The organism is Streptomyces sp. TP-A0356 (assembly GCF_001417775.1).
GTDB lineage: Bacteria > Actinomycetota > Actinomycetes > Streptomycetales > Streptomycetaceae > Streptomyces.
This window is the reverse complement of the sequence record NZ_BBZJ01000015.1, coordinates 56751-111314: the sequence shown is the minus strand read 5'-3', so window position 1 is coordinate 111314 and position 54564 is coordinate 56751. Positions and strand designations below refer to the sequence as shown.

55 protein-coding genes and 6 pseudogenes (1 of these 61 cut by a window edge) are annotated in these 54564 nt (G+C 70.1%); 32 read left to right on the top strand and 29 right to left on the bottom strand.

What is annotated here, in order from left to right; genetic code table 11:
* The 8 genes from ASC56_RS09070 to ASC56_RS09040 form a co-directional block, all read left to right on the top strand.
* Positions 1–259, top strand: partial view of a DUF2267 domain-containing protein gene (locus tag ASC56_RS09070; protein ID WP_055490744.1) — the 3' portion only. It extends 170 nt beyond the left edge of the window; only the last 259 of its 429 coding nucleotides appear in the window; its start codon lies off the left edge, out of view; the stop codon is at positions 257–259.
* Positions 260–853: 594 nt separating this feature from the next.
* Positions 854–1459 carry a hypothetical protein gene (locus ASC56_RS09065; protein ID WP_055490743.1) on the top strand — a complete coding sequence of 202 codons (606 nt, stop codon included), beginning with the start codon at positions 854–856 and terminating at the stop codon, positions 1457–1459.
* A 34-nt stretch (positions 1460–1493) separates the two neighbouring features.
* Positions 1494–2198 (top strand): alpha/beta hydrolase, encoded by a 705-nt coding sequence (locus ASC56_RS09060; protein ID WP_055490742.1) that lies wholly within the window; start codon positions 1494–1496, stop codon positions 2196–2198.
* Positions 2195–2317, top strand: coding sequence for a hypothetical protein (locus tag ASC56_RS42770; RefSeq protein WP_267887618.1), 123 nt, complete (start codon positions 2195–2197; stop codon positions 2315–2317). Before ASC56_RS09060 ends, ASC56_RS42770 begins: the two co-directional genes overlap by 4 nt.
* Before the next feature lie 323 nt (positions 2318–2640).
* Positions 2641–3927, top strand: a complete 1287-nt coding sequence (locus ASC56_RS09055) for a carotenoid oxygenase family protein (RefSeq protein WP_371330045.1) — start codon at positions 2641–2643, stop codon at positions 3925–3927.
* 134 nt (positions 3928–4061) lie between these two features.
* A complete protein-coding gene (locus ASC56_RS09050; protein ID WP_055490741.1) occupies positions 4062–4556 on the top strand; it encodes a hypothetical protein in 495 nt (164 codons plus the stop codon).
* 26 nt (positions 4557–4582) lie between these two features.
* A complete protein-coding gene (locus tag ASC56_RS09045; protein WP_055490740.1) occupies positions 4583–5521 on the top strand; it encodes an RNA polymerase sigma factor in 939 nt (312 codons plus the stop codon).
* Between the two features lie 381 nt (positions 5522–5902).
* Positions 5903–6505 (top strand): CBS domain-containing protein, encoded by a 603-nt coding sequence (locus tag ASC56_RS09040; protein WP_371330051.1) that lies wholly within the window; start codon positions 5903–5905, stop codon positions 6503–6505.
* 34 nt (positions 6506–6539) lie between these two features.
* Here ASC56_RS09040 and ASC56_RS09035 read toward each other — a convergent pair whose 3' ends face one another.
* Both ASC56_RS09035 and ASC56_RS43075 read right to left on the bottom strand, forming a co-directional pair.
* Positions 6540–7271 carry a CBS domain-containing protein gene (locus ASC56_RS09035; RefSeq protein WP_055491058.1) on the bottom strand — a complete coding sequence of 244 codons (732 nt, stop codon included), beginning with the start codon at positions 7269–7271 and terminating at the stop codon, positions 6540–6542.
* A 13-nt stretch (positions 7272–7284) separates the two neighbouring features.
* Positions 7285–7436, bottom strand: a pseudogene (locus ASC56_RS43075) (acetate--CoA ligase family protein); the annotation flags it as partial.
* Positions 7437–7868: 432 nt separating this feature from the next.
* Between ASC56_RS43075 and ppk2 the strand changes: the two are divergent.
* The gene (ppk2, locus tag ASC56_RS09030) at positions 7869–8669 is read left to right on the top strand and encodes a polyphosphate kinase 2 (protein WP_055490738.1); all 801 of its coding nucleotides are present in this window, start codon (positions 7869–7871) and stop codon (positions 8667–8669) included.
* A gap of 48 nt (positions 8670–8717) precedes the next feature.
* On the top strand, positions 8718–8858 hold the full coding sequence (locus tag ASC56_RS40540; RefSeq protein WP_159039618.1) for a hypothetical protein: 141 nt from the start codon (positions 8718–8720) through the stop codon (positions 8856–8858).
* 65 nt (positions 8859–8923) lie between these two features.
* On the opposite strand, the gene arsM is transcribed toward ASC56_RS40540, so the two are convergent.
* Positions 8924–9820 carry an arsenite methyltransferase gene (arsM, locus tag ASC56_RS09025; protein ID WP_055490737.1) on the bottom strand — a complete coding sequence of 299 codons (897 nt, stop codon included), beginning with the start codon at positions 9818–9820 and terminating at the stop codon, positions 8924–8926.
* A gap of 106 nt (positions 9821–9926) precedes the next feature.
* Between arsM and ASC56_RS09020 the strand changes: the two genes are divergently transcribed.
* The 6 genes from ASC56_RS09020 to ASC56_RS09000 all read left to right on the top strand — a co-directional run bounded on the left by ASC56_RS09020 (position 9927) and on the right by ASC56_RS09000 (position 14458).
* Positions 9927–10322, top strand: a complete 396-nt coding sequence (locus tag ASC56_RS09020; protein WP_079102387.1) for a helix-turn-helix transcriptional regulator — start codon at positions 9927–9929, stop codon at positions 10320–10322.
* Positions 10319–11053, top strand: coding sequence for an MIP/aquaporin family protein (locus tag ASC56_RS09015; protein ID WP_079102386.1), 735 nt, complete (start codon positions 10319–10321; stop codon positions 11051–11053). Before ASC56_RS09020 ends, ASC56_RS09015 begins: the two co-directional genes overlap by 4 nt.
* Positions 11054–11084: 31 nt before the next feature.
* The gene (locus ASC56_RS09010) at positions 11085–11507 is read left to right on the top strand and encodes an arsenate reductase ArsC (RefSeq protein WP_055490735.1); all 423 of its coding nucleotides are present in this window, start codon (positions 11085–11087) and stop codon (positions 11505–11507) included.
* Positions 11504–11644, top strand: a complete 141-nt coding sequence (locus ASC56_RS40535) for a hypothetical protein (RefSeq protein WP_159039617.1) — start codon at positions 11504–11506, stop codon at positions 11642–11644. The genes ASC56_RS09010 and ASC56_RS40535 overlap by 4 nt, the downstream gene beginning before the upstream one ends.
* Positions 11645–11849: 205 nt before the next feature.
* Positions 11850–12920: an ABC transporter permease gene (locus ASC56_RS09005; RefSeq protein ID WP_234376894.1), complete on the top strand. Its 1071-nt coding sequence runs from the start codon at positions 11850–11852 to the stop codon at positions 12918–12920.
* Positions 12921–13333: 413 nt separating this feature from the next.
* Positions 13334–14458 (top strand): S9 family peptidase, encoded by a 1125-nt coding sequence (locus ASC56_RS09000; protein ID WP_055490734.1) that lies wholly within the window; start codon positions 13334–13336, stop codon positions 14456–14458.
* A gap of 182 nt (positions 14459–14640) precedes the next feature.
* Here the strand turns inward: ASC56_RS09000 and ASC56_RS08995 are convergent, their stop codons facing one another.
* Both ASC56_RS08995 and ASC56_RS08990 read right to left on the bottom strand, forming a co-directional pair.
* The gene (locus ASC56_RS08995; protein ID WP_079102385.1) at positions 14641–16218 is read right to left on the bottom strand and encodes a glycerol-3-phosphate dehydrogenase/oxidase; all 1578 of its coding nucleotides are present in this window, start codon (positions 16216–16218) and stop codon (positions 14641–14643) included.
* A complete protein-coding gene (locus ASC56_RS08990; protein ID WP_055490733.1) occupies positions 16215–16814 on the bottom strand; it encodes a TetR/AcrR family transcriptional regulator in 600 nt (199 codons plus the stop codon). The genes ASC56_RS08995 and ASC56_RS08990 overlap by 4 nt, the downstream gene beginning before the upstream one ends.
* A 74-nt stretch (positions 16815–16888) precedes the next feature.
* Between ASC56_RS08990 and ASC56_RS08985 the strand changes: the two genes are divergently transcribed.
* Together ASC56_RS08985 and ASC56_RS08980 are read left to right on the top strand one after the other, a co-directional pair.
* Complete coding sequence (locus tag ASC56_RS08985; RefSeq protein WP_055490732.1) at positions 16889–18484, top strand: FAD-binding oxidoreductase; 1596 nt, start codon at positions 16889–16891, stop codon at positions 18482–18484.
* 64 nt (positions 18485–18548) lie between these two features.
* A complete protein-coding gene (locus ASC56_RS08980; protein ID WP_055490731.1) occupies positions 18549–19427 on the top strand; it encodes a YegS/Rv2252/BmrU family lipid kinase in 879 nt (292 codons plus the stop codon).
* Positions 19428–19621: 194 nt separating this feature from the next.
* On the opposite strand, the pseudogene ASC56_RS41735 reads toward ASC56_RS08980, so the two are convergent.
* Positions 19622–19827: pseudogene (locus tag ASC56_RS41735) on the bottom strand (IS701 family transposase); the annotation flags it as partial.
* 139 nt (positions 19828–19966) lie between these two features.
* Positions 19967–20509, bottom strand: coding sequence for a GNAT family N-acetyltransferase (locus ASC56_RS08970; protein WP_234376893.1), 543 nt, complete (start codon positions 20507–20509; stop codon positions 19967–19969).
* 363 nt (positions 20510–20872) lie between these two features.
* On the opposite strand from ASC56_RS08970, the gene ASC56_RS08965 reads away from it, so the two are divergent.
* The 3 genes from ASC56_RS08965 to ASC56_RS08955 all read left to right on the top strand — a co-directional run bounded on the left by ASC56_RS08965 (position 20873) and on the right by ASC56_RS08955 (position 25420).
* Positions 20873–22339: an aminotransferase class I/II-fold pyridoxal phosphate-dependent enzyme gene (locus ASC56_RS08965; RefSeq protein ID WP_055490728.1), complete on the top strand. Its 1467-nt coding sequence runs from the start codon at positions 20873–20875 to the stop codon at positions 22337–22339.
* A 563-nt stretch (positions 22340–22902) separates the two neighbouring features.
* Positions 22903–24429, top strand: coding sequence for a cytochrome P450 (locus tag ASC56_RS08960; RefSeq protein ID WP_107309215.1), 1527 nt, complete (start codon positions 22903–22905; stop codon positions 24427–24429).
* A complete protein-coding gene (locus ASC56_RS08955) occupies positions 24413–25420 on the top strand; it encodes a (-)-alpha-amorphene synthase (protein WP_234376892.1) in 1008 nt (335 codons plus the stop codon). The genes ASC56_RS08960 and ASC56_RS08955 overlap by 17 nt, the downstream gene beginning before the upstream one ends.
* 295 nt (positions 25421–25715) lie before the next feature.
* Here ASC56_RS08955 and ASC56_RS08950 read toward each other — a convergent pair whose 3' ends face one another.
* On the bottom strand, positions 25716–27341 hold the full coding sequence (locus ASC56_RS08950) for a sensor domain-containing diguanylate cyclase (RefSeq protein WP_055490726.1): 1626 nt from the start codon (positions 27339–27341) through the stop codon (positions 25716–25718).
* A gap of 875 nt (positions 27342–28216) precedes the next feature.
* Positions 28217–29671 (bottom strand): FAD-dependent monooxygenase, encoded by a 1455-nt coding sequence (locus ASC56_RS08945; protein WP_055490725.1) that lies wholly within the window; start codon positions 29669–29671, stop codon positions 28217–28219.
* 114 nt (positions 29672–29785) lie between these two features.
* Between ASC56_RS08945 and ASC56_RS08940 the strand changes: the two genes are divergently transcribed.
* The 5 genes from ASC56_RS08940 to ASC56_RS08920 all read left to right on the top strand — a co-directional run bounded on the left by ASC56_RS08940 (position 29786) and on the right by ASC56_RS08920 (position 34541).
* Positions 29786–30778 (top strand): Lrp/AsnC family transcriptional regulator, encoded by a 993-nt coding sequence (locus ASC56_RS08940; RefSeq protein ID WP_055490724.1) that lies wholly within the window; start codon positions 29786–29788, stop codon positions 30776–30778.
* 456 nt (positions 30779–31234) lie between these two features.
* A complete protein-coding gene (locus tag ASC56_RS08935; protein WP_055490723.1) occupies positions 31235–31753 on the top strand; it encodes a toxin-antitoxin system HicB family antitoxin in 519 nt (172 codons plus the stop codon).
* Positions 31754–31835: 82 nt separating this feature from the next.
* Positions 31836–32681 (top strand): DUF4097 family beta strand repeat-containing protein, encoded by an 846-nt coding sequence (locus tag ASC56_RS08930; RefSeq protein WP_055490722.1) that lies wholly within the window; start codon positions 31836–31838, stop codon positions 32679–32681.
* A 76-nt stretch (positions 32682–32757) separates the two neighbouring features.
* A complete protein-coding gene (locus tag ASC56_RS08925; protein WP_055490721.1) occupies positions 32758–33762 on the top strand; it encodes an ATP-binding cassette domain-containing protein in 1005 nt (334 codons plus the stop codon).
* Positions 33759–34541: an ABC transporter permease gene (locus ASC56_RS08920; protein ID WP_055490720.1), complete on the top strand. Its 783-nt coding sequence runs from the start codon at positions 33759–33761 to the stop codon at positions 34539–34541. Before ASC56_RS08925 ends, ASC56_RS08920 begins: the two co-directional genes overlap by 4 nt.
* A 246-nt stretch (positions 34542–34787) precedes the next feature.
* On the opposite strand, the gene ASC56_RS08915 is transcribed toward ASC56_RS08920, so the two are convergent.
* Together ASC56_RS08915 and ASC56_RS08910 are read right to left on the bottom strand one after the other, a co-directional pair.
* On the bottom strand, positions 34788–35516 hold the full coding sequence (locus ASC56_RS08915; protein ID WP_055490719.1) for an SDR family NAD(P)-dependent oxidoreductase: 729 nt from the start codon (positions 35514–35516) through the stop codon (positions 34788–34790).
* A gap of 130 nt (positions 35517–35646) precedes the next feature.
* Positions 35647–36513 (bottom strand): oxidoreductase, encoded by an 867-nt coding sequence (locus tag ASC56_RS08910; RefSeq protein WP_055490718.1) that lies wholly within the window; start codon positions 36511–36513, stop codon positions 35647–35649.
* Between the two features lie 116 nt (positions 36514–36629).
* On the opposite strand from ASC56_RS08910, the gene ASC56_RS08905 reads away from it, so the two are divergent.
* The gene (locus ASC56_RS08905; protein WP_079102382.1) at positions 36630–37271 is read left to right on the top strand and encodes a TetR/AcrR family transcriptional regulator; all 642 of its coding nucleotides are present in this window, start codon (positions 36630–36632) and stop codon (positions 37269–37271) included.
* Between the two features lie 177 nt (positions 37272–37448).
* The gene (locus ASC56_RS41125) at positions 37449–37589 is read left to right on the top strand and encodes a hypothetical protein (RefSeq protein WP_199835948.1); all 141 of its coding nucleotides are present in this window, start codon (positions 37449–37451) and stop codon (positions 37587–37589) included.
* A 4-nt stretch (positions 37590–37593) separates the two neighbouring features.
* Here the strand turns inward: ASC56_RS41125 and ASC56_RS08895 are convergent, their stop codons facing one another.
* The 8 genes from ASC56_RS08895 to ASC56_RS08855 all read right to left on the bottom strand — a co-directional run bounded on the left by ASC56_RS08895 (position 37594) and on the right by ASC56_RS08855 (position 43989).
* Positions 37594–37881 carry a helix-turn-helix transcriptional regulator gene (locus ASC56_RS08895; RefSeq protein ID WP_234376891.1) on the bottom strand — a complete coding sequence of 96 codons (288 nt, stop codon included), beginning with the start codon at positions 37879–37881 and terminating at the stop codon, positions 37594–37596.
* Positions 37882–37975: 94 nt separating this feature from the next.
* Positions 37976–38278, bottom strand: a complete 303-nt coding sequence (locus ASC56_RS08890) for a hypothetical protein (RefSeq protein WP_055491052.1) — start codon at positions 38276–38278, stop codon at positions 37976–37978.
* A 132-nt stretch (positions 38279–38410) separates the two neighbouring features.
* The gene (locus tag ASC56_RS08885; protein ID WP_055491051.1) at positions 38411–38758 is read right to left on the bottom strand and encodes a metalloregulator ArsR/SmtB family transcription factor; all 348 of its coding nucleotides are present in this window, start codon (positions 38756–38758) and stop codon (positions 38411–38413) included.
* 1 nt (position 38759) lies between these two features.
* Positions 38760–39161, bottom strand: coding sequence for a (2Fe-2S) ferredoxin domain-containing protein (locus ASC56_RS08880; protein WP_234376890.1), 402 nt, complete (start codon positions 39159–39161; stop codon positions 38760–38762).
* The gene (locus ASC56_RS08875; protein ID WP_055490716.1) at positions 39158–40183 is read right to left on the bottom strand and encodes a WD40 repeat domain-containing protein; all 1026 of its coding nucleotides are present in this window, start codon (positions 40181–40183) and stop codon (positions 39158–39160) included. The genes ASC56_RS08880 and ASC56_RS08875 overlap by 4 nt, the downstream gene beginning before the upstream one ends.
* Positions 40180–41193: a GTP-binding protein gene (locus ASC56_RS08870; RefSeq protein ID WP_055490715.1), complete on the bottom strand. Its 1014-nt coding sequence runs from the start codon at positions 41191–41193 to the stop codon at positions 40180–40182. Before ASC56_RS08870 ends, ASC56_RS08875 begins: the two co-directional genes overlap by 4 nt.
* 9 nt (positions 41194–41202) lie before the next feature.
* Complete coding sequence (locus ASC56_RS08865) at positions 41203–41478, bottom strand: hypothetical protein (protein WP_055490714.1); 276 nt, start codon at positions 41476–41478, stop codon at positions 41203–41205.
* Between the two features lie 534 nt (positions 41479–42012).
* Positions 42013–43989: a heavy metal translocating P-type ATPase gene (locus tag ASC56_RS08855; protein ID WP_055490712.1), complete on the bottom strand. Its 1977-nt coding sequence runs from the start codon at positions 43987–43989 to the stop codon at positions 42013–42015.
* A gap of 96 nt (positions 43990–44085) precedes the next feature.
* Here ASC56_RS08855 and ASC56_RS08850 point away from each other — a divergent pair, with 96 nt between their 5' ends.
* Both ASC56_RS08850 and ASC56_RS08845 read left to right on the top strand, forming a co-directional pair.
* Entirely contained in the window at positions 44086–44484 is a 399-nt protein-coding gene (locus ASC56_RS08850; RefSeq protein WP_055491049.1) for a metalloregulator ArsR/SmtB family transcription factor, read from the top strand.
* Positions 44485–44681: 197 nt separating this feature from the next.
* Positions 44682–46268 (top strand): Na+/H+ antiporter, encoded by a 1587-nt coding sequence (locus ASC56_RS08845; protein ID WP_055490711.1) that lies wholly within the window; start codon positions 44682–44684, stop codon positions 46266–46268.
* A 16-nt stretch (positions 46269–46284) separates the two neighbouring features.
* On the opposite strand, the pseudogene ASC56_RS41730 reads toward ASC56_RS08845, so the two are convergent.
* From ASC56_RS41730 to ASC56_RS42765, 3 genes and pseudogenes are all read right to left on the bottom strand, one after another.
* Positions 46285–46428: pseudogene (locus ASC56_RS41730) on the bottom strand (IS256 family transposase); the annotation flags it as partial.
* 263 nt (positions 46429–46691) lie between these two features.
* A complete protein-coding gene (locus ASC56_RS08840) occupies positions 46692–47969 on the bottom strand; it encodes an MFS transporter (RefSeq protein WP_055491048.1) in 1278 nt (425 codons plus the stop codon).
* Between the two features lie 118 nt (positions 47970–48087).
* Positions 48088–48222: a hypothetical protein gene (locus tag ASC56_RS42765; protein ID WP_267887617.1), complete on the bottom strand. Its 135-nt coding sequence runs from the start codon at positions 48220–48222 to the stop codon at positions 48088–48090.
* A gap of 101 nt (positions 48223–48323) precedes the next feature.
* Between ASC56_RS42765 and ASC56_RS08835 the strand changes: the two genes are divergently transcribed.
* Positions 48324–49064, top strand: a complete 741-nt coding sequence (locus ASC56_RS08835) for a hypothetical protein (protein WP_055490710.1) — start codon at positions 48324–48326, stop codon at positions 49062–49064.
* Positions 49065–49178: 114 nt separating this feature from the next.
* On the opposite strand, the gene ASC56_RS08830 is transcribed toward ASC56_RS08835, so the two are convergent.
* From ASC56_RS08830 to ASC56_RS41725, 3 genes and pseudogenes are all read right to left on the bottom strand, one after another.
* A complete protein-coding gene (locus tag ASC56_RS08830) occupies positions 49179–49985 on the bottom strand; it encodes an ABC transporter permease (protein ID WP_055490709.1) in 807 nt (268 codons plus the stop codon).
* On the bottom strand, positions 49982–50959 hold the full coding sequence (locus tag ASC56_RS08825; RefSeq protein ID WP_055490708.1) for an ATP-binding cassette domain-containing protein: 978 nt from the start codon (positions 50957–50959) through the stop codon (positions 49982–49984). Before ASC56_RS08825 ends, ASC56_RS08830 begins: the two co-directional genes overlap by 4 nt.
* A 90-nt stretch (positions 50960–51049) precedes the next feature.
* Positions 51050–51133 (bottom strand): annotated as a pseudogene (locus ASC56_RS41725) (PadR family transcriptional regulator); the annotation flags it as partial.
* Positions 51134–51135: 2 nt separating this feature from the next.
* Here ASC56_RS41725 and ASC56_RS37750 point away from each other — a divergent pair.
* Positions 51136–51339: pseudogene (locus ASC56_RS37750) on the top strand (methyltransferase domain-containing protein); the annotation flags it as partial.
* 19 nt (positions 51340–51358) lie between these two features.
* Here the strand turns inward: ASC56_RS37750 and ASC56_RS41720 are convergent.
* The 4 genes and pseudogenes from ASC56_RS41720 to ASC56_RS08810 all read right to left on the bottom strand — a co-directional run.
* Positions 51359–51583: pseudogene (locus ASC56_RS41720) on the bottom strand (NADP oxidoreductase); the annotation flags it as partial.
* A gap of 50 nt (positions 51584–51633) precedes the next feature.
* Positions 51634–52818, bottom strand: coding sequence for a cytochrome P450 (locus ASC56_RS08820; protein WP_055490707.1), 1185 nt, complete (start codon positions 52816–52818; stop codon positions 51634–51636).
* A 40-nt stretch (positions 52819–52858) separates the two neighbouring features.
* Complete coding sequence (locus ASC56_RS08815) at positions 52859–54232, bottom strand: NAD(P)/FAD-dependent oxidoreductase (RefSeq protein ID WP_055491047.1); 1374 nt, start codon at positions 54230–54232, stop codon at positions 52859–52861.
* Complete coding sequence (locus ASC56_RS08810; RefSeq protein WP_055491046.1) at positions 54222–54431, bottom strand: ferredoxin; 210 nt, start codon at positions 54429–54431, stop codon at positions 54222–54224. The genes ASC56_RS08815 and ASC56_RS08810 overlap by 11 nt, the downstream gene beginning before the upstream one ends.
* Positions 54432–54564 lie beyond the last annotated feature (133 nt).

Here is a 54564-nt window from a genome sequence, read left to right as displayed (position 1 = left end):
CGCGCATCTGGGGGCTCAGCTACCCATGCTGGTTCGCGGGTTCTACTACGAGGGGTGGGATCCGGACCGAGCGCCGGAGAAAGTCGGCAAGCAGGAGTTCCTCGAGCGTCTGCGGCAGCAGTTCCCGTACGAGGTCCAAGGCGGCATGGAGGAACTGGCCCGGACGGTCCTGCGGGCCCTCAGCCGCCATGTCACAGAGGGCGAGTGGGAGGACATCAAGTCCGTGCTTCCCAAGGATCTCGCGGAGCTGCTGCCCTGACGAGCGGCTGGCCGCCGCGATGCTCGCGCCCATCCTCCCGGCATCCCTGCGGTGCTGCCCGGCCGGCGCATGAACAACGACATATCGCTGTGCCTGCGCGGCGGTGGGGAATCGCTCGCGGGTTTTGGGGAACGCCGTGGGCCAGCGGATGGTCCTGCGGGACTGGTCGCGAGGTGCCGCGGTTCGGAGGTGAGCCGCGGCACCGTCTTGTGCCGCGGCGCGTGTCTACTCAGACACTGGAGGGGCATGCGCTCGTCTCGCAGGACTGCCCATCACGGCCGCCGTCCGGCGACAACGGCTGCTGCGGTCGCCGCCCGTTGCGGGAAGTCATGGCCCAGGGCCAGCAGCTGTCGCAGCCCGTGCGCCAGCACCCGGCAGCGAGCGCACTCGGCTCCTGCCCTTCCATGCGCGCACAGTCTCGTGCGGCAGTGCGACGCCGACCTGGGAGCCAACGACAGCGGACATGTGACGAGCGTCACACTCCGATGTTCGAACTTTGACCCCCGCCACGCATCTAGTCGGTGTCGGTCACTGAGCGGCTTCGGAACAGCACCCCTCCGCAGCCGTCCATTTCATTTCACCAAGGAATACTCAATGGGCTATCTGCGCGGGTTCATCCCCTGGATCGTCTCCGGCGTCGTCTCGTCCTTCGACTGGCGCTGGGGCGCGATAGCGGGTCTCGTCTCGGGACTGCTGCTCCTGTTGCAGGACCGCCGTCGCGGGGTCGGCCTCGATGCTCTGATCCTGGAACTCAGCACCGTCGCGTACTTCGTCGTCGTCGGCGCCGTGGCCGTCACCAAACCGGACTCGGCCGTGGCGGACCACACCGACGTCGTCTCCTTCGGCTGGCTGGCCGCCACCGCCTGGGGAACCCTGGCGATCCGGCGCCCCTTCACGCTGGGCATCGCCCGGCGCCAGACACCTCAAGAGTACTGGGACATGCCGGAGTTCATCCGGGTCAACAACCACATCACCGCTGCCTGGGGCGCCGGCTTCACCTTCATCGGCGTCAGCCTGGCCGTCTGCGGCGCGGTGAACGCCCCGGCCTGGGTGGGCATCGCCGCCCATGTCGCCGGCCTCGTCGGCCCCGCCGTCTTCACGAAGGTCTACCCCGCCCGGGCCCAGTCGCGACTGCTGGCCCAGGCACGGCCCTTCCCCGATAGGCCGTCCCCTCCGTACGCATTCCGCAACCCCGTATGACCAAGAACTCACGGCGCGAAGGAGCAAGCACATCGTGAGCACCATCCCAGAAGCAAGGAACGTCGTTCTCGTCCACGGCGGATTCGTCGACGGATCGGGCTGGAAAGGGGTCTACGACCTGCTGCGCGCCGACGGCTACACCGTCAGCGTGGTCCAGAACCCCACGCTCTCGCTCGAAGGTGACGTCGCCACGACCAAACTGATACTCGACGCTCAGGACGGCCCGACCGTGCTGGTCGGACACTCCTACGGCGGCGCGGTGATCTCCGAAGCGGGCCATCACCAGAACGTGACCGCACTCGTGTACGTCGCGGCGTTCGCGCCCGACAAGGGCGAGTCCGTGAACACCCTCATCGCCGACCCTCCGCCCGGAGCTCCCATGCCGCCGATCCTGCCCCCCAGCGGGGGGTTCCTCTTCCTGGACCGGGAGAAGTTCGCCGCATCCTTCGCCGGGGACCTGCCCGCCGACGAGGCACGATTCCTGGCCGACTCCCAAGTTCCCTGGGGCCTGGACGCCCTGGGCGGGACGGTCGGACAGCCCGCCTGGCGCACCAAGCCGAGCTTCTACCTGGTCGCCACCGACGACCGCATGATCCCTCCACCGGCCCAGCGCGCCATGGCCGAGCGGGCCGGCTCGACGGTGACCGAGACCGGCGGCAGCCACGCCGTCTACGTATCCAAGCCCGGCGAGGTCGCCGCGCTCATCAAGAAGGCCACCTCGGGAACCACCACCGCATGAGGAACTTCCGCAAGCAGCTGCGTGCCCTGCTCGCCACGGGCGCCGCGACCACAGCGGCAGCCACCCCTCCGGTGTCCACCGCCGCGGCCGATCCCGGTGATCACGAACACCGTTCTTGAACGCCTCGAACACGGGCGCGCCCATGCCCGGATCGTCGAGGTGACCGGTGCCTCACCCGTGGCGATGACCAGCCACCCGGGCATCGTCACAGACATGATCGAGGACGCGGCCCGCACCACGGCGAGATCAACATCCGCGGCACAGTCCACGACTGTTCCGGTGCCACCAGGACGTTCGCCATCCCCATCGGATTCCGCGACTCTCGCGGAATCCGCATGCGGCTCGACAAGGAAGGCAGAATGACCGACCAGACAGCTCTTCCCCTGTATCTCAGGGGCCGCTTCGCCCCGGTCCCCGAGGAACACACGCGGCCGATCTCACCGTGCGGGGCTCCCTGCCGCCCGATCTGGACGGCCGCTATCTGCGCAACGGCCCCAACCCACTGCCCGGCCAGGACAAGGGGCACTGGTTCACCGGTCCCGGCATGCTCCACGGCATCCGCCTGCGGAACGGACGTGCCGAGTGGTACCGCAACCGGTCGGTACACACGCGGGAGTTGGAGGGACATCCGTTCATCCGCGAGGACTTCACCATCGACCTGACCGAGACGCCCGCCAACACCCACGTGATCCGGCACGCCGACACCGTGCTGGCCCTGTGCGAGGTCGGCCTTCCCTACTGGGTCTCTCCATCGCTGGAGACCGTCGGACCGTACGACTTCGGCGGGCGGCTGACCACCGCGATGACCGCTCACCCCAAGGAGGACCCGGTCACCGGCGAACTCCACCTGTTCGGGACCGGGTTCACCCCGCCCTACCTCACCTACCACCGGGTCACCGCGGAGGGAGTGCTGCTCGACAGCCGGCCGATCGAGGTGCCGGGCCCGACGATGATGCACGACTTCGCCATCACCGAGCACCACATCGTCTGGATGGACCTGCCCGTCGTCTTCGACCCCGCCCTGGCCGGGCGCGGCGGCATGCCCTACCGGTGGGACGAGGAGTACGGCGCGCGGCTCGGAGTCATGCCCCGCACGCCCGGCAGCACCGACGTGCGGTGGTACGACGTCGATCCCTGCTACGTCTTCCACGTCGGCAACGCGTACGAGGACGCGCAGGGGCGCATCGTGCTGGACGCGGTGCGCTACGACCACGCCGGCTTCCAGAACGCCTGGGCGGACATCGGCGGACCCACAGGCCCGAGCGGCCTGCCCGGTGTGCTGGAACCGGGCCACTCCCAGGCACCCGCCGTCCTGCACCGCTGGACGCTGGACCCGGCTATCGGCCGCGTCACCGAGTCCGGACTGGACGACCGGGCAGCCGAGTTCCCCACACACAACGAGACCCTCACCGGGCGCCCGAACCGCTACCTGTACACCGTCTCCGGTGACGGCATCGCCCAACACGACCTCACGCGCCACACCAGTCACGCCTACCAGACGCCCGGCAGCCGTTACGCCGGCGAGGCGGTCTTCGTACCGGCGGCGGACGGCACCAGCGAGGACGAGGGCCGGCTCCTGTCGCTCATCTCGAACGACGACGGTGAGGCCGGGGAACTGCTCGTCCTCAACGCCGCAGAGCTCTCCGTCCAAGCAGTGGTGGAACTGCCGTACCCCGTCCCGGCCGGCTTCCACGGAAGCTGGCTACCGGAGCCCGTCCACCGGCCCTGAAGTGCTTCGGCCGCCAGAGGCCAGTTCTCCTCCGAGACCTGACCCGATCACGCTCAGACCCAAGGCGAACCGGGCCTCGAAGCCCAGGATCTGCCCGGCGGGTGTCGAGCGACGATGGAAAGGCGAATTCGGCCATGGCCAAGACATGGTTCATCACCGGCACGTCCAGGGGCTTCGGGCGGGAGTGGGACGAAGCCGCGCTGGAGCGGGGCGACCGGGTCGCAGCCGCGGCGCGCGACACCGGCGCTCTCACTCCTCTGGTGGAGCGGTACGGCAACGCGGTAACTGCCGGTCGCCTTGGACGTCACCGACCGCAAGGCCGGCTTCGCGGCCGTCCGTGCGGCGGCCGACCACTTCGGATCACTCGATGTCGCTCTTCGGCGGTCCACCGCGTACGGCTTGGCGCGTACGACGACTTCCGCGCCGGCAACTCGCTGAGCGCGGCGTCAAAGCGCGCCGACCCACACGCCACCCGCGAGGCGATCCTCGCCGTGGTGGACGCCGAGGATCCTGCACGGCGTATCTTCCTGGACAAGGGCCCCCTCGACCTGATGCGCAAGGTCCACCCCGCACGCATCGCCGAGTGGGAGAAGTGGGACTCCATCTCCCAAGCAGCACACGGTTCGTGATGCGTCGGCACGGAGGCGTTCAGTTCATGGTGCCCCTCAACCCACCCACGGATGAGGAACTCACACGCAGGGCCCAGTCCGGCGAGACCGGAGCCCTCGGGCTGTTGCTGGCCCGCCATCAGGCGCCGATGCGCGCGGTGGCGATGAGCTTGCTCGGCTACGGCCCCGACGCGGAAGACGCGATGCAGGATGCCGCGCTGACGGCGCTGCGGCGCATCGGCGACGTACGGGATCCGGCGGCCGTGGGAGCGTGGCTGCGGGCGGTCGTGCGCAACACCTCCCGCATGCGCCTACGCGCCACAAGGGAGACGCCCGGGCTGGACAGCCTTGACCACCTGCAGCTCCGCGACCACGAGACGTCGCACCCGGAGCGGCTCATCGAGCAGCACGCGATGCGTGACTGGATCTGGTACGCGGTGGAGGAACTGCCGCCGCAGCTTCGGCTGGTGCTGATGCTGCGCCATTTCAGCGGCATCACCTCCTATCAGGAGATCGCCGCTGCTTGCGAGGTACCGGTCGGCACGGTGCGAAGTCGGCTCAACCAGGCCAGGGGGAAAATGGCCCGGGTGCTGCTGTCGACCGCCACTCAAGCGCACGACGACGCTTCCGTGCTCACCGAGGAGAGCAGGCAGGAGGCCGTGGCGACTCTGCAGGCATCGGAGCGCGGCACCCTGCCGCGGGGGATATCCGAGTTGTGGCCGGCGGAATCCGAACTGGTCGGCACACTCAGCCGGCAAGGAGAACGCACCCATCCCGTCCCGGTCATGCAACAGACCTTGGAAGCCGGGGTACGCCAGAGCCTGCGACATGTGGTGGCCAGCCGTGACATCACCATCTGGGAAATGGACGTCACCAACCCCGTCGGCGCCACCAACCCCTGCCCGCCGACCCTCGCCTGGCTCATGTTCCGCGTGAACAGAAGAGTTCAAAGACTCCGGCTGGTCTTCCCCGAGCCGCCGCAATGAGCCGCAGCCGAGTGGGCGGCCGAAGGCGTCGCGGGCGCGGTCCCCGACGGCCATGACCAATACGTGTGCACTGCCAGTAGCCGAGAGGCTCCGAGCGGGGCCTGATCAGCTCTTCGCCCCGCCCCCCACGTACGCACACCCGCAAGGATGGGGCCGAAGGGCCCCCTGCCAGGACCGGGCGGCCAGTGGTGCCGTGGCGGACGCGCGTCCACGCTGGAAACAGGAACCCTCACGGCATTCCGCGGAGAAACGATGACAAGCCGCCCCAGAAGTGGCCGGGCGCCATACAAGGTAGAGCGCCACGGTCTGGTCGTGCCTCGCCGCATCTGACATCCCGAGGAGGAGACCGTGCCCAGCACCCCGTACGTCGTCAGCGATGTGATGACGCGCGCCGTCGTCGCCGTCGGCCGTGACGCCCCGTTCAAGGACATCGTCAAGCTCATGGAGCAGTGGAAGGTCAGCGCGCTGCCCGTGCTGGAAGGCGAAGGCCGTGTGATCGGTGTCGTCTCCGAGGCGGACCTGCTGCCCAAGGAGGAGTTCCGGGACAGCGATCCCGACCGCTTCACACAGCTCCATCGCCTGCCCGACCTGGCCAAGGCCGGCGCGCTCACCGCCGAGGAACTGATGACCTCGCCTGCCGCCGGCGTACACCCCGGAAGCACCCTCGCCCAGGCCGCCCGCATCATGGCTCAGCGCAAGATCAAACGGCTTCCGGTCGTCAACGACGAAGGCATGCTCGAAGGCATCGTCAGCCGCGCCGACCTGCTCAAGGTGTTCCTGCGCCCGGACAGCGAGATCGCGGACGAGATCCGGCGCGACATCGTCGACGTGCTCTTCCCCGCCCCGGTCGAACCCATTCACATCATGGTCACCGACGGCGTTGTCACCTTGACCGGTGAGGTCCAGGACACCGAACAGATCCCCCTGACCGTCCGCCTCGTGCGGGGCGTCGAGGGCGTGGTGGACGTGGACTGCCATCTCTAGCTCGCAGCCGCGCCTTAGGGACAGGCTTGGAGAGTCAGAGATTGCGCAGCCGGTCGTCGGCGACGCGGTGCGGTGACCGCGCGTCGGGCGGCAGGCGGGAGTCGTCGAAGCGGTAGGTGAGCTGGTCGATCACCGCGACCACTCCGTCGATCTGCCTGGTCATGGAGACGGCGATCTCCGTCTCGCTCTTGCGTTCCAATTGGCCGGTGAGGGTGACCACGCCTTCGACCACGAAGACGTCGATGGTCCTGGGTGCCAGCCACAGCGTGCGGATCAGCACTTCCTCGATCACTTCGTCGCGGATCTCCGCGTCGGGTCGCAGGAAGACCTGGAGCAGGTCCCGGCGGGTGACGATGCCGACGAGCCGGTCCTCCTCGTCCAGTACGGGCAGCCGCTCCACACGTCGCTGAGCCATGGTTCGGGCGGCTTCGGCGATGGTCTCCTCGGCGTGCACGGTGACGGGCGGTGCGGTCATGAGCTGACCGGCGGTGAAGGCCCTGGACCTGGCGGCCTGGCTGCGAGCCCCGGGCGTCGGCTCGGCGAACCGGAGGTTCCGCTCGGGCTCGTCCGTGTCGAGGGCTTCCGACTGTCTGGCCACCAGGTCCGTTTCGGAGATGACGCCGATGACCTTGTCGTCGTCGTCCACGACCGGCAGTCCGCTGATCCGACGGTCCGCGAGGAGCCGCGCGACTTCCTTGAGCGGGGTGCCGTACTCGGCTCGGATGACATCCGAGGTCATCACCGAGCCGACCTTGTTGTGCTTCATGTCCGTTCCCTCCTCAGCGGAGCCGGCGCAGGTACGGGTCCTGGGGCCTGCCCGGCAGCAGGCGTACGCGTGCGTCGAGACGGTGACTTCGTTCGGTGCCGCAAGGACGGGGTTGAAGTCGGCCTCCGCGCGCTGCGGCAGGTCGCTCGCCATGCGGGAGACACGAGGTCGGGAACCATGCCCAGTGGCCGGGCGAGCCAGGCGGCGTGGTCGGTGGCGTGGGCCGGAGCCTGTGCCGCCGCCTGCGGGTCGGCGTACGAAGGAACGGCTCCGCCGGCGGTGGCGGGAAGCAGCTTCACCGCTGCGGTGGTGGGCAAGGCGTGGACCGGGGGCCGGCTGAGCGGGTCGTCCGTCATCGCGGGTCTCCTCCTTGCCTCTCGACACTTCGAGCATCCAGTGGTCGCGGGGGTGAGCCCATGGGCTGTCCGGGACGGGAGGAGGGGCCGTTCGGCCCTGAAATCGGGCCGCGCCCCGGCCCGGCGTCCCCGGATGCACGCTGGTGGGGTCGCGGTGTTGGACCCTGGGAATGAGTGACTCCGCAAGGATCCCTAAGTCGTCGGCGTAGGTCGACCTAGCGCATCGGGTGGTGGAGGCGGCATGGCCGACAAGAAGGCGGCGCTGCCGCGCAAGACGTACGAGCGGGAACTGCTGCGCCTGCAGACGGAGTTGGTGAAGCTTCAGGAGTGGGGTCGGGCGGAGGGCGCCCGACTGGTCGTGATCTTCGAGGGGCGGGACGCGGCGGGCAAGGGCGGCACCATCAAACGGGTCGCCGAACACCTCAACCCACGCGTGGCACGGATCGCGGCACTGCCCAAGCCGACCGAGCGCGAGCGCAGCCAGTGGTACTTCCAGCGGTATGTGGAGCATCTGCCGGCCGCCGGGGAGATCGTGCTGTTCGACCGCAGCTGGTACAACCGGGCCGGGGTCGAGCACGTGATGGGCTTCTGCACGAAGGAGGAACACCAGCTCTTCCTGCGCCAGTGCCCGATCTTCGAGCGGATGCTGGTGGAGGACGGGATCCTGCTGCGCAAGTACTGGTTCTCGGTGAGCGACGCCGTGCAGCAGGAGCGGTTCCGGCGGCGGCTGGAGGACCCGGTACGGCGCTGGAAGCTCTCATCGATGGACCTCGAGTCGATCACCCGCTGGGAGGCGTACTCCCGGGCGAAGGACGAGATGATGGTGCACACCGACATCTCCGAGTCGCCGTGGTACGTCGTCGAGAGCGACGACAAGCGCCGGGCCCGGCTCAACATGATCGCCCATCTGCTGGACTCGGTCCCCTACCGTGAGGTGCCGCCTCCGGTCCTGGAGCTTCCGGAGCGACCGCCGTCGACCGGCTACGTACGCCCGCCGCGCGATCTGCAGACCTACGTCCCGGATCACGCCGCGAGCCTCTGACCCGTCCTTGGTTCTCACCCGGCAGCAGCCGTGGGCCTCACGATCGTCATGACGGGCGCGCTCATCAGCCACTCCACGCTGCTGCGCGCCGACCTCCACAGAGGACACGGCGCGCGCGAGGCGCGCAACATCGGCGTCAACATCGCTCTGCTCGTCCTGAGCGTCTTTGTGGCCGCAGGGCGCTTCTGAGCCCGGGCACGACCACCGACCTTCCGGTCATGCGTCGGCGCTTGCCCCTCGCTCTCTCACAGGCTTCACACAGGTCGGCAGCCGCAGCCCGACGCCGTCTTGGCCTCGGTGACGGTCAGGGCGGGGTCGACAGAGGTCTCGTCGGAGGTGCAGCAGCCGTTGACGCCGCAGCATGCGTCGGCCGACTCCGTCGCCTCGGAGGGGGTGTCGGGGGCCAGCGGCTTGGTGGCGCGGACAATGGCGGAGTGCATGCCGTCGGCGACCGAATGGGTCGGGGTGATCTCGATGAGGGTGAAGCCGGCGGCTTCCAGACCCGCACGGTATTCGGTGAAGGACAGGGCGCCGGCGATGCAGCCGACGTAGTCGCCGCGCTCGGCCCGCTGTTCGGTGGTGAGGGTGTCGTCGGCGACGACGTCGGAGACGCCGATGCGGCCGCCGGGCTTCAGGACACGGTAGGTCTCGGCGAAGACGGCCGGCTTGTCGACGGACAGATTGATCACGCAGTTGGAGATCACGACGTCGATGGTGTCGGCGGGCAGCGGGATGGCCTCGATGGTGCCCTTGAGGAACTCGACGTTCGTCGCGCCTGCCTTCTCGGCGTTGACGAGGGACAGGGCGAGCATCTCGTCGGTCATGTCCAGTCCGTACGCCTTGCCGGTGGGGCCGACGCGGCGGGCGGAGAGCAGGACGTCGATGCCGCCACCGGAGCCGAGGTCCAGGACGCGTTCGCCTTCGCGGAGTTCGGCGACGGCGGTGGGGTTGCCGCAGCCGAGCGAGGCGGCCACGGCCTCGGCGGGCAGTGCGTCGCGTTCGTCGGCGGCGTACAGGGCGGAGCCGAAGTTCTCGTCGACCTCGACCGGCTGTGGTCCGCAACAGGCGGCGCCCCCCTCGGTGACCTTCACGGCCGCCGCGGCGTAGCGCCGGCGGACGGTTTCGCGCAGGTCGGTGGACTGCTCACTCATGACTCACTCCTGGATGGACAGGGCACGGCGATGCCCCGGATCGGCCTGCATTGACATCCGTTGATGCAACATTGCGCCCTGATTCGAAAGACGTCAACATAGAGCCATGCCCCAACAGTCGAAACAGTCGAAACAAGAGCTTGAGGTGATCGGCCAGGACGTCGGCGGCGGCTGCTGCGACGGACTTGCTTCCGCGCCACTGGACGATGAGCGCGCGGTGGAACTGGCGAAGGTGTTCAAAGCCCTCGGGGACCCGGTCCGGCTGCGGCTGCTGTCGATGATCGCCTCACGGGAGGGCGGCGAGGTCTGCGTGTGCGAGATGACGCCCGCCTTCGAGCTGTCCCAGCCGACGATCTCCCACCACCTCAAGCTGCTGCGCCAGGCCGGGCTCATCGACTGCGAACGGCGCGGGACCTGGGTGTACTACTGGGCGCTGCCCGGCGTCCTGGACCAGCTCGCCGTATTCCTGGCCACGCCGCGGACCGCGGGAGCCACGGCATGACCGCCTCCCTCGGCCGCCGCGTCGCCGCGGAAGCCGTCGGGACCGGGCTGCTGGTCGCGGTCGTCGTCGGCTCCGGCATCCAGGCCACCGAGCTCTCGCACGACGTCGGCGTGCAGCTGCTCGCCAACTCCCTCGCCACCGTCTTCGGCCTGGGCGTACTGATCGCGCTGCTCGGACCGGTCTCCGGCGCGCACTTCAACCCCGCCGTGACCCTCGCGGCCTGGTTCACCGGCCGCCGCACCGCCGACGGCCTCACCCTGCGGGACGTCGCCGCCTATGTGCCCGCTCAGATCGCCGGGGCGATCGGCGGGGCGATCCTTGCCGACGCGATGTTCGCCCAGCCGCTGGTGAAGTTCTCCACCCACGACCGGTCCGCAGGCCACCTATGGCTGGGCGAGGTCGTTGCCACGGCCGGGCTGATCCTGCTGATCTTCGGCCTGGACCGGATCGGCCGCGCCTCGCTCGCTCCGGCCGCGGTGGCCTCCTACATCGGGGCCGCCTACTGGTTCACCTCCTCCACGTCATTCGCGAACCCGGCGGTGACCATCGGCCGCGCCTTCACCTGCACCTTCGCCGGAATCGCGCCCGCCTCCGTCACACCGTTCGTCACGGCCCAATTGCTCGGAGCCGTGCTGGGACTGGGCGCCGTGGCCGCGGTATACGGCCATCCCGCTCCCGCCGGAGACGAGGTCGTCGTCCCTCACGGCGAACCCGAACTCGCCTCCTCCTGACCCCGCCCCACTCTCGAGAAGGACTCCCGCCATGAGCGCTCCCGCCCCGCGCGCGTCGGTGCTGTTCGTCTGCGTCCACAACGCCGGCCGCTCCCAGATGGGCGCCGCCTTCCTCACCCACCTCGGCGGCGACCAGGTCGAGGTCCGCTCGGCAGGCTCCGCCCCTGCCGACACCGTCAACCCGGCCGTGGTCGAGGCCATGAAAGAGGTCGGCGTCGACATCTCCGCCCAGACACCGAAGATCCTCACCACCGAGGCCGTGCAGGCATCCGACGTGGTCATCACGATGGGCTGCGGGGACACCTGCCCCGTCTTCCCCGGCAAGCGGTACCTGGACTGGCAGCTCGACGACCCCGCCGGTCAGGGCGTGGACGCCGTGCGGCCGATCCGGGACGCCATCGAGCAGCGCGTGCGCGGCCTGCTCGCCGAACTCGGCATCCCGGCGGCAGCGTGACCACCACGACGGATCTCCGCGTCGCGCCCATGCGGCCGGAGCGCGCCGGACAGGCCCTGACGATTCACCAGCTGGGCATCGACGAGGGCAACGCCGCCATCGAGACCACCGCGCCGACCTGGGAGGCGTGCGGGTAGGTGGGCTAGCGGCGTCCCTCGACGCAGGGGATGGCGAGGGATGGCAGGTGTCGCCGTCCGTTCTGCCTGATCGGTTCCGAGGTCGTCGAGCCGAGCCAGCTCCGTGAGAGTCGCTCTTCTCCTCGGCTCGAAGAAGTCGAGAGCCGACCCCGTCGGCGGGCATCAGCGGTCTGCGCGCGCACACCCGGTCACTTAGAGTGAGAGCATGGACGCGGGTGCGGGGTCGGACCGGCGCCCGGGCAGGGTCGCGGGTGGGTGCCTGGGCGGCTGCTGGGGTGCCTTCCGCCGGTCGCCGTACTTCGCAGCGAGCGTCATGGCCGTCCTGATCGCCGCGATGGCCGGCCTGTTCGCGGGGTCGTACACGTACGCCTTTGCCAATCCGACGCCGCGACGCATTTCGACCGCCGTCACCGGCGTGCCGGAGTCGCAGGTCAAGCGGGCGCAGTTCGTCGCCGGCATGGAGAAGGCGCTCGGCGCGTCGCTGGTGCTGCACCACTACGACACGTTCGCGCAGGCCAAGACCGCCATCGAGGAGCAGCAGGCGTTCGCGATCCTCCGCGAGCCGGGCGAGGGCAGAGCCGCCCCGCGCCTGTACGTGTCCTCCGCCTCGGGCGCGAGCGTCGCGCAGGTCTTCACCACGTCCGCCCCTCGGGTGGGTGCCTCCATCGGCGTGCCCATCGCCGTCACCGACATCCACCCCCTGCAGAAGGGCGACCCGCGGGGCCTGACGATCTTCTACGTCTCCCTGGCCGCCGTCATCCTCGGCTTCGTCGGGGCGATGCAGCTCACGGCGCACGCGGGCTCTCTGCGGCCGGTGGAACATGTCGCCTTCATCGCCGTCTACGCCATGCTCGGCGCCTTCGCCATCGCTTCCATCGTCGACTGGGGCCTGGGCGCCATCCGCCTGCCCTTCGCCGAGTCCTGGGCGATCCTCGCGCTGACCATGTTCACGTCCGGCATGGTCTCCACCATGTTCACCACCCTCATCGGCCGCTGGGCGATCCTCCCCACGTGGGGTCTGTTGGTCGTCATCGGCAACCCCTCCTCCGGCGGTGCTGTCTCCTGGCCCCTCCTGCCCTCCCTGTTCGGCCTCATCGGGCGCTGGCTCCCCCCGGGTGCCTCCGTCAACGCCCAGCACACCGCCGTCTACTTCGGCGACCACCAACACGCCTACCCCTTCCTGGTCCTGGCGGCCTGGGCCCTGGGGGCAACGGCAGTCTTCTGGGTTCGTACGCACCCGGGAATCCTCCGGCGGCGGAACGCCGAGACGACGTAGGGCGCATCGGGACTCGACGACCGCCGCGACAACGAACTGCACGTCCCTCCGGGCCCGGCGCCGCCCGCTTCGCCTTCCTGGCCGGCATCGCCGGGTCCGAGCGCGAGTACGGCGGCGGCATGCGCGCCCCTCGGGCGGCGGATCTCCGGATGCGCGGTGGTGGTGGTGATGCCAAGGTGAGGCAGCCGACAGGTCCACGCGAAAGGGGCGTTACACCCGTGGGCATCCCCAGTCTGCTCCACCACATGGCGGCACGCACAGGCAGGGCGTCGCGGCACCGGCGTACCGCCGGGCTGCTGGCCGCCGCAGTCGCGGCCGCGACCGCAGCTGCAGCGGGCGGTTGTGCCCTTTCCCACCCGGTGGAAAGCGCTCGGACCGTTCAGCCGGGCCACCCTGTGCCGCCGGGAGTGACCATGGTGGGCCGCACCTACCAGGTGCCACGTCCGCTGTCGGCCGGGGCGCCGGGCGTATTGATCGCCGCCACTGACCACGGCCCCGATGCGCGGCTGGAGGGCGCGCGGCGCTGGACGGTTCTCTACCACTCCACGAACGCCCACGGTGCGGACGTCCCGGTCAGTGGCACCGTCCTGGTGCCACCCGGTGCCGCTCCCAGGGGCGGTTGGCCGGTGGTGTCCTGGGCACATGGCACGACTGGCGTGGCCGACGCCTGCGCGCCCTCCCAATGGCCCAATCTGGGCTCGGATGCCTTCGCTCAGGAGCTTCGCGCGTTTCTTCACGCCGGGTACGCGGTCACCGCCTCGGACTACCCGGGGCTGGGCACCCCAGGAGAGCACACCTATCTGGTCGGCGCGGACGAGGGCAACGCCGTCGCCGACATCGTCCCCGCGGCCCGCCGGCTCGTGCCCGGCCTGGGGTCGGTGTGGTTCGCGGTCGGGCACTCGCAAGGAGGGCAGGCCGCACTGTTCGCCACCCACGCGGGGCCCCGGACGGGCGCGCAGCGCCTTGGCGCGGTGGTGGCCATCGCCCCGGCCAGCCACCTGGAGGCGATGCTTGCGGGGGTGAAGGCGTCCCACGTCCCCAGCGAGCTGTCCTTCGCGTTCTACTCCCTCGTCGGACTGGCCGCCACCGACCCCGCCGACCCCTCGCTGAAACTGCGTTCGCTGCTGGGGCCGGTGGCAGCCGCCACCGCCTCCCAGGTCCTCGCCAAATGTGTGACGGACGGCGATCCCGTACTCAACGGCCTGGACACCGAGCGGATGATGCCGCTGAGCGCGGACCAACTGCGGCGGATGGGGGAGCGGATGGGTGCCTACGGCGACCCGGATCGATCCGCCGTCCCCGTCCCGGCGCTGGTCATCCAGGGTGGAGCCGACCAGGATGTGCCGCCCGCCTGGACCGATGCGGTCGTCGCGAACCTGCGCCGCCTGGGCTCACCCACCGTGCTCTACCGCAGATATCCCGGTGCGGGCCACAACCAGGTCCTCGGCCAATCTGTCTGCGATCTCCTGACCTTCCTCCACACCCGCGGCGGAACCCGACCCGGTACCTGCACCCCGTCGCGCTCCGACGAAGGATGAGCCCGCCGACCGGACCGCCACCGGCTCCGGCTCCGGGGAGGCAGCGGTCGAGCCACACCGGCGATCCGCTCACCGAACCGCACCTCCCCACCCGGATCGGGGCCGGAGACCGGGCGTGGCCCTCTGCCTCCCGCCGCTCGAACTCAGGGGTCCCGCCTGCTGGTTGGGCCGTCAGAAGGGCTCTAGTTCTCGTCGAGCATGTGCCGCGCAGTGTTCAGCGCGGTGGCGCGGTCATCGGGGATCAGTCCGATGCGGGTGCGCCGGTCGAGGAGGTCAGCTGTGTCGAGTGCGCCTTCGTGGCGTACGGCCCACAGCAGTTCGGCGCGCGTGACGGGGTGGCCTTCCAGGACGGGCTCGGCAAGTCCGGGGTCGTGTGCGCTCAAGGCATGGACGGCCGGCGCTTCGGTGCCGTAGCGGCTGATCAGTCGGCGGGGCGCACGGAGAGTGGTGAGCACGTGTGGCGGTGCGGCGCCGACCAGGGGAAGGGTGGCGGTGGGGGAAGGCTTCGCGGGGAGGTGGTGGGTGGCGACGGCGGTGTCCACGGCGTCTTCGGCCATGCGCCGGTAGGTGGTGAGCTTGCCGCCGACGACGGTGATCACACCGTCCGCTGAGGTGAGAACCGCGTGCTTGCGGGAGATGTCGGCGGTGCTGGTCGCTGCGCCGGAGCCCGCGACCGGTGTCGTGTCCAGCAGGGGGCGCAGTCCCGCGAAGGCGCCGACCACGTTTCGGCGGTGGACGGGGGCGTCCAGGGCGGAGCCGAGGACGTCGAGCAAGAAGCCGATGTCTGTCTCCGGCACTTCGGGGACGTCCGGGATGTCGCCGTCGACAGGTTCGTCGGTGAGTCCGACGTAGACCCTGCCGTCGCCTTGTGGCAGTACGAGGACGAAGCGGTTGGTCTCGCCGGGGATCGGGATGTGCAGGCCGGCCGGGAGGGAACCGAGGTGGGCCGCGCGCAGCACGAGATGAGTGCCGCGCGAAGGCCGGATGCGGACGCCGTCGACCAGGCTGCCCGCCCACACACCGGAGGCGTTGATCACCACGCGGGCCCGGATTTCGCCCTCTTCGCCGGTGAGTTCGTCGCGTATCCGGGCGCCGGACCGGCCGAGTTCAAGCGCCCGTACGCGAGTCAGGATCCGCGCACCGTGGGCCGCCGCCGTGCGGGCGATCGCGGTGACCAGCCGAGCATCGTCGGTGGCGCGGCCGTCCCAGGACAGAAGCCCGCCCCGGAGCCCGGCGCTGCGCAGTGCGGGCGCGAGGTGGCGGGTCTCCGCCGCCGACAGCCTGCGCGGTGCCGGAAGGGTTGCACGGGCCGTGCGTGCCGCCAGGCGCAGCGTGTCGCCGGCCCGGAAGCCGGCCCAGGCCAGGGCCGCCTGACCGCGGGAGACCAGAGGGGTGAGGGGCAGTACGAACGGCTGGGCGTGCACCAGGTGGGGCGCCGTGCGCTCCATGAGGATCCCGCGTTCGCGTGCGCTTTCGTGGGCCACGTCGAGCTGGGCGGAGGCGAGGTAGCGCAGTCCGCCGTGAATGAGCTTGGAGCTCCAGCGGGATGTGCCGAACGCCAGGTCCTGCGCGTCGATGGCGACGACCGTCAGTCCGCGCGCGGCGGCGTCCAGGGCTGCTCCGGCGCCGGTCGCGCCGAGACCGACCACCAGGACGTCCACGGGCGGACCGCCGACCGTGTCGGTCAGTTCGCGCAGGCGGCGCGCGGCCGTCAGGGACGAGCCCGGCGCCGGTTGGGCCGGGCTGATGCTGGGGCTCATGGCGTCAGGGTCCTCTCGAGGATGGTGCGCAGTTCCGAGGTGAAGGCCTCGGTGCTCAGATCGGCGTCGTTCTCGTCGGTCATGGTGCGCAGTGACAGGGTGAAGGACTGAGCGACCAGGAGCAGGGCTCGGGCCTGCCGTTCCGGGTGACCGGGCCGCACCGACTTGTCGGCGTGGCCCTCCCGGACGGCGTCGGCGAGCAGTTCGAGGAGGGCCTCCTGGCTGGCACCGCGCCTGTCCAGCACATAGGGCAGGAGCAGTTCGGGGTCCACATCGATGATCTTGCGGAACAGCGGATGCGCGCGGAAGGCGTCCACCCCTCTCACCAGCCCGTCGACGATCAGGGTGCGTGCGCCGATCCCCGGTGTGCGTTCGGGCATCGCCCGGGTGGCGACTTCGATCCACTCCCGGGTCATCAAGTCGCCGACCAGGGACCGCACATCGGGCCAGCGGCGGTACAGCGTCATCCGGGAGACGCCGGCGCGGCGGGCCACATCGGTGAGGGTGGTGCGGCGGACGCCGACGGCCAGGACGCAGTCGCGTACCGCGTCGAGCACCGGATCGCTGTCCGAGGTGTTGTGACGAATGGGCGTCATGTGTCACAGTGTAACGCCCTGTGCGGCCGTGCAGGAGACGGCACTCTTTCCAACGACCGGTGAGGACAAGCGCCATGGACATGCTGTGGAGTGGCTGGGGGGACCCGGCCAGGGCAACGTCGCTGCCCGACACGGTGATCGGGCTGCTGCGCGACATGCTGGGGGTCAAGCCCCGCAGCGCCGAGCCGGTCGCCCTGGAGGACATCTCCGTGCCCGGGCCGCCGCTGGATTCCACCGTCCACCGCGCCTTGATCGAGGCCGTCGGCGGTGAGGCCCACGTCCGCACCGACGCGGAGGCCCGGATCCGGCACACCCGCGGCAAGTCCACCCCCGATCTGCTGCGGATCCGCAACGGAGACGTGCAGGACATCCCCGCCGCTGTCGTACTCCCGGCGAGCCACGACGAGGTCCTCGCCGTGCTGAGGGCGTGCGCCGAACACGGCCTGGCCCTGGTTCCGTTCGGTGGCGGTACGTCCGTCGTCGGAGGCCTCGCCCCCGAGCAGAGGCAGCCGTTCCTCACGCTGGACCTGGGCCGCATGGACGGCTTGCTCGCCCTGGATCCGGTCTCCCGCACCGCCACCCTGCAACCCGGACTCAGGGCTCCGCACGCCGAGGCGCTCCTGGCCGAGCACGGCTTCACCCTCGGCCACTTCCCCCAGTCCTACGAGTGGGCCACCATCGGTGGGTTCGCCGCCGCACGTTCCAGTGGACAGGCATCCGCCGGCTACGGCCGGTTCGACGAGATGGTGCTCGGCCTCACCCTGGCCACTCCCGTCGGCACCCTCGACATCGGCCGCGCCCCGCGCTCGGCCGCCGGCCCGGACCTGCGCCAGCTCGTCCTCGGCTCCGAGGGAGCGTTCGGCGTCATCACCTCGATCACCGTACGAATCCGCCCTGTCCCCAAGGCCCGTGTCTACGAAGGATGGCGCTTCGCCTCCTTCGAGGAAGGCACCGCCGCGCTGCGGCGCCTGGCCCAGGACGGGCCGCGGCCGACCGTGCTGCGCCTGTCGGACGAGACCGAGACGCTGATCGGCCTCGCCCAGCCCGACGCCATCGGTTCCTCCGGCATCCAGCAGACCGCCGGATGCCTGGCGATCGCCGGCTACGAGGGCACGGCGGAGGACACCGTCCACCGCCGGGACCGGGCCGCGGCCGTACTGCGCGACTGCGGCGGCGTCTACCTGGGCGAGGAACCCGGAGAGCGCTGGGCCCATGGCCGCTATTCGGCGCCCTACCTGCGGGACGCACTGCTGGACGCGGGTGCCTTCGCCGAGACGCTGGAGACCGCGGCGTTCTGGTCCCGCCTGCCCGAGCTGTACGCCCGCGTTCGCGAGGCACTCACCACCGTGCTCACCGAGTCGGGCACCCCGCCCCTGGTGATGTGCCACATCTCCCACGTCTACGAGAACGGCGCCTCCCTGTACTTCACCGTGGTCTCCGCCCAGGGCGACGATCCCGTGACGCACTGGGCGCCCGCGAAACACGCCGCCAACGAGGCGATCATGTCCTCGGGTGGCACGATCAGCCACCACCACGGCGTGGGCACCGACCACCGCGACTGGTACGTCCGGGAGGCCGGACCGCTCGGTGTCGAAGCCCTCCGTGCGGTCAAGCGACAGCTGGATCCCACCGGGCTGCTCAACCCCGGCGTCCTCCTGCCCCTCGACTGATCCCGCCCCGCCCCTCACACCACCGTCTGTGCACCACCCATCAGGCGCCTTCGGAGGCACACGGATGCGACAGTTCACCGCCATCGTCAACCCCACCGCCGGTGGATCCACCGGGGTCGCGGCGCTGCTCCAGGTGGCCCGGCTGCTTCGGGAGGCCGGGGCCGAACTGGAGACCCAGTACAGCCGCAGCCTCGTCCACGCCCAGGACCTCGCCCGGCAGGCCGGCGCCCGGCAGCGGGTCGTGCTCGCCGTCGGCGGCGACGGCATCGTCGGCGGCATCGGAGGGGCTCTCAGCGGCACCGGCACCCTTCTCGGCCTGGTTCCGGCCGGTCGCGGTAACGACTTCGCCCGAGCGCTGGGCCTGCCCACCGACCCGGCCGCCCTCGCCCGGATCCTGCTCCACAACGGCCCTCGCCTCGTCGACACCATCGAAGTGGAGTCCGCCCACCGTCGCGCCGTCGTGCTCGGCAGCGTGTACGCGGGCGTCGACGCACTCGCCAACCGCCACGCCAACCACACGAAACTGGTGCGCGGAGCCGCCTCCTACTACGTGGGCGGACTCAGAGCCGTGGCTACATGGCGACCGGCCGACTACCGGGTCACCGTCGACGGCGAGGATCACAGGCACCGTGGCTACACCGTCGTGGCCGCGAACTCCGCCTACTACGGCTCGGGCCGCACCATCGCCCCCGACGCCCGTGTCGACGACGGGCTGCTGGACGTGGTGATGATCCGCCATGCGCCGCGCAGGCTCTTCTTCACCCTGATGCAGGAGCTCAAGTCGGGCGCGCATGTGCACCGGCCCGAGGTGCGGATCCTGCGCGGCAGGGAAATCCGCATCGAGGCCGACCGTCCGGTGCCCTACGGCGCCGACGGCGAGGTCGACGCCGTTCTCCCGGTCACGGCCAGGGTGCTGCCCGCATCGCTCTCCGTACTGTGCTGAACGCCTGACTGGCCGCATGGCGGGGGACCCGGAAGTGCTCAACCAGCTTCGCCCACGCGCCGCCCGCCTGCGCGTCCGTCGCTTCCAACGTGCCTGACCGTGCCCAGCGACCCGGCTCGCCGACTGAGCCGTGGAAGCCGGCCGGCCAAGTAGGTCGTGGGGGCAATCGTGAGCCAGGGCAGCCAGTCGTCGCAGTAGGCGCGAACGTAGTCCCGGACGGCGTCGGTGTCCCACACCGCCCCGCCCAGCAGGTGCTGCATCCCGTCCGGGCTGGCGTCCCGGCATGGTCGGCGATCGTCCAGCAGTTCTCGCGCGGCAGGTCCGACAACAGCCTCATCACGAACGCCCGCATCCGCCGCCGCGGTTGCGCCCGAGCGAACCGGCCCGCCACCCGGCCCAACAACTGGTCGAACGCCGCCCGCCAACGGGCAGGGTCGACGCTCTGGCCTGCGCCACCGCCTGATCTTTCGTTGCCCTCACGAACACCGATGATCAACGGGTGGCCGTAGTCATGCCCGCACAGGCCGCCATCAGCAAGATCACAATCTACCGCTGGGACTCGGACGCCATTCCCCTTCGAGGATGCTGAACATCTCGGAGTCCCGCCAGCCGTCCCGGATCAACGCAGTGTGCTGATGCCGCCCCTCGTACGTCATGCCGAGCTTGCCCAGCACCCGAACCGACGCGAGATTGCGCGGGTCACAGGTCGCGCAGATTCGGTGGAGTCCCAGTTCCCCGAACCCGCGCGACAGAAGCTCTCGCCCGATCGCCGTGCCCACGCCACGCCCCCAGGCCCTCGGGTGGACGATGTAGGCGATCTCGCCCTGCCGATGGCGACGGCTACGGATGCGCAGTTCACCCATGCCGACGAGTTCATTCTCGAAGAGAGCAACGTAGGCGAATCTCTGCTGGTCGGCGTGCGACCAGGCCTCGACGGCGGCTTGCACGAACGCGCGCGTCTCCTCCTCGGTGTTCGGCCCCCAAGGCTGGTAGCGACAAGCCCTCTCAAGGCCGGCCCAGGAGTGCACCGCTTGCCAGTCGTTCAGCGCGAGTTGACGCAAAGTCACCAGGGATCGCGTCACAAGCCGATCTTGCCACATCGCGGGTGGGGCACGAGCAGGACTTCGGTAGCCCGCCACCGCCGCTATACCGCACCCCACTGACGGCCCTGGCGGGCTCCCGCTGGGCGCGTACCGTGGCGGACGGTGCGCTGCGGAGCATACCCATGACGGCGGCGGCGAAGCCGTCGTCGGGACGGCTGGCAGGTGGCGCACCGCGATGTTCCGGCGCCTGGCCAGGTCGCGACGGACAGTAAGGCGGCTCAGCCGCTCCGGGGGCAACAGCCGCAGGCGCCCTTCGCCCGGTCGGCCCAAGAATGCCCCGTCGGTGGGTGAGCGGCGGACAGTGTGCTGTTTTGCCCTGCTGTCGCAGGGCAGGCGAGGGACATGGATCACTCGCACGCTCCTGTGCTGGAAGCATTGGCCGCCTACCACGACAGCGGTCAGCTGCCGTTCACCCCGCCTGGCCACAAGCAGGGCCGCGGCGCCGATCCACGGGTGAAGACCGTGCTCGGCGACGCCGTCTTCCGCTCCGACGTGCTGGCGACATCCGGCCTGGACGACCGGATGTCCTCGGGCGGCGTGCTGCGCAAGGCCCAGGAGCTGATGGCCGACGCCGTCGGGGCGGAACACGCCTTCTTCTCCACCTGCGGCAGCTCCCTGTCGGTCAAGTCGGCCATGCTGTCGGTGGCCGGCCCGGACGAGAAACTGGTGGTCGGGCGGGACGTTCACAAGTCCGTGGTGTCCGGCCTGATCCTGTCCGGTGTACGGCCCATCTGGGTCGACCCGCAGTGGGACCCCGATCTGCATCTGGCCCACCCGCCCTCCGCGCAGTCGTTCTCGGCCGCTCTCGACGAGCACCCCGACGCCAGGGGAGTGCTGGTCACCAGCCCGACCCCGTACGGCACCTGCGCGGACCTACGCGCCCTGGCGGAGGTCTGCCACAGGCGGGGGAAACCACTCATCGTGGACGAGGCGTGGGGCGCCCACTTGCCGTTCCATCCCGACCTGCCCACCTGGGCGATGGACGCCGGCGCCGACGTGTGTGTCACCTCCGTGCACAAGATGGGCTCCGGCCTGGAGCAGAGCTCGGTCTTCCACCTGCAGGGCGGGCTCGTCCGGCCGGAAGTGCTGCGCTCCCGCGAAGACCTGCTCGGCACCACCAGCCCGAACGTCCTGGTGTACGCCGCCCTTGACGGCTGGCGGCGCCAGATGGTCGAGCACGGCCGCGCCCTGTACGACCAGACGCTGACGCGGGCCGCACGCGTCCGGTCCCGTATCGAGGCGATCGACGGTCTGCACGTGCACGGCCGGGAGGACTTCTGCGGCCCCGGCCGCGCCGACGACCTGGACCCGCTGCAGGTGATCATCGACATCACCGCACTGGGCACCACCGGCTACCGGGCGGCCGACTGGCTGCGCCGGCAGCACCACATCAATCTGCACGTGGCCGACCACCGCCGCATCAGCGCCCAGCTCACACACGCCGACAACGACAGGACCACCGGTGCGCTGCTGGAGGCCCTCGACGACCTCGTCCGGCACGCCGGCAATCTGGGGCCCGCCGAGAAGGTGGAGATCCCCGATCCCGCCCAGCTGCGGCTCGAACAGGTCCTGCTGCCCCGCGACGCCTTCTTCGGCCGCGTGGAGCAGGTGCCCTGGCAACAGGCCGCCGACCGGGTGGCCGCCGAGATGCTCACGCCCTACCCTCCCGGCATCCCCGCGGTGCTGCCCGGCCAGCGCATGAACAACGACGTACTGCTGTACCTGCGCAGCGGTGTGGACGCCGGGATGGTCGTCCCCGACGCGGCCGACCCCCGGGTGACCAGCGTCCGTGTCGCCGTCGAGGAGTAACGGCGACAGCCGCGTCCGATTTCGCCCGCCCAGCCCGGCCGCGCTTCGGAATCGCTTTCGGGCTTCGGGGAACGTCGTGGGCAAGCGGGTGGTCCTGCTGGACTGGCCGCCAGGTGCCGCGGTTCGGAGGTGAGCCATGGCAACCGTCTTGTGCCGCGCGGCGATTCGGCCGGCTGAGTGGATCTCGATCTTCGGCCCCGACACCCCGCTCGTCGAGCTCGGGGACATTGCATGCGGTGGCCTTGGATGGGCGCCTCCCGCTTGTGGATTGCTTCAGGCGGAATGGGCGCACAAAACACCAATTGAGGGACAGGGGCCAATTGTCAGTCGGTGTACGGGGCATCAATGACGGTTAGCCCGATGCTTCGTCGCGCTCCTTTGCGCCCCCGTGGAAAAACGATTCGGGGGTCCGCATCGGGGTTGTAATGGGCAGGACATGACTCAAGCGTCAAGTCGGTGGAACATCCGCCGACTTCCCCCCACGTCGCTGAGGTAGGTGGCATTCGATGAGCGGTGCTGTGCCCATACCAGAACAAGCATGGACAGTGGCTACTGCGCCAGGCATGTTCCCCTTCGTCGGTCACGGTCTCACCCTGTTTCGCCGTCCACTGGGCTTTCTGAATTCCCTGTCCGCGCACGGTGATCTGGTCGAGATACGCCTCGGCCCCCAGCGGGCCTGGCTGGCGTGCCACCCGGAGCTGGTCCACCGGATCCTCATGGACCCGCGCACCTTCGACAAGGGAGGTCCGCAGTACGACAGGCTCCGCCCGCTGATGGGAAACAGCCTCGTCACCTGCGGCCACGAGGAGCACCGAGGGCAGCGCAGACTCGTTCAGCCTCTCTTCCAACCTTCCCGCATTGCCGACTACACCACGGTGATGGGCGAGGAGGCCGAGTCGGTCTCCCGTGAGTGGCAACCCGGGGAGAAGGCCGATGTCAGCGCGGCGATGCTGGCGCTGACCACACGGGTGACCAGCCGTGTCCTTCTCTCCGACTCGCTCGACGCCGCGACGTCCGCCGAACTGCGCGACTGCCTGGCCGCCCTCGTCCGGGGCCTGTTCCTCCGCACGGTCGTACCCCTCGCACCCCTGTTCCGCATTCCCACACCTGCCAACCGTCGCTACCGACGCGCGTTCGCCCGCCTTCACGCGATCATCGACTCGGCCATCGACCGGCGTCGGCAGGGCCCTCGTCGCGACGATCTGTTGGGGTCCCTGCTGGATGCCGCGAGAGACGACGGCGGCGAGGCAGTGCTCACCGACCAGGACGTCCACGACCAGTTGATCACGCTTCTGCTGACCGGGGTCGAGAGCACGGCGATGTGTCTGGGCTCCGTCTTCAGCCTGCTGCCCGCTCATCCGGAGGTCGAGCGCCGGCTGCACGCCGAAGCCGACGCGGTACTCGCCGACGGACGGCGGCCCGGCCCGGAGGAACTGTCGCGCCTGGTCTACACCCGCAGCGTCGTCACCGAGACGCTGCGGGTGTATCCGCCCGGCTGGCTCTTCACCCGGACGACCACCAGGGAGACGGAGATCGGCGGATTCCGGCTCCCCAGGGGAGCCACCGTCCTGTACAGCCCCTACCTCCTGCACCACGATCCCGCGTCCTTTCCCCACCCCGACCGGTTCCTCCCCGATCGCTGGTTACCCGGGCAGGCCGCGGCGGTACGGAACGGCGCGCTGCTGCCCTTCGCGGCAGGCAGCCGCAAATGCATAGGCGACACGTTCGCGATGGCGGAGGCCACGCTCGCCGTCGCCGTGATCGCCCGTCGCTGGCGGCTGCGCCCGCTGCCCGGACATGTCGAGCAACCGCGCCCGGCGGCGACCCTCGGACCGAGGGCGCTGGAGATGATCTGCGAACCCCGTGCGCATACGCGGCAGGGGGAAGCGCCGCGACAAGTTCCGGCCGCCCCGAGCAAAGGGACTTCGCACCCCGCGCAATTGTCCCCCGCCGTACCTGCAGACGTCACGTGCACTTCACGCGAAGATCGTTCGCAATCCGGGCCGAATCCCCCCACAACCGGAATTAGGGCGACCACCCGGTTATGGAACTTCCCAAGGAAGGGTGGCGAGGGTGCCTCCGACGAATGACGGGATCGCGGCCGCGTCGCGTCATGCATTTCCGGCCGGAAGCCTGAAGGAACTCATCGAGGCCGAGCTCTACATGCCCTTCCCTTTCCTGAGCAATTCGCATGAACCCGAGGCCACGGCGGGCGTCGACAATTGGTTACGCAATTGCGGGCTGACCGACGACCCCGCGGTGGCGGCGATGATCGCCTACACCCGTCCCGCCGAACTTGCCTCCTACAACAGCCCCACGATGAACGCCGACGTCCTCCAGATCGTGGCCAACCAGATCGCCTACCAGTTCATCTTCGACGACCGGGCGGAAGAGGTCGGCCGACGGTGGCCGAGCCGGCTGCTGCCCATGCTGTGCGAGAGCATCGGCATCCTGCGCGACGACCAACCGCCCAGCACCCTCCTCGGCGCCGCCCTGGCCGATCTCCACCGACAGGTCAAGGACCGCTGCACCCCCGCGCAGGCCGCGCGATGGGCCTGGCACAGCCGCGAGTACGTGCACGGTCTGCTGTACGAGGCGGTGGCCCAGACCGACCCTCTCCGCATACGGATCGGTCCGTGCCGTTCGATACGGTCGCTCATCGCAGGCGTCGAGCCCTTCCACCCCCTGTGCGAGGCGGCACAGCCACGGGAACTGACCCCCGAAGAGCTCTGCCATCCCGCCATGCGGCGCCTGCAGAGGCTGTCGGCGGACGCGGCGGTGTGGATACCCGACCTCTACTCGGCCGTGAAGGAGCAACGGACGGGCGGCGTGATCAATCTGGCGCTCGCCTACCGCTACGAGTGCCGCTGCTCCCTGCCAGAGGCCGTCGTACTGGCGACCGGACGCATCAACAGCGCCATCCGTGAGTTCGAGCGGCTCTACGGGGAGCTCAAGCCGGAGCTGAGCCCCGCCGGCGTGGGCTATGTGGAAGGCATGGCCGGCTGGATCCGCGGCTGCTACTACTGGTCCCGCAACGTGCCACGCTACGCGGACACCGCGGGAGTGCCCGCCACCCCATGAGGTACGGGGCCGCCGCCGCCCCGTGTGGCCGGAGCGGGAACTCCCGTGCCGGGGCGGTGGACTGGTCGCGTTACCCGAGAGCTTCCGAGGGCTGATGACGGGAAGCGGTACGGCACATGGCGTATGAGTTGCGACAACTCACCTCGGGGCATCGGATGTTGATCGAACGTCATCGGCTGACGGTGGCGCCGAGGACGCTCAACATCCACGGGCCTCAAGATCTCCGACTGCTGCCCACATCAGCGGACAAACGCTCCCGCTAGAAGTGAACAGAGCCACCTTGCAAAGCCTGGGATCAGTCGGCACAGGGAAGCACGCTCGAGCATGCTTCGGGGGAGGGCTCGCCATAGAGATGGCGTGGGTAGGGGTGACGCATGCGGATGCGGCCTTTTCCCGCGGCCTTGGCCTCGTACATGGCCTCATCGGCCTGGTGCAGAAGCTCGTCCGGTGAGATTCCCGGGACCGCTGACGCAATGCCGATGGAGGCCGAGACCACTGCATCCGTACCGCCGATCCGATACGGGTTCGTCAGCGCGGCCAGGACTCTCTCGGCGACGTCCCGCGCACGCGAAGGGTGTGTCCCCGCCTCCCCTTCCAGGAGAGCGGCGAACTCGTCGCCGCCGAGACGCGCGACGGTGTCTCCGGCCCGCACTGACGCCTGGAGCCGGCGAGCAGCCTGGACCAGGAGGGCATCGCCCACCGCGTGTCCGGCCGAGTCGTTGACGGCTTTGAAACCGTCCAGGTCCACGAACAGAACAGCGGGCGGGTTTGTGCCGATCATTCCCTTCCTCAGCGCGTGTGCGACTCTGCCAGCGAACAGCGCACGGTTCGGCAGGCCGGTCAACGCGTCGTGGAAGGCCAGGTGTTCCAGCTGTGCCTGCAGCGCGACCCGCTCGGTCACATCGCGGCTGCTGAAGATCATTCCTTCGGTGTGATGGCTGATCGTCGATTCGATGTGGAGCCAGCGCCCGTCAGCCGCCCGGACCCGGCAGGACACGCAGCGGCCGGGGCCACGAGTGCCTGATTCAGCTTCCTGCCTCAGCGCCTCGACAGCTTGCATCAGCGGCGCCAGGTCGTCCGGGTGGCAGTACAGGGGCACCCGCGTGCCCACCAGTTTCTCGGGCCGGTACCCGAACACCGGGTAGACGGCCGGGCTGACGTAGGCGACGCTCCCCTCCAGACTGACAATGGTGATGACGTCGCACGAGCCGTCGACCAGCGTGCGGTAGAGAGCCTCACGGGCTGCGGCTTCTCGCGTGAGGCGCAGATGGTCGGCGTGGGCGATGCCCTGCCGGGCGCTCAGCCCGAGCAGCACGGAACCTGCCAGAACCACCATCACCATGTCGGTGTGGCCACCGGCAAGAGCGTGGGCCGCCATGGCCATTGCGCAGACGACCACGGGGACGAAAGCCGCCACCACCCCGATGACAGGCATCGTCCTCTGGACCTCGAAGACGCTGGCGCCGCCGGGCAGCCACGGCGTGGCGGTGACGAGGAACAACCCGGTGGCCGAGCAGGTCGCTGCGAGGGGAATCCCGCACCAGGTGCCTGGTGCGGGCAAAAGGACGCGCAGAACATCGCCCGCGGTCAGGACGACAAGAGCCGCGGCCGCCACGGTGACTGCCGTGCGTTCTTCGGATGTGAGGCCGAAGCGCAGGGCGACCAGGAGCCCCAGAACCAGAATGTCCGTCACCACGCGTGCGAGATCCTGCAAGGATGCTGACATGTCACCGCTTTGGTCGGCGCGATGCTGCAGAAGAACCCAGCCGACTGTGAGCAGTGAGCCTGCGATCATCCATCCGTCCAGCAGGCGCCGTGACCAGATCAGGGTCGTGCCGCCATCCGCGGCTGCCACCACCAGCCCAGCGACACCGAGCCCCAGACAGACAGTGATCCCGGCTACCGCCAGCAGATGAACCATGGAGTGGAAGCCACCCGAGGACCGGCCGGGAGGCGAAGACAGCTGATCCGCCACAAGGCGATGAAGGCCCCCTGCCGCCACCGAAACAGCCAGCAGCGTGAGGCGAAGACGCACCCTTGCCGTGGCCGTTCGGGCACGTGTAAGGAGGGAAAGGACAGCCAACCCGTGCGCCGCCAGAACCCCCGCGCCGGCGGGAAGGAATACGGCCGTCGGCACACCCCCTGCCACGGCGGCGGCCACCGCGGAACCCGCGCACAGCGCTCTGCCACTGTCGCCTGACCCCTGCACCCAGCCCGAACGAGCGCGGAGCATCGAACGGCCCCCACGGACCCATCCCAGCAACATGCGAGCGAACCCCCCGAGGGTCATCGAGCTCAGAACGGCAGACACACACTGTCCGGGCCGCCAGAGTGAATCAGAGGATAGAAGGATCTATCGCGAAATCCGTATGGGTGCTCAGGACTTCACCTGAAGTAAGGACAGCGGGTGTGGGCTGACGACGTCGGCCGCCTTGAACTGGTACAGGACCGCACCATCCGGCAGGCGGCATTCGGCATCCTGACGGAACGTCCATTTGAACTCCGCGGAGCATGCCTGATCAGTCGGCCGCCGTATTCACGGCCGTGCCCGTACCTTCTCACGACGCGTACCGCACTACCGCTTCCGGATCCCCGGCATCGGTTCTCCCGACGCGCACAGGCCGCATGCCCGCAGCCCCGGCGACACGGAAGAGTGATCCCGGCGCAGGGTTCAACTGGCCTGCCCCATTCGCGCGGTACTCCGATCGACGTGCTGACGAACGGGTCGGGCAACATCTGCTCAGCCGCACGCTCGCCATCGCCGGTTCCGTGAGGTTCTGCCCCGTTCCCGTTCGTTCATCGGGGCGCGCCGAACCAGCAGCCGAGCGCCCGTTCCAGGTCATGCGTGCTGCCATCCGGGCTGCCGGCCCAGCACACGTAGCCGTCCGGCCGGATGAGCATCGGCTCGGTGTCGGCGCCCTGACCCACGCGGTCCACTCGGTCTGACCAGAGGGCGGCGACCTTGGCGAACCTGTCTGCCGGGTCGAGCAGGACGCCGCGCCCGGACCGTAGCAGTTCGTGCAGCCGGGCCAAGCCGAGGAGGTCCATGTCCGGCGCAGGCCGGCCGACGAGCGGATGGGTCTCGGTGCCCGGCATCGGGTAGCGGATGGCCATCCCGGACAACATGTCGGCGAGAGAGTCCCGGACGTCCGGCAGCTGCACCATGGCCGTGAAGATCTCCCTGAGGGCCGCCACGTCCGGGTCACGGGTGCCCGCCCAGTCCATCAGCAGGCTCTGTGCCTGGACGTTGCGCAGCACGGCGGCCCCTACCGGGTGCCGTTCCCTGTGATACGTCTCCAGCAGATTCTCCGGTGCCCAGCCGTGCACCGCGGCGCCGAGTTTCCAACCGAGATTGAGCGCGTCCTGCATCCCGGTGTTCATGCCCTGCGCGCCGAGCGGAAGGTGGACGTGGGCGGCATCGCCCGTCAGGAACACCCGCCCGTGCCGGTACTGTTCGACCTGCCGAGCCGCGTCGGTGATACGGCGGGCGTAGCGCAGTTCGAGCAGATGCACCCGCGATCCGAACACCATGCGCAGGCCATCGCGGATCTCCTCCTCGGTGACCGGGACCACCCTGGGCACCGACCGGCCTGGCCCGCCCAGAGCGAGCCTGCGAAGCGGCCTGCCCTGCGGATCGGTGCCGAGCGGGAACACTGCCGCCCAGTGCCCGTCGTCGCTCCAGGTGTGCGACATCAACGGGTCGGCGCCGCTCAACCGCACGTCGGCGGCGACCACGGTGGACGTGCCCGGTCGACCGGGGAACCCGGCCCGTAACAGTGACCGCACCGTGCTGTGCGCACCGTCGGCGGCGACGAGATACCGGGCGCGGACGGTGGCGCCGTGAGCGAAGGTCGCGGTGACCTTGTCCGCGTCCTGGGCAAGGCCGACCAACTCGTGGTCCCGCCGGACGTGTATGCCGTGCGCGGCGAGGTGCTCTTCGAAGAACCCCTCGATCACCACCTGCGGCACGGACCGCCACGGCAGGCGGTGCCGAGCGAGGTGGGCCGGGAGCGGTATGCCGGCGAAGTGGCCGTCGATGACCGGGTGGTCTCCGGTGGCCAGCAACGGTTCCAGCAGCCCGCGCTGGTCGAGTGCCTCCAGCGTGCGGGACTGCATACCGCCTGCCCTGGACAAGTCGCTGCGCTGCGGCAGCTTGTCGACCAGCACGGTCGACACACCCGCCACCAGCAGTTCGTTGGCCAGCGTCATTCCGGTCGGGCCTGCGCCAACGACGAGCACGTCGGTGTCCATGGTTCTCCCTTGGTCGTGCCGGTCAGGACAGGAGAAACGCTCCACCTGCCGGGCCAACGGAGCCAGAGACCGGCTCGGTTGCGGTGGTATCCGACGTTGCTTAGCTTCGTATCGGTGGAATCCGACTACGACGAGCTGGATCGTCGGCTCGTGCACGCCCTGCAGGTCGACGGCCGGGCCCCGTTCAGCACTATCGCCGAGGTTCTCGGCGTGTCGGATCGCACCATCGCCCGTCGGTACGCCCGGCTGCGGTCGGCCGGGGCGGTGCGGGTGCTCTGCGGCGTCGACCCTACAGCGCTGGGCGGGGTGCTGTGGTTCCTGCGGGTGCGATGCGCGCCCACCGCGTCGGTCCCGGTCGCCGAGGCGCTGGCCAGACGCCCCGACACCTCCTGGGTGAGCCTCAGCTCCGGCGGCACCGAGATCACCTGCGTGGTCCGCGCCGAGAGCGAGGCCGACAGCGAGGCGCTGCTGCTGGTCAACCTCCCCCGCACCCCCCGTGTGGAAGGGGTGACCGCGCACTCGGTGCTGCACGCCTTCTACGGCGGCCCGGACAACCTGATCGGGAAGCTCGGATTACTGGACGAGATGGCGATCGAGCGGCTGCGCCGGCCTCCGGTGTCGAACCGACTGGGACCGGTGCGGCTCGACGACGGCGACCGCAAGCTACTCGCCGCGCTCGCCACCGACGGACGAGCCGGGTTCGAGCAGTTGGCCGCGGTGACCGGTTGGTCGGCGACGACGGTCCGGCGCCGGATGACGGAGCTGCGCGAACGCGGGGTTGTGTACCTGGACATCGACGTCGACTGGCGCATGTTCGACATGGGCAGCCGAACCCTGCTCTGGCTCTCGGTAGCCCCCGCGCATCTGACGGAGGTCGGTCAGGCGCTGGCCGAGCATCCAGAGATCGCGTTCGCCGCCGCCACGACCGGGCCGACCAACCTGTACGCGAGCGTGGTGTGCGCGAACCAGCGGGAGCTGTATCGATACCTGACCACCCGGGTGGCCGCGCTGCCGGCCATCACGCACATCGAGACGGCACCCGTGATCAGGACCGTCAAGCAGGCAGGGCACTGCCGTTCAGGAGATCTGTCCGGTTTGATCACGTGAGGCCGAGGGTGATCAGCCGACCGGATCCCCCGGGGGGGCGGATCCGGTCGCCTTGCGACTGGCGGGCATCCGCGCCATCCTCGAGCGCGGCTTCGGTTCCGTCGCACGCGCCTTCGCCGCTTGGCCGGCGCCCAGACCTGGGCGGGACTGCGGGCTCGGCCCAGCGGCAGACTGCGAGGCGGGGGCACGCCACCCCTTGCGACATCACATGGCACCACATGGCACCACATGGCGCCGTGCAGCACCGCTTGGCGTCATCCGGTGCTGCACGGCGCCATTCCACGCTCCCAAGAGTTCCCAAGAGTCCCCAAGGGGCCTAGAGCGCGCATGGTGCCACAATGACTCAGGTCGACTTCCTTACGTTTCCGCAGTTCAGGGCGCCCAACCTCAAGCCCATCCCGCATAAGGTGCCACTCTGACTTGCGTATGGCGCCATAGTGGTGCCACCATAACGTCATGGACCTCACTCCGTATGTCGACACCCTGCGTCGCGAGCTCGCGGTGGCCGCCGAAGCCGGCGGGGAAGATGCCCGCGAGCTGGCCGAGCGGCTCACCGCTCCTCTGGAGTCGGCCACCCGTCTGACCATGCTCAATGTGCTCTCCGCCGCGATGGACGAGATCACCCGCGAGCTCGCCCCCGGCTCGGTGGACGTACGGCTGCGCGGGCTGGACCCCGACTTCGTGGTGACGCCGCCGCCCGCCGGCGGCGGCCCCGCGGAAGCGGCCGTTGCGCCCGTCGAACCGCTCAAGGCGCAGGCGCCCGCCGACGGCGACGAGGGCGGCATCGCCCGCGTCAATCTGCGTCTGCCGGCCCACCTCAAGGCGCGCGCCGAGGAGGCCGCGAGTCGCGAGGGCCTGTCGGTCAACGCGTGGCTGGTGCGGGCCGTGTCGGCCGCGGTCGACGGCGGCACGCGGCCGCGCACGACGGAGAAGACCCGCACCATCGGACAGAGCTTCACGGGCTGGGTGCGCTAGCCGCGCCCGCGCCCGCCCCACTTCACCCACACCACGTCCCACCAGCGGGGACGACCCAAGGACTCATGAGGACGGTACAGCCATGCCTTCTTTCGACACTCCCGAGCCGATTTCGGCCACCGCCCACGTGTACGCCGGTTCCATCCAGTTCACCGCGAGCGACCGCTTCGACACGGTCGTCGAGGTGCGGCCCCGCGACCCGAAGCGGGACCAAGACGTGCGGTCGGCCGACCAGACCGAGGTCACGTACGCGAGCGGCGTCCTGACCGTCAGGACGCCCAAGCACCGCAATCTCGTCGGGCGCGCCGGCACCGTCGACGTGACGGTCGAACTGCCCACGGGCTCGCGCGTCGACATGACCGGCGCCTGGGCCCAAGTGCTCGGCGAGGGCCGACTCGGCGAGGTCCGGGTGAAGACCTCGTCCGGTGACGTCCGCCTCGACACGACCGGGCCACTCCAGCTGACCGCATCCCACGGCTCGATCACCGTCGACCGAATCGAGGGCATGGCCGAGATCACCACCAGCTCCGGCAGCCTGCGCGTCGGCACCGTCGACGGCCCCGCCGTCCTGAAGAACTCGCACGGCACCACGACCGTCGGCGCCGCGACCGGCGACCTCCGGGTGAGCGGCGCCAACGGCGACATCGACATCGCGCGCGCCGAGGGCTCGGTCGTCGCCACCACCGCCCATGGCACCCTGCGCGTCGCCGAAGTCGCCCGTGGCACCGTCCAGTTGGAGACCTCCTACGGCGCTATCGAGGTCGGCATCCGCGAGGGCACCGCCGCCTGGCTCGACGTCAGCTCCGGCCTCGGGCAGGTGCGCAACACGCTCGCCGCCGCCGAGGCCCCGGAGCAGGCCGAGGACACCGTCGAGGTCCGCGCCCGGACCCGCTACGGCAACATCGACGTGCGCCGCGCCCGGCCCTGAGCGCCGGCCCCGCCAACTCGCCCACTCCCCAGTCACTTCAGCCTTCGAACGGGAGGACTCCATGGCTTCATCTGTCATGCCCACGCCCAGGCGGGGCGGCGGTCCGCAGCCGCCCGCCGCCGTCTCCACCATCGGTCTGCGCAAGTCGTACGGCGACAAGACCGTGCTCGACGGCATCGATCTGCGCATCCCGGCCGGATCCGTCTTCGCGCTGCTCGGGCCGAACGGCGCCGGCAAGACCACCACCGTGCAGATCCTGTCCACGCTCCTCACCGCCGACGGCGGCCAGGCCCAGGTCGCGGGCCACGACGTCGCCACGCAACCGGACGGGGTGCGCGCCGCGATCGGCGTCACCGGGCAGTTCGCCGCGCTCGACGACCTGCTCACCGCCGAGGAGAACCTGCTGCTCATGGCCGACCTGCTTCGCCTCGGCAGGCGTGAAGGGCGATCCCGTACCAGGGAGTTGCTTCAGCGGTTCGACATCGCGGACGTCGCGCACAAGCGGGCCGCGACCTTCTCCGGTGGTATGCGACGCCGACTCGACCTCGCCATGACGCTGGTCGGCGACCCTCAGGTGATCTTCCTGGACGAGCCGACGACCGGGCTCGATCCACGCAGCCGCCGCACCATGTGGGACACGGTGCGCTCGCTGGTCGCCGGTGGCACCACTGTCTTCCTCACCACCCAATACCTGGAAGAAGCCGACCAGTTGGCCGACCGGATCGCCGTGCTCGACGGCGGTCGGATCGTCGCCGAGGGCACCGCGGACGAGCTCAAGGCGCAGATCCCCGGCAGCCACGTACGCCTCCGGTTCACCGATCCCGCCGAGTACGAGCGCGCGGCCGCCGCCTTCCCCGGGGCGGCCCGAGACGACGAGAACCTCGCCCTGCGCGTGGCGGGCGACGCCGGCCTCGACGCGCTGCGCGCCCTCCTCGACCGGCTGGACGCCGCCGGCATCCGGGCCGCCGACTTCTCCGTGCACACCCCGGACCTCGACGACGTGTTCCTCGCCCTGACCGGCCACGGCAGCACCGAAACCGGCACCAGCACCCCGCTTCACGTCAAGGAGACCCTGCGATGAGCACCCTCACCTACGCCGTGCACGACTCGATGACGATGCTGCGGCGCAACCTCAAGCACGCGATCCGCTATCCGGCCGTGGGGTTCGGCGCCGCCCTGACCCCGATCCTGATGCTGCTGCTGTTCGTGTACGCCTTCGGGGACTCGATCGGCCACGGAATGGGCGGCGGCCGGGACGCCTACCTGGAGTATCTGACGCCGGGCATCATCATCATGGGGGTGGCCGCCGGCTCGATGTCGACCTCGATCGCGGTCTGCTCCGACATGACCGAGGGCATCATCAACCGCTTCCGCACCATGGACATCACACGGTCGTCGTTCATGACGGGCCATGTCATCGGCAGCGTCATCCAGACGATGGTGAGCGTCGTCCTGGTCGTGGCGGTCGCACTCGCCCTCGGTTTCCGATCGGACGCGAGCCCGCTCGAGTGGCTTGCCGCCACCGGCCTCCTCGCGGCCATCGCCTTCGCGGTGACCTGGCTGTCGGCGGCGCTCGGCCTGATCTCCAAGACCGTCGAGTCCGCGAGCAACAAGCCACTGCTGGTCCAGTTCCTGCCGTTCCTCGGCTCCGCCTTCGTGCCGGCCGACTCGATGTCACCGGGCCTGCGCTGGTTCGCCGAGAACCAGCCGTTCACGCCGATGACCGAGACGCTGCGCGGCCTGCTCTCCGGCTCGGAGATCGGCAACAACGGCTGGATCTCGCTCGCCTGGTGCGCCGGCATCACCCTGATCGGCTACGTCTGGTCGCGCTCGCTGTTCAACAGCACCACTAAGCGCTGAGAGCCCATCTCTCAACCTCGGTTGATCTCGGACACGCGCCGCGATGGAGGGCCCTGTGCAACGCAGGGCCCTCTGCTCGCAGTGGTCCGGCAGGGGGCCCTGGGCGGCGAGGGGGCCGAAAGACGCCACCCTGATCTGCCTCGCCGGGACGGCGATCATCATGTACGCACTCCGCAGCCGCTGACCCCGAAGCCACCAACGGGAACGCTCAGTTCAGGAAAGCGGCTCCTATTGAGCGGACTCCGCTTATCGCAGCAGTGTTTCCGGCAGGACCGCGCTGGCGCCGCCGTCGACGGGGATGGTGGCACCGTTGATGAACTCGGCCTGGTCGCTCAGCAGGAAGCTGGTGAGGTGGGCGACGTCGTGCGGGGTGCACAGGCGGGGGCTCGGGTAGGCGCGCTGCAGGCTGTCCAGGACGGTGGCGGTGGCCAGGCGCTCGTTGCGCGGCACTGGTACGAAGCCGGGTTCGACGAGGTTGGTCCGGATGCCTTCGCGGCCCCACTCCACGGCCAGGGAGCGGTTGATGCCGCGCAGTGCGGCCTTCGCGGTGGAGTAGGCCGCCATGCCGGCTTCGCCGAATCCGGCATGGATGGAGCCGATCAGCACGCACGAGGCCGGTCGGGTCTCCTGCTCGTGCAGGAGCTGGGCGGCCTTGAGCGCGGAGGTGGCGCCGGCGGCGAACACCTCCTGCATTGCCGCGGGGTCCAGCTTCGTCAGCGGAACGCGGGAGTCGGCGAAGACGGTGTGGACCAGCGCGTCCACCGCGCCGGTCTCGGCGGCGATGGAGAAGATGCGCTCAAGGTCCTCGGGCTTGGAGGCATCCGCCTGGACGGGTGTGACGTGTTCGGTGCGCAGGGAGAGGACCTTCTCGCCCCTGGCCACGGCGATGACGTGCCGCCCGAGCGCTGCCTGGCCGGCGGTGACGGCCTGTCCGATGCCCCCTGAGGCGCCGAGTACGACAACAACGGATCGCATGATCCTCCTTGACGTTCGTCCTGTGAGTGCACCCCCGCCCCCGTCGTGCCGTTGGCGCGCCAGGGAGCGGGAAGGCGCCGACCGCGGGGTCTGGGCCGGGTGATGGCGCCCGGCCCAGGACCGCGCCGGGTTACTTGCCGATGGTGTCCAGCTCGGCGACCGCGTCCGCCGGCAGCTCCAGCTCGGCGGCGGCCACGTTCTGGCGCAGGTGTGCCACAGAGGACGTGCCGGGGATCAGGACAATGGTCGCCGACCGCTGGAGCAGCCAGGCCAGCGCGACACTCTGCGGCGTTGCGTCCAGCTGTATGGCGACCTTGGTCAGCGTCTCGGACTGCAGCGGGGAGAAGCCGCCCAGGGGGAAGAACGGGGCGAAGGCGATGTTCTCGGCCGCGCAGCGCTCCACAAGGGCATCGTCCTGACGGTTGGCCAGGTTGTAGAGGTTTTGCACGGTCACGACCGGGGCGATGGTCTGCGCCTCGGTCAGCTGGGTGTCGGAGGCGCCGCTGAGGCCCAGATGGCGGATGAGGCCCTGCTCGCGCAGTTCGGCCAGGGCGCCGAACTGCGCGGCGATGGACTCGTCGGTTGTGCCCTCGACCGAGCCCAGGCGCAGGTTCACGACGTCGAGGGTTTCCAGGCCCAGATGCTTGAGATTCTCCCGGACCTGTTCCTTGAGGTCCCCGGGCTCCAGGGACGGCACCCAGCCGCCGTCGTCGGTGCGGCGGGCGCCGACCTTGGTGACGATGTGCAGGTCGTCCGGGTACGGGTGCAGCGCTTCCTTGATCAGCTCGTTGACGACGGCCGGTCCGTAGAAGTCGCTGGTGTCGATGTGAGTGATGCCGAGCTCCACGGCGGTGCGCAGTACGGCCAGTGCCTGGTCGCGGTCCTTGGGGGGACCGAAGACGCCGGGGCCGGCCAACTGCATCGCCCCGTACCCCATGCGGGTGAGGTTCAGGTCGTCGGCGAGCGTCAGCGTCTGGAGCTTGGGGGTGGTTGACATGGGAGGTCGTCCTCTCCTGAGCCTCCCGGGCCCATTGGATATCTAACCGGTTAGTTACAAGCTAACCCGGTGCCAGAAGTAAGTCAAAAGTTAGTTACATAGGCTAGTCTCGGAGCATGCCCACGCCACCGACTGAGAACTCTGAGACCTCTGAGACCGCCACCCGCGCGGTGCGCCGCCGCGACTCCTCCGCCACCAAGGAGCTCATCCTGGCGGCGGCGACCACGGAGTTCGCCGAGTACGGCTTCGCCGGGGCGCGCATCGAGCGGATAGCCGAGCGGGCCGGTGCGAACAAGCGACTGCTCTACGTCTACTTCGGCGACAAGGAGAAGCTCTTCGAGGCCGTGCTGGAGAGGCAGACCGCGGAACTGACCCAGGCCGTTCCGCTGCCCGACGGCGACCTGGTCGCCTTCGCCGGCGCGCGCTTCGACTACATGCTGGCCCACCCGGAAGCCGCTCGATTGTCGGCCTGGCGCCGGTTCGAGCGGGTGCAGCCGAGCGAGGTCGAAGGCCGCACCTACCAGGAGCGGGTAGACGTCGTGGCGGCAGCTCAGCGCGAGGGTCGGCTCGACGCCACCTTCCCGGCCGTCGACCTGTTCGCCATGGTGCTGCGGATCACTGAGAGCTGGCTCGATGCCCCGCCCGCGCTCATGGCCACCGTCGGCGAGGCCCCGATGTCCCCCGAGCGCCTACAGGAGCACCGCGCCGCACTCATCGAGGCCGTGCGCCGCGTCACGCTGCCCCGCGAGGCGCTCTGAGCTCGCTAGGACGCCGCCCCCGGCACGCTGGAGCCGGTGTTCCGCGTAAGGGCCGGGGTTTCGGGCTGCTGAGCTGGACTGTTCCTCTACTGGAGGGGTGTCGGCTCGCGGGTGACGGAGTCCGTGCGGTGGTGGTCGGTCAACCCAAGCTGGACCGGGCACCGTGTTGGGGCTGTCGTGTGCCTGGGTCCGCTCGTCACCGAAGCCGACGCCGAGGCGGTCGGGGTGTGGCTGCGGGCTGGGATGCCCGACGACGGCACGCTGCCCGACCGACTCCGTGCGGCCCCCACTCCATGGCAGGTCGCCCGCCTCGACTGACGGGCTACTCCTGGGCGTGCCGGATGGCGTCCAGCACGATATGGGCGATGTGGTCGTCGGTGAGGACGTACTGGATCTCGCGCGCCTGGCGCCGTGCCGTCACGATGCGGGAGGTGCGCAGCACCCGGAGGTGCTGGGAGACCAGCGGCTGGCTCACCCCGAGGGCGGCGACCAGCTCGTGGACGTACTTCCCGCCCTGGGACAGCTCGCGGACGATGCCGATGCGGACGGGCGAGGCCAGTGCCCTCAGGAGGTCACTGGCCGCCTGCAGGGCCCGTATCGGCTCGTCCATCGATGGCGCCGGGGAAGGGGGAGTCGTCGTCACATGCATACATTAGCAAGTGACAATGATTTTCGGTTCGTGAAGTCGGTGGACGGGGCCCTGGTCAGTGATCGTCCCAGTGCCCCTCATGGGCGGCGTGACGGTGGCCGTCGTGCACGTAGTCGACATGGCTCTCGTGCGGCACGGCCACGTGGCCGCAGCCCTCGCCGTGCTGGTGGTCGTGGCCCTCGTGGGCGGTGTGGCTGGCGGTCGCGCACTCGTCGACGTGGCCGTCGTGCGACTTGTGGAGATGGCCGTCGTGCACGTAGTCGGTGTGGTCGCCGTGCGGGACGGCGACATGGCCGCAGCCCTCGCCGTGGGTGTGGGTGTGGTCGTCGTGCGTGCGGTGTTCGGTGGCGGTGGTCATGTCCTGCTCCTGGGTGCGCCGTTCGGCGGTCTGCGGGTGGTGCTGCCGCAGGCCATGCATGTAGAAGTTAATATATAGCAACCCATGCATATGTGAGATGAGGGGGAGCGTCGCGACGGCTGGGATGTGCGGTCAGTCGAGGTCGCGTACGCCGAGCCGCAGGTGCTCGATGTGGTGGACGGCCTGGTCGAGGAGCTGAGCGACGTGGTCGTCGTAGAGGCTGTAGACGATGCGGCGGCCGTCGCGGCGGCCGGTGACCAGGCCGAGGGCGCGCAGCAGGCGCAGTTGGTGGGAGACGGCGGACTGTTCCATGCCGACGGCAGAGGCGAGTTCGCCGACCGGGTAGGGCCGTTGCCGCAGGGTGGTGAGGATCAGCAGGCGGGACGGTGTGGCCAGGGCCTGGAGCGTCGTGGCGACGGAGGCGGCGGTGGCCTCGTCGAGCCGGCCGGCCGCGAGGACGTCGCGGCCGTCGGCGTCGATGTCATCGGCGTGCACGGCTGTGGGCCTCGCGCGGTGGGCGTATGAGCTGGAGCGCCAGCGTGGGCGGCGGTTCGGCGATGCCGGGTCCGCCCGCCCGCGCCCAGCGCAGCAGCTCGTCGGTGCAGTCGTCGTCCGTGGCGAAGCCGACCCAGACGGCGCGGCCCCCGGCTCGCCGCCCGGCGGTCGACGGCTGGACGACGATGACGTTGGCCTGGTCGCAGGGGCCCAGGCAGTCCGTCGTACGGACCTGGAAGCCGTGTTCCGCCGCGCCGGCGCGCAGCCGGTCCAGTTGCCAGGCGTGGTCGGTGCCGGGGTGCTTGCGCGGGTTGCCGCAGCAGCAGCCCCGGCACACGACGAGGGTGCAGGGCCGGGGAGCGGCCGCCCGGATCACGGACCGGTTCACAGGGCGGTCCGGGACGGCACACCGTACGTCCGGATCCGGCCGTCCCGCCAGGCGACGGCCAGCAGGTGCGGGCCCGCCCAGGCCAGCGCCGCGACCGGCGCGCCGGTGCCGTCCAGTTCGCGCACCGGCCGCAGGCGCGCCTGCGGCCGCCCGGCCGTGGCGTGCCACAGGGCGACAGTGCCGTCGGCGCCGCCGCTGGCCAGGTGCCCGGCGGCACCCGGCCGCCAGGCCAGCGCGGTCACCGTCTCGTGGCAGCGCAGCGAGCGCGGTGCCGTGCCCTCCGGTCCCTTGCCGGCGAAGTCCCACACCGTGACGTCGGGCGCGCCGTCGGCCGCCAGCCAGAAGCCGGTGTCGTCGAAGGCGAGGCGGGAGACCTTGTCCGGGTAGCCGGACATGGTCAGCTCGCCGCCGTCGCGCGCTCTCCAGATGTGGATGGAGGCGTCCTGGTTACCGCTGCAGATCCACTTCCCGGTGGGTGCGACGGCGAGCGCGAGGTGCGAACCAACGTAGGGATAGGTGGCGACCGGCTTCTCGGTGTGCCGTTCGTGGCAGCGCACGGCCCCATACGCCGCCACGGCCAGGCGTCGGCCCTGGCGCATCCAGGCGAGGTCGGTGACGGTGGACGCGGCGGGCTCCGTGCGCCACAACTCGGCTCCCTCCGCGTCGAGTACGAGCGCACGACGGCCGGAGGCGACGGCGACCCGTGCGCCGTCGGCCCAGGCGGCGGCGGCCGACCAGGCACCGGACTCCCGCACCTTCGTACGTCCGTCAGAGCGGCGCCACAGTGCGTGACCCATGGGGCCGGTCGCCACCAAGTGCCCCGCATCCGGGGAGAGTGCGATCTTGAGCGCACCTCCGGGAAGGTCGAGCGACCCGATCTCGGCACCCATCGCCGCGTCGAAGACCTTGACCATCCCCCCGGCCGCCGCGACGGCGACCAGATCGCCCCGTGCAGTGAGTGCGACGGGTGCGTCGTCGACTCCGACTTCCCAGGCGAGCGGGGACTCCACAGTCGTACTCACGCGGCCGCTCCCGCGGTGGCAAGGCAGTCGGCGAAGCCGCGCTCCAGCGCGGCGCGGTCGAGGTCGCGGCCGATGAAGACGAGCCGGTTGCGCCGTACTTCGCCCTCCCGCCAGTCGCGTCCGAAGGTGCCGTCCAGCAGCATGTGCACGCCCTGGAAGACGTACTGCCTGGGCGCCCCGGCGATGGCGAGGATGCCCTTGGAGCGGAACAGGTCGACGCCCTTGGTGCGCAACAACTGGCCGAGCCAGCCGTTCAGCCGGTCCTCGTCGAGCTCGCCCTCCAGCTCGATGCCGACCGAGGTGACGGTGGTGTCGTGCTGGTGCTCGGTCTCGGCGAGGAAGGAGGGATCGTCGGCGAGCACTCGTTCCAGGTCGAACGCGCCGACGTCGAGGACCTGTCGGAGGTCGATCTCCGCGTGCTGGGCACGCAGGATCTGCACCGGGGCGTTGATCGACCGTACGCGGGCCTCGACCTCGGCGATCGTCTTCTCGTCGGCCAGGTCGGTCTTGTTGAGCACGACCCGGTCGGCGAAGGCGATCTGCTCGACGGCCTCGTTCTCCACACCCTCCGGCTTGACTTCGTCCAGGTGCTGGAGCACGTGCGCGGCGTCGACGAGGGTGACGATGGCGTCCAGCCGCAGCTGGGAGGCGATCTCGTCGTCCATGAAGAAGGTCTGGGCGACGGGTGCGGGGTCGGCGAGGCCGGTGGTCTCGATGAGGATGTGGTCGAACTTCTCGCGCCGGCGCATCAAGGCGCCGAGGATGCGTATGAGATCTCCGCGCACGGTGCAGCAGATGCAGCCGTTGTTCATCTCGAAGATCTCTTCCTCGGCGTCGAGGACGAGCGCGTCGTCGATGCCGATCTCGCCGAACTCGTTCTCGATGACGGCGATCCTCAGGCCGTGGTTCTCGGTGAGGATGCGGTTGAGCAGGGTGGTCTTGCCCGAGCCGAGGAAGCCGGTCAGGACGGTGACGGGGACCCGCTCGTCGCGAGGTTCCGGGGTGGTCAAGTCAATCTCCTAGTCGTGCTGTTGAGGGGCCAGCAGGGCGACCCGCAGGTCGTCCTCGGTGATCTGGTCGGCGGGGCGGTGCAGGGTCCAGCGGCGGGCCTCGCCCTCCATCGGCAGCACGGCGACGACCGTCTCCAGCGGTGGGCAGCCCGGTTCGGTGCAGGCGAGTTGGCGGACCATGACGGCGGTGTCTTCGTCGAGTCCGAGCAGGGTGCGCACGGTCTCCTTCAGCTCGCGCAGGTGCGGACTCGGCCCCTTGGGTCCGGGGCGCGATCCCAGTGGCATGGCGGTTCTTCTCCTTCGTCCCCGGATGGCCGGCATCCGTCTGCGGCCGGCAGATGGCCCGGACACCGGTGAGTTCGACGGTGTGCTCGACCGCGGCGAAGCCGGTGTCGGCGGCGATTCGGCCCGCCCGCTCCTCGACGACCTCGGAGTCCACCGGGCGGCTGCGGCCGCAGTCAAGGCACATCAGGTAGCGGAGTCCTGGGCCGACACGAAGTCCTGGCAGCCCTCGAGTGCGCGCGTGACGGCTTTGCGCTGGCGTGTCATCCGGCCGCCCATGGCACATCACTCCTATGGCTCGTAACTCCTGCGGCTCGTAACTCTGCGGGCTCGTAACTCCTGTGGCTCGTGCGGAGTCGACACTCCCCACCGTAGATGAAAATGAAACCCATGTCCATATGAATCGTCGATCATGTGTCTCCGTGTGACGTCTCCCGCGTCAGCAGTGCCGTCCAAGTCAGCGGTGCCGTCGAAGTGGTCGGACGGCAACGGCCCGCCGCACCTGCGCGGGTGCGGCGGGCCGTGGGGTGCAACGGGTCAGCGGCGGCCCTCCGCCCGGGCCCGGGTCCAGGCGGCTTCGCGCAGCAACCGCAGGCCGTTGAGGCCGACGATGACGGTCGAGCCCTCGTGGCCGAGGACGCCGAGGGGCAGCGGCAGGGTGGCGGCCAGGTCCCAGACGACCAGGCCGGAGATGAACACGGCGGCGATGGCCAGGTTCTGCGCCACCAGGCGGCGCGCCCGCCGGGAGAGGGCCACCACGGCGGGCGCGGTGGCGAGTTCGTCGCGGACGATCACCGCGTCGGCGGTCTCCAGTGCCAGGTCGGATCCGGCCCGGCCCATCGCGATGCCGGTGTGGGCGGCGGCCAGGGCGGGCGCGTCGTTGACGCCGTCGCCGACGACCAGCACCTTGCGGCCGGCCTGCTCCAGTTCCCTGACCGCGGCCACCTTGTCCTGCGGGAGCAGTCCGGCGCGGACGTCGGTGATGGCGACCTCGGCGGCCAGGCGGGCGGCAGCGCGGGGGTTGTCACCGGTGAGCAGCATCGGTGCGGTGCCGGCGAGCACGGTGAGGGAGGCGACGGTGGCCCTGGCGTCCGGGCGCAGGCGGTCGGCGACGCCCAGGACTCCAGCCGGGGCGCCGTCGGCCACCACCAGGACCGCGGTGCGCCAGCTGTCCTCCAGTTCGGCGACGGTGGCGGTGTGCGCGTCCTCGGCGTCGGACAGCAGCCGGGCGGGGGCGCCGACCGCGATCTTGCGGCCGTCGACGGTGGCGGTGACTCCGACGCCAGGGGCTGAGGTGAAGTCCTCAGCGACGGGCAGGGCGAGACCACGGGTGCGGGCGGCGTCCACGACGGCGCGGGCCAGCGGGTGCTCGCTGGGGTGTTCGGCCGCCGCGGCAAGGACCAGCAACTCCTCCTTGTTCACGCCGGAGCCGGGCAGTGGCCGGATGTCGGTGACGGTCGGGGTGCCCTCGGTGAGCGTGCCGGTCTTGTCCAGGGCGACCGCGTCGACCTGGCCGAGGCGTTCCATCACCACGGCGGACTTCACGAGCACGCCGTGCCGCCCGGCATTCGCGATCGCGGACAGCAGCGGCGGCATGGTCGCCAGCACCACCGCGCACGGCGAGGCGACGATCATGAAGGTCATGGCCCGCAGCAGCGAGCCGGTCAGCGCGGCGCCGAATGCGAGCGGCACCGCGAACACGGCCAGCGTGGCCGCCACCATGCCGATCGAGTAGCGCTGTTCGACCTTCTCGATGAACAACTGCGTCGGCGCCTTGGTCTCCGACGCTTCCTCGACCATCCGTACGATGCGGGCGATCACCGAGTCGGAGGCGTCCCGCTCGACCTTGATGCGGAGTGCGCCGGTGCCGTTGAGGGTGCCGGCGAACACCTCGTCGCCGGGTTCCTTCGCCACGGGCAGCGGTTCGCCGGTGATGGTGGCCTGGTCCACCTCACTCGCCCCGTCCAGCACACGGCCGTCGGCGCCGATCCGTTCGCCGGGCCGCACCAGGACGATGTCGCCGACGGCGAGATCCGCGCTGGGCACCGTCTCCTCACCGCCGTCGTCGCGCAGCCGGGTCGCGGTGGCCGGGGCGAGGTCGAGCAGGCCGCGCACCGAGTCGGCGGTGCGTGCGGTGGCCAGGGCCTCCAGTGCGCCGGAGGTCGCGAAGATGACGATCAGCAGTGCGCCGTCCATCACCTGGCCGACGGCCGCCGCCCCCAGTGCGGCCACGATCATCAGCAGGTCGACGTCGAGGGTCTTCTCCCGCAGCGCCTGCAGTCCGGCCAGCGCGGGCTCCCAGCCACCGGCGGCGTAGGCGAGCCCGTACAGCACGCCCCAGATCCAGGCAGGTGTGCCGGTCAGCTGCAGGGGGAGCGCGAGCAGGAACAGCACCGTGGCCGCTGCGGCCCAACGGGCCTCGGGCAGCGCGAAGACCCGGGTCCGCCGCCGTGGGGCGGCATCCGGGCGCGCGGTCGCGGCGGTCGCGGGCCGCTCGGTCAGGGTGGAAGACATGACGAGGAACCCTTCATCAGGGCAGGACATACCGACCTGTCCACCATACAGGTACATATGAAGAGCTCTTCAAGTGTTGCTTGTATGATGGCCGTCATGGGCCATGGAGCAGCTCCCGCCGACAACCCCGTCCCGCGCACCCGCCTGGACGCGGACAGCGCCGCCCGCGTGGCCACCACCCTCCAGGCACTGGCCACACCTTCCCGGCTGCTGATCCTCTCCCGCCTGCGCGAAGGCCCGTGCGCCGCCACCGAACTCGCCACCGAGGTCGGCATGGAGCAGTCCGCCTGCTCCCACCAGCTGCGGCTGCTGCGCAACCTTGGCCTGGTCGTGGGCCGCCGCCAGGGCCGCTCGGTGATCTACGCGCTCTACGACGACCACGTCGCCGAACTCCTCGACCAGGCCGTCTACCACATCGAGCACCTGCGCCTCGGACTCAGCGACGCCACGGACGCGGACCGCGCGGAGGAGGCCACGCTGGGCGTGACCCGCTGACCAAGGGCACGGCCTGCGCTCCCGGCGGAAAGACCTGGAGGGGGCGCCCTACGCCGACGGGGTGCTGCCGCTGCACGACTGCCGCACCCTGGACGGCTGCGGCTCCATGTCGGCTGCGTCGCTGCCCGAGGTCGGTTACTTTGGTAAAGCACCTGGTCAGAGGGGGGTAACACGCCGTAGCCCACCGGGGACGCTCCATGACCGGCCTGACCGTCATCCTGCTGCTCGTGGTCCTGGCCACAGCCGTGGCGACCGGTGCCCGGCGCTGGAGCTTGCCCGCCCCCTCGCTCCTCGTAGTCGCCGGTCTGGTCGTCGGGCTGATGCCCGGGGTTCCGGAGGTTCGCCTGCCGCCCCAGGTGATCAACGTGCTGGTGCTGCCGCCATTGCTCTTCGCCTCGGCCGGGGAAATCTCGATCCGCGATCTGCGCACCGTGTGGCGGCCTGTGACCGGCCTGGTCTTCGGCCTGGTCGTCGCCTCGGCCATCGCCGTCGGGTACGTCGCCCGAGCGATCACCCCGCTCACCGCCGCGACCGCGTTCATCCTCGGCTCTGTCCTGGCCAGCACCGACCCCGTGGCCGTCACCGCGCTCGGCCGGCGCCTGTCCCTCCCACCGCGCGTGCAGGCCATGGTGCAGGCGGAAAGCCTGTTCAACGACGCCACGTCCCTGGTCCTGTACAAGGTCGCCGTGGCCACCGCGGTTTCCAGCAGTGCCATCACCGTGGCCGGTACCGTCGAGCAGTTCCTGATCCTTGCAGGCGGAGGAGCCCTCATCGGCGCGGCGGTCGCCGCAGTGGTGACCCTCATCCGCAGACGGACCGAGGACCCCATGCTGGAGACCGTCATCGCATTGGTCACTCCGTACGCCTCATACGTCATCGCGGAGCAATCGCACACCTCCGGCGTGACCGCCGTCATCGTGTCCGGGGTCGTCCTCGGCAGCACCGGCCACAAGCTCAGCAACGCCCCCATCCGCATCCAGGTCCACGCCGTCTACGACACCGTGACCTTCCTGCTGGAGAGCGTCGTCTTCGCCCTCATCGGCCTCCAGCTCCCCTCCGCCGTCCGTCAGCTCGCGCACGACGAGCACGGCTGGCCGCTGTGGGTGCCGGTGATCGCCTTCACTGTGCTGGCCATCCGCCTGCTGTGGATCTTCCCGCTGTCCGCCCTGATCCAGCACCGGAACAGGGAGGGCGACAGTCGCCTCTCCTGGCGCGTTCCGGCCGTCCTGTCCTGGGCAGGCACCCGAGGCGTCATGCCGCTGGCCGCCGCGCTCTCCATCCCCCTGGCCACCCACACAGGGGCGCCGCTGCCGCACCGGGCGCTCATCCTCACGCTGACCACAGGGACCATCGTGGTCACTCTCATCTTCCAGGGTTTCACCCTCGCCCCTGTCGTCCGCCGCTCCGGCATCGCTCTGGAACCAGAGCACACCGCCCGCGAGGAGGCCCGGACCCGCCGACACATTGCGCGCGCCGCTCTCGAAGAGCTGAAACAGCTTGGCGATCTGGATCAGCTCGCCGATCTGGGTGCCGCCTCCGAGACCGCCTTGAAACAGGCCCGCCGCCAACTGGAAGCGCGCATCCACCAGGCCGAAGATGCCCACTACAACGACCCGGACGCCCGTCCTGCCGACGCCTACCGCGAGATACGCCGGGCACTCATCGCCATCGAGGCCGCCGAGCTCCAGCGCCTCTACGAAGCGAACAAGATCAGCAACGCCACCCGGCGCCGGATCCAGCGTGAACTCGACCTCGAAGAAGCCAGCCTCCGCGCCCGCGGCTGACTGCCAATGCCGGCAATCCCTGGGTCTCGTGCTTCGCGTGACCGAGGTGGTCGGTGATCTCGCCCTCGAGGGCTGACTCGAGGATCCTCTTCGTGAGCTGCTGCAGCAGCCCGCCCTCGCCGGTCAGCTTGATCCCGCCCGCTTTGGCCCTGTCGACCATCTGGTTGACGAGCTGGTCGACAGGGCGTCCGCAGCCCCCACGTGCTGCACTTCCTCCACGGCCTCAGCGGAGACGCTCACGTCTGTCATCAGGTGTCACTTCCTGCTGGACGATCCACCGTTGACCGTACGGACCCCCAACCGCTGGGCACAGCTCGCAGTCGACAGCTGGTCCGACCACCTTCCCAGCCGCCAGACATGGCGTGAGGTACGTCGCTGTGCTCCTTCGGCAGATACGCCACGGTCAGGGCCTGGGCACGGCCGCTACGCCTGCTCTACCTCGCGATGGTCATTCGTGGCCCTCGACTGAGTGTGTCGTGCGAGGCGGTTGATGCGATATACGTCCGGGACACAGAGGTTGAGGATGACCGCAGCAGCGATCATCCCGGCGCATCCCAGCAGCACTTCCTGGCTGTTCCACGAGTGGGCCGCAAGAGCGGTGATGAGGTAGCCGAGAGGGATGGCGAGGCGCTCCCCAACACCGTTGAACGCGCTCATGCGGCCCTGTTCCGCCTGGGGCACATGCTGGTGGAACGCGGTGGTCCAGGCAACGATCCCAACATCGAGGCCGACCCCCGCCAGCAAGCCGGTCACCAGGACAAAAGGCAGCGGCGCGCTGCAGGCCATGGTGGCCAAGGGGAGCGCGAGAGCACCGCCCGTGGCGACCGCGACCGTGAGCAGTCGGTACGGTTTCCAGCGCAGGCATACGAGGCTCCCCGCCAGCAGACCGGAGGCGAAGGCCGCCTGGATCAGACCCCAGTCGCGTGCCCCGGCGTACTGCCGTGCGGCAACGAGGGGGCCGAGAAGCTGGAAGCCCGCCAGCCATGCCGAGACGAGGACGGTTCCGGCGGCCGTATAGGTCCACAACCAGGTGCGCGACCAGAAGCTTGTCCATCCTGCCCGCAGGTCGGCCAGGGCGCCGCCGGTTGTGGTGAGCGGGGCGTCCAGGCGCAGACCGAGAAGTAGGACAGCCGCAGCGGCGAACGTGAGTGCGTCCCAAGCCAGGGCCCACGCCGCGCCACTGGCAGCGACGACCATCCCGCCGACGATCGGGCCCAGCACCTTGACCGCGTTGCTCGGCAGTCTGAGCAACGCGTTGGCCTGCTGCAGATGCTCCGCGGGAACAATCTGCGCGACGGCACCCTGTGTGGCCGGCACGATGAACGACGCCGCGGTTCCCGAGACGAAGCCGCACGCTGCGATCGACGCCGTCGTCGCATGTTCGGTTGCCACGGTGACGGCCAGCACACCCTGAGCGCCGGCCGCCAGCAGATTCCCGAGGGCGAGGAGCCGGCTTCGGGACAGGCGGTCCGCGAAGAGGCCCCCCGCCAGGAGGAAAACGATCGTGGGGACAGTGTTCGTTGCAAGCACGAGGCCGAGGGACCCAGCTCCTCCGCCCTGCTCGATGACGGAGTAGGCCAGTGCGAGAGGGGCCATCGCAGACCCGGTAGCCGAGATGAGATTGGCCGACACGAACCGTCGGAAAGCCGCGACCTTCAGCGGCGTACTGATGATCGTCGATGACTCGGCGTCCGTCTTCATGATCTCCCTCGTGATTGGCGCAGCGAGCACCCTAATGCAGCAGGACACCGTGCTGAGCACCAGAGTTGGCCGCCGGCCGTTCGTTTCCGGACGCCTTCACAGGGGGCTACGACGTCATCTACCAGGTGACCAACCAGTGGCGCAGCACCCGCAGCTGCACCGTGGCATTCGCGGCCTTCGACGTCACGGGACGCGCTTCGCTCCTGCACATCCCCAACTGGTGCCGTGGGGCGGCGACATCAAGCAGGGTCATGGCGTGCCACTGTGTACCAGATCTACTACTGGGCCATGGAGGTGCACTGAGATGGCACAGCCCGGGCTTGACGGCGCGCCCTGCGGCGGACGGGGAGACCAATGAAGCTCGACGGCACCGCACCGACCACCACGCGCCTCGCCGAGGCTTCGGACGCCTGGCCGGACAAGGTCTGGCGTCCGGCCCGCTGGGTGCTGCTCCTGGTGCTGCTGCTGTCGTTCGTCACCACGCTGCTGCGGGTCGTTCCGGCCTCCGGGTCGACGCGCAGCCTGGTGGCGGACATCAAGGCCGGCAGGACTCACACGGTGCAGATGGACGCGGCGGACTCGGAGGTCACGGTGCGCTGGAGCACCGGCCTGCTCGACGACCACAGCTACGTCTACAAGCCGACCGGCTTCGTCCTGGGCCCGGAGGATGCCGTCCACGACTTCACGACGACCGTGACTCGTGCGACGGGCCCGTCCGCGGAACACGTCCGCTTCAGCGACTTCGATGCCGCCTACGGCGCCGGAGGCCTGACCCTGCTCGTGCCCATCGCCTATGCCCTGCTGACGCCTTGGCCGTGGCTCAGGTTCCTCGCGATTCTCACCGGAGGCCTGGTCCTGGCCAGGATGCTCACAGCCCGTCGGCACCGCCTGGCCAGCGGCCCCGTATGGATGCTGGCCGCGCTGCTCACCGGCACCGGTTTCTTCGGCTACCTCTGGGCCGAACCCGGCACCTGGGCGTCGTCCGCGGTGTCGGCGCCCCGGCGCTGGTGGCGGGCATGGCTCGTAGCGCTCGCTACGGGAGCGGGCATGGCCGTGACCGCGGTCCTCGTCCTGTTCGCGGCCGGACGCTTCTGACTCGTGACGCCCGTTTGACGCTCCGAATGCCTGAAAGGCTGCCCGGTGGAACCGAAGAACCAGGTATGACCAGGGGTGGAGCGGGCCGTCGGCCGGCGAGGGCCGACGGGGGGCTCAGTGGCTGAGCCGGGCGAACCGGCGCAGGGCCAGCGGGAAGAACACGGCGAACAGCGCCACCGGCCAGAGCACGGCCGCCAGGACGTGCCCGGACGTGCCGCCGACGCTTCCGAACAGGTCCCGCACCGCCGTAGCGGTCTGGGACATGGGGTTCCACTGCACCACCGTGCCCAGCCAGTCCGGCATGGACGCGGGGGTCGCGATGGCGTTGGACAGGAAGCCCACCGGCCAGACCAGGATCTGCACGGCCTGCACCAGCTCCGGTTTCCCGGCCACCAGAGCCAGATAGATGCCGATCCACAGCATCGCGAACCGGAACAGCAGCAGGAGGCCCACGGCGCCGAGGAACCCGCCCGCCGTCGTGTGCGCCCGCCAGCCGATCGCGTACCCGACACCGATCATCACGGCGAGGCTCACCGCGGACTGCAGCATGTCCGCCGCCGAACGGCCCACGAGCACCGCGCCGTTGGCCATCGGCATGGACCGGAACCGGTCGATCACGCCCTTGTTGAGGTCCTGGGTGACCGCGATCACCGTGCTCTCCAGGCCGAAGGCCATGGTCAGCGCGAGGATGCCGGGCACCAGATAGTCGATGTAGTCGCCGCCGACGTTCCGGCCGCCGCCGATCAGATAGCCGAACATCAGCAGGATCATCACCGGGAAGACCACGCCGACGGCCACCTGCACCGGCTGCCGGCCCCAGTGGGCGAGTTCCCGCCGGGTCATGGTCCAGGAGTCGCTCAGCGCGAAGGCGAGGCCACCGCCGCTCTCGCGCACCGCGTTCGTCGTGCTCACCGCGCTCATACCGCCTCCCTGGCCCGGGTCTCGTCCTGCGCCGGGGCCTCCTCGGAACGCCCCGTCAGCCGCAGGAACACCTCGTCCAGGGTGGGCCTGCGCACCGCGATGTCCTCCGCCTCGATGTCCGCCGACGCCAGCGCCCGCACCACCTGGGTGAGCGCGCTCATCCGGTCGGTCACGGGCGCACTGAACCGACGGCGGTCGGCGTCCACCGTGACGTCGTCGGCGGCGAACGGCATCAGGGCCACCGCCGCGGCCAACTGGGCCGCGTCGCGCAGGACGACGTCGATGCGGTCGCCGCCGGTGCGGGCCTTCAGCTCGTCGGCGGTGCCGTCGGCGATGACCCGGCCCCGGTCGACCAGCGAGATCCGATCGGCGAGCTGGTCGGCCTCCTCCAGGTACTGGGTGGTCAGCAGTACCGTGGTGCCGCCGCCGACCAGCGAGCGCACCGAGGCCCAGACCTCGGCCCGGCTGCGCGGGTCGAGCCCGGTGGTCGGCTCGTCCAGGAAGAGCACCTCCGGCTCGGTGATCAGCGAGGCGGCGAGGTCGAGCCGCCGCCGCATGCCGCCGCTGTACCGCTTGACCTGCTTGTCGCCGGTGTCCGTGAGGCCGAACCGCTCCAGCAGCTCGTCGGCGCGGGCACGGGCCCGCCGGGCGCCGAGGTGGTGGAGCCGGCCGAACATCTCCAGGTTCTGCCGGCCACCGAGCTCCTCGTCGAGCGCGGCGTGCTGGCCGAGCAGTCCGATGCGGGCCCGCACCCGGTCGGCCTGCGTCACCACGTCGTACCCGGCGACCGCCACGCGGCCCGAGTCCGGCCGCAGCAGCGTGGTCAGTACGCGGACCGTCGTCGTCTTGCCCGCGCCGTTCGGGCCGAGGAGGGCGTGCACGGTGCCGCGTCCCACCCGCAGGTCCAGTCCGTCCAGAGCGGCCTTGTCCCCGTATCGCTTCCGTACGCCCTCGATGTCGATCGCGTCGGCCATGCGTCTCCTCCGACTCGTGTAGTCAATCTTGACTACTGCTCGCCGGACAAGCTAATGCCCGCTCAGCGGATTAGTCAAACTTGGCTACGAGAACGGCTCGCCCTCACCCGCGAAGGTGTACGCCCCGCCCTCCACGCGCCGGATGAGCCCGTCGGTCCACTCGGCGCCTGCGTCACATCGACGCCGGCGCCGGGATGTCGGCGTTGGCAAGGCGGCGGCTCGGTGACGACGTAGCCCTGCACGTTGTCGCCCTGAGCGACCGCCTGCCGTTCGCCGACGGTGCGTTCGTCGACGTGGTCGCGTCCTTGGTGCTGCACTACCTGGAGGACTGGGGGCCGACGCTGGCCGAGTTGCGGCGAGTGCTTAGAACTCCTGACAGAAAGCCCTCTTGCTGCTTACTCAACGACCCGGTCCGGCCGCATAGGTCAGCGGAGGTGCGATCGCCTGGACATCCGCTCCCTCTCCAACCCACAGTGCGATGAACAGCGCGGCGGTCGCTTCCAGGAGTCCCGCCCGTTCGAGACCGCCGCCGGATACGGGATCGCAGCCCACATCCCGCACCAACTCGCTTACGCGCACGAGAGCTGCCTGGTCGTCCCCGCAGATCGGACGTCGACCCGGTCGTCGTTCTGGTCGCGTTGAACGGCAGCCTGCCGGCGCTCCTGGAGGCGGCTTCACAGTTGGATGGGCAGGTGGCGGGGTCCGCGCAGCATGGCGTTCTGGCGGTAGGGGGGCGGGTCCTGGACCAGGCGGGCTGTACCGAGGTGGGGGAGCAGTGCGCCGAGTGCGGCCTGGGCTTCGATGCGGGCCAGAGGTGCGCCGTAGCAGAAGTGGATGCCGCTGCCGAAGCCGAAGTGCTCGTTGTCCGGGCGGGTGGGGTCGAACCGGTCGGGCTCGTGGAACCGCATGGGGTCGCGGCTGCCGGAGGCCAGCACCAGGATCACGGAGGTGCCTTCGGGGATCGTGGTGTCGGCGACGTCGATGTCGGCGAGCGGGACGCGTTCGCGCATGTGGACCGGGGGTTCGTAGCGTAGGAGTTCCTCCACCGCTTGCGGCAGCAGGTCGGGTTCGCGGCGCAGGTGGTCCAGGTGCTCGGGTTGGCGCAGCAGGGTGAGTACGCCGTTGGTGATCAGGTTGACGGTGGTCTCGTGCCCCGCGATGAGCAGCAGCACGGCCGTCTCGGCGAGTTCCTCCTGGGTGAGCCGCAGGTTCGGGTCCGGCTCATTGACGAAGGCGAAGAGCATGTCGTCGCTCGGGTTGCCACGGCGCTGCTCGGCGAGGTTCACCAGGTACCCGCCCATCTCGATCCGTGCCTGGTCGCCGGCCTTGTCCGACTCGGCGGAGTCGTCCCCGGGCCTGACGTCGGCGGCCGCGACCAGAGCGTCGGACCAGGCCCGGAACAGCGGCTCGTCCTCGCGCGGCACGCCGAGCAGGCGGCAGATCACCGTGACGGGCAGCGGGTAGGCGAAGTCGTCGACGATGTCGACCTGACGGCCCGCCTCGAAGGGCTCCAGCAGTTCCTTGGTGATCCGGTCGATCTCGCCGCGCATGCCATCGATGCGCCCCGGGCTGTGCGGCGGTCCGAACGGCCGCATGGCCAGCGTGCGCAGCCTGTGGTGTTCCGGGTCGTCGAGCCGCAGGAACGGCGGCTTGTGGGTCACTTCGCCACGGGTGCGGGGATCGGCACTCATCCGCGGGTCGTGGAGCAGAGCGGCGATCTCGTAGTAGGTGCCGACCAGACAGCTGCCGTCTGCCTGCCGGACCACGGGACCAGCCTCCCGGAGTTCCGTATACAACGGGTAGGGGTTGGGGCGGCTGGCGTAGTCGGTGATCCGTGCCAGCAGGGTCTCGGAGTCCATGGTGGCTCCTCGAGGTGGGAGTCGTGGGACGGGACGCGGGTCAGCGCGCGGGCTGCACCACGGTCAGTCGGCGGTCGGGCAGGTATCCGGTGAGCGCCACGGTGGGGCCGTGGGACAGCCCCGACGGATCCGGTACGTCGGACGGGATCGGGACGTCGGCCGCGATCGCACGGTCCGCCGCGCCGGGCGGGGGCGGGAACGGAGCGGCCGTCTCGATCAGGTGCCGGTAGTAGTCGAGCGACTTGGCCATGTCGACGGTGACCGCGGCGGTGACTCGCCCTTGGTAGCCGTAGACCATGGCCAGGCGGCGCGCCTCCAGGGAGCCCTGGGCGATGACCACGTAGTCGGAGTAGGTGGGCACGCCCACCGACTTGATGTTGAGCCCGAACTGGGTCGACCAGAACGTCGGGATGGCCAGGTGCGGGCGCCGCAGCGGCCCGGGGTTGACCATGTTGTGGGCCGCCACCTCGGCCTGCTCGACCGCGTTTCCCCAGTGCTCCAGGGAGAGCATCTGGTAGCCGAACAGCGGGTGGGGGAAGCGGGAGACGTCGCCGGCCACGAAGACGTCGTCGGTGACGATCCCGTACATGGTGAACGCCCGGCAGCCGGCGTCGCAGGCGATCCCGCGCGGGCCCGCCGCCAGCCCGGAGTCCGCCAGCCACTCCACGTTGCGGATCGCCCCCAGCGCCACGACGCAGACGTCGGCGTCGACGCGGCTGCCGTCGGACAGCTGCGCGCCGGTGAAGCTGCCGTTCCGGTCCCCGTGCAGGGCGGTGACCGTCACCCCGGTGCGCAGGTCCACGCCGTGGTTGCGGTGCATGACGGCCGCGAGCTTCGACAGGGTGCCGCCGAGCGCGCCCACCAGCGGCGCGGGACCGCGTTCGGCGACCGTGACCTCCAGCCCCCGTTCCCGGCAGGCCGAGGCGATCTCCGAGCCGGTGAAGCCTGCGCCGATCACCAGCACCCGCTCCGGCGCCGCGGCGAGCCGCTCAGCCAGCTCTGCGCCGTCCTCGCGCGTACGCAGGGTGAGCACTCCGTCCAGGGCGCCCTCCTCCGGGTCGGGCCAGGGCCGTGCCCGGGTGCCGGTGGCGATCAGCAGCCGGTCGTACGGCAGCGACTCGCCGTCCTCCAGCAGCACCCTCTTCGCCAGCAGGTCAACACCTGTGGCGCGTACGCCGAGCCGCCAGTCGGCCTCCGGATCCCGGCGCATCGGCAGCTCGGTGGTGTCCGCCGTCGCTTGCCCGAGCAGCACCTGCTTGGACAGCGGAGGCCGGTCATAGGGCGGGTGGGGCTCGTCCCCGACCACGGTCAGCGAGCCGGTGAAGCCCTCCTCGCGCAGCGCCTCCGCGGCCCGCAGCCCGGTCAGTGACGCACCGACGATGACGATGCGGCCGTCCTTGAGGTCACCGGGCACCACCGCTCACCTCCTCGCCCAGGAGGATCGCCTGCACCGGGCACGCCGCCGCGGCCTGGCGTACGCGTTCCACCTGGTCGTCGGGTACGGCCGTGGCGTACAACAGCCCCTCCTCGCCGTGCAGCTCGAACACCGCCGGCGCGAGGAACACGCACTGCGCATAGCCCTGGCAGCGTGTGAGGTCGACAACGGTCCGCATCTTCACCCCTTCCTCCGTTGCCACACCCCCTCGTCTCCAGCATGAGGGGGGTCCGGGGCCCTCGCACGGCCGCGCCGGGGGTGGAGGGCCGAGCGGAGGCACGTCGACGAGGCACCTCAGTGGCCCCTCTACG

Bases quoted from the DNA above. Each gene is read 5' to 3' on its own strand.
- ASC56_RS09065 (WP_055490743.1), top strand. From the start codon at position 854: ATGGGCTATCTGCGCGGGTTCATCCCCTGGATCGTCTCCGGCGTCGTC.
- ASC56_RS42770 (WP_267887618.1), top strand. From the start codon at position 2,195: ATGAGGAACTTCCGCAAGCAGCTGCGTGCCCTGCTCGCCACGGGCGCC.
- ASC56_RS09050 (WP_055490741.1), top strand. From the start codon at position 4,062: ATGGCCAAGACATGGTTCATCACCGGCACGTCCAGGGGCTTCGGGCGG.
- ASC56_RS09045 (WP_055490740.1), top strand. From the start codon at position 4,583: ATGGTGCCCCTCAACCCACCCACGGATGAGGAACTCACACGCAGGGCC.
- ASC56_RS09040 (WP_371330051.1), top strand. From the start codon at position 5,903: ATGACGCGCGCCGTCGTCGCCGTCGGCCGTGACGCCCCGTTCAAGGAC.
- ASC56_RS09035 (WP_055491058.1), bottom strand. From the start codon at position 7,271: ATGAAGCACAACAAGGTCGGCTCGGTGATGACCTCGGATGTCATCCGA.
- ppk2 (WP_055490738.1), top strand. From the start codon at position 7,869: ATGGCCGACAAGAAGGCGGCGCTGCCGCGCAAGACGTACGAGCGGGAA.
- ASC56_RS40540 (WP_159039618.1), top strand. From the start codon at position 8,718: ATGACGGGCGCGCTCATCAGCCACTCCACGCTGCTGCGCGCCGACCTC.
- arsM (WP_055490737.1), bottom strand. From the start codon at position 9,820: ATGAGTGAGCAGTCCACCGACCTGCGCGAAACCGTCCGCCGGCGCTAC.
- ASC56_RS09020 (WP_079102387.1), top strand. From the start codon at position 9,927: ATGCCCCAACAGTCGAAACAGTCGAAACAAGAGCTTGAGGTGATCGGC.
- ASC56_RS09015 (WP_079102386.1), top strand. From the start codon at position 10,319: ATGACCGCCTCCCTCGGCCGCCGCGTCGCCGCGGAAGCCGTCGGGACC.
- ASC56_RS09010 (WP_055490735.1), top strand. From the start codon at position 11,085: ATGAGCGCTCCCGCCCCGCGCGCGTCGGTGCTGTTCGTCTGCGTCCAC.
- ASC56_RS09005 (WP_234376894.1), top strand. From the start codon at position 11,850: ATGGACGCGGGTGCGGGGTCGGACCGGCGCCCGGGCAGGGTCGCGGGT.
- ASC56_RS09000 (WP_055490734.1), top strand. From the start codon at position 13,334: ATGGTGGGCCGCACCTACCAGGTGCCACGTCCGCTGTCGGCCGGGGCG.
- ASC56_RS08995 (WP_079102385.1), bottom strand. From the start codon at position 16,218: ATGAGCCCCAGCATCAGCCCGGCCCAACCGGCGCCGGGCTCGTCCCTG.
- ASC56_RS08990 (WP_055490733.1), bottom strand. From the start codon at position 16,814: ATGACGCCCATTCGTCACAACACCTCGGACAGCGATCCGGTGCTCGAC.
- ASC56_RS08985 (WP_055490732.1), top strand. From the start codon at position 16,889: ATGGACATGCTGTGGAGTGGCTGGGGGGACCCGGCCAGGGCAACGTCG.
- ASC56_RS08980 (WP_055490731.1), top strand. From the start codon at position 18,549: ATGCGACAGTTCACCGCCATCGTCAACCCCACCGCCGGTGGATCCACC.
- ASC56_RS08965 (WP_055490728.1), top strand. From the start codon at position 20,873: ATGGATCACTCGCACGCTCCTGTGCTGGAAGCATTGGCCGCCTACCAC.
- ASC56_RS08960 (WP_107309215.1), top strand. From the start codon at position 22,903: ATGTTCCCCTTCGTCGGTCACGGTCTCACCCTGTTTCGCCGTCCACTG.
- ASC56_RS08950 (WP_055490726.1), bottom strand. From the start codon at position 27,341: ATGGTTCATCTGCTGGCGGTAGCCGGGATCACTGTCTGTCTGGGGCTC.
- ASC56_RS08945 (WP_055490725.1), bottom strand. From the start codon at position 29,671: ATGGACACCGACGTGCTCGTCGTTGGCGCAGGCCCGACCGGAATGACG.
- ASC56_RS08935 (WP_055490723.1), top strand. From the start codon at position 31,235: ATGGACCTCACTCCGTATGTCGACACCCTGCGTCGCGAGCTCGCGGTG.
- ASC56_RS08930 (WP_055490722.1), top strand. From the start codon at position 31,836: ATGCCTTCTTTCGACACTCCCGAGCCGATTTCGGCCACCGCCCACGTG.
- ASC56_RS08925 (WP_055490721.1), top strand. From the start codon at position 32,758: ATGCCCACGCCCAGGCGGGGCGGCGGTCCGCAGCCGCCCGCCGCCGTC.
- ASC56_RS08920 (WP_055490720.1), top strand. From the start codon at position 33,759: ATGAGCACCCTCACCTACGCCGTGCACGACTCGATGACGATGCTGCGG.
- ASC56_RS08915 (WP_055490719.1), bottom strand. From the start codon at position 35,516: ATGCGATCCGTTGTTGTCGTACTCGGCGCCTCAGGGGGCATCGGACAG.
- ASC56_RS08910 (WP_055490718.1), bottom strand. From the start codon at position 36,513: ATGTCAACCACCCCCAAGCTCCAGACGCTGACGCTCGCCGACGACCTG.
- ASC56_RS08905 (WP_079102382.1), top strand. From the start codon at position 36,630: ATGCCCACGCCACCGACTGAGAACTCTGAGACCTCTGAGACCGCCACC.
- ASC56_RS08895 (WP_234376891.1), bottom strand. From the start codon at position 37,881: ATGGACGAGCCGATACGGGCCCTGCAGGCGGCCAGTGACCTCCTGAGG.
- ASC56_RS08890 (WP_055491052.1), bottom strand. From the start codon at position 38,278: ATGACCACCGCCACCGAACACCGCACGCACGACGACCACACCCACACC.
- ASC56_RS08865 (WP_055490714.1), bottom strand. From the start codon at position 41,478: ATGCCACTGGGATCGCGCCCCGGACCCAAGGGGCCGAGTCCGCACCTG.
- ASC56_RS08855 (WP_055490712.1), bottom strand. From the start codon at position 43,989: ATGTCTTCCACCCTGACCGAGCGGCCCGCGACCGCCGCGACCGCGCGC.
- ASC56_RS08850 (WP_055491049.1), top strand. From the start codon at position 44,086: ATGGGCCATGGAGCAGCTCCCGCCGACAACCCCGTCCCGCGCACCCGC.
- ASC56_RS08845 (WP_055490711.1), top strand. From the start codon at position 44,682: ATGACCGGCCTGACCGTCATCCTGCTGCTCGTGGTCCTGGCCACAGCC.
- ASC56_RS08840 (WP_055491048.1), bottom strand. From the start codon at position 47,969: ATGAAGACGGACGCCGAGTCATCGACGATCATCAGTACGCCGCTGAAG.
- ASC56_RS42765 (WP_267887617.1), bottom strand. From the start codon at position 48,222: ATGACCCTGCTTGATGTCGCCGCCCCACGGCACCAGTTGGGGATGTGC.
- ASC56_RS08835 (WP_055490710.1), top strand. From the start codon at position 48,324: ATGAAGCTCGACGGCACCGCACCGACCACCACGCGCCTCGCCGAGGCT.
- ASC56_RS08830 (WP_055490709.1), bottom strand. From the start codon at position 49,985: ATGAGCGCGGTGAGCACGACGAACGCGGTGCGCGAGAGCGGCGGTGGC.
- ASC56_RS08825 (WP_055490708.1), bottom strand. From the start codon at position 50,959: ATGGCCGACGCGATCGACATCGAGGGCGTACGGAAGCGATACGGGGAC.
- ASC56_RS08820 (WP_055490707.1), bottom strand. From the start codon at position 52,818: ATGGACTCCGAGACCCTGCTGGCACGGATCACCGACTACGCCAGCCGC.
- ASC56_RS08810 (WP_055491046.1), bottom strand. From the start codon at position 54,431: ATGCGGACCGTTGTCGACCTCACACGCTGCCAGGGCTATGCGCAGTGC.